General features: G+C 72.2%; 51 protein-coding genes and 1 pseudogene. 31 read left to right on the top strand and 21 right to left on the bottom strand.

All coding sequences use genetic code 11. From position 1 onward, the window contains the following. Window positions 1-59: 59 nt before the first annotated feature. On the top strand, window positions 60-1,148 hold the full coding sequence (locus C1I99_RS02545; protein WP_111132533.1) for an NYN domain-containing protein: 1,089 nt from the start codon (window positions 60-62) through the stop codon (window positions 1,146-1,148). Between the two features lie 13 nt (window positions 1,149-1,161). Here the strand turns inward: C1I99_RS02545 and C1I99_RS02540 are convergent, their stop codons facing one another. Further along, window positions 1,162-2,244: a Gfo/Idh/MocA family protein gene (locus tag C1I99_RS02540; protein ID WP_111132532.1), complete on the bottom strand. Its 1,083-nt coding sequence runs from the start codon at window positions 2,242-2,244 to the stop codon at window positions 1,162-1,164. Window positions 2,245-2,639: 395 nt separating this feature from the next. On the opposite strand from C1I99_RS02540, the gene C1I99_RS02535 reads away from it, so the two are divergent. From C1I99_RS02535 to C1I99_RS02500, 8 genes are all read left to right on the top strand, one after another. Further along, the gene (locus tag C1I99_RS02535; protein WP_233512277.1) at window positions 2,640-3,434 is read left to right on the top strand and encodes an SAM-dependent methyltransferase; all 795 of its coding nucleotides are present in this window, start codon (window positions 2,640-2,642) and stop codon (window positions 3,432-3,434) included. Between the two features lie 429 nt (window positions 3,435-3,863). After that, window positions 3,864-4,082: a hypothetical protein gene (locus C1I99_RS02530; RefSeq protein ID WP_146603868.1), complete on the top strand. Its 219-nt coding sequence runs from the start codon at window positions 3,864-3,866 to the stop codon at window positions 4,080-4,082. 14 nt (window positions 4,083-4,096) lie between these two features. Continuing rightward, window positions 4,097-5,137 (top strand): AAA family ATPase, encoded by a 1,041-nt coding sequence (locus C1I99_RS02525; protein WP_111132552.1) that lies wholly within the window; start codon window positions 4,097-4,099, stop codon window positions 5,135-5,137. Beyond that, a complete protein-coding gene (locus C1I99_RS02520) occupies window positions 5,134-6,117 on the top strand; it encodes a DUF58 domain-containing protein (protein ID WP_233512276.1) in 984 nt (327 codons plus the stop codon). The genes C1I99_RS02525 and C1I99_RS02520 overlap by 4 nt, the downstream gene beginning before the upstream one ends. Next, on the top strand, window positions 6,114-7,073 hold the full coding sequence (locus C1I99_RS02515; protein ID WP_111132529.1) for a VWA domain-containing protein: 960 nt from the start codon (window positions 6,114-6,116) through the stop codon (window positions 7,071-7,073). Before C1I99_RS02520 ends, C1I99_RS02515 begins: the two co-directional genes overlap by 4 nt. A 54-nt stretch (window positions 7,074-7,127) precedes the next feature. Beyond that, the gene (locus C1I99_RS02510; protein ID WP_111132528.1) at window positions 7,128-8,006 is read left to right on the top strand and encodes a S1C family serine protease; all 879 of its coding nucleotides are present in this window, start codon (window positions 7,128-7,130) and stop codon (window positions 8,004-8,006) included. A gap of 11 nt (window positions 8,007-8,017) precedes the next feature. Further along, on the top strand, window positions 8,018-8,710 hold the full coding sequence (locus C1I99_RS02505) for a response regulator transcription factor (protein ID WP_111132527.1): 693 nt from the start codon (window positions 8,018-8,020) through the stop codon (window positions 8,708-8,710). Then, complete coding sequence (locus tag C1I99_RS02500; RefSeq protein ID WP_111132526.1) at window positions 8,707-9,912, top strand: sensor histidine kinase; 1,206 nt, start codon at window positions 8,707-8,709, stop codon at window positions 9,910-9,912. The genes C1I99_RS02505 and C1I99_RS02500 overlap by 4 nt, the downstream gene beginning before the upstream one ends. A gap of 54 nt (window positions 9,913-9,966) precedes the next feature. Here C1I99_RS02500 and C1I99_RS02495 read toward each other — a convergent pair whose 3' ends face one another. Continuing rightward, the gene (locus C1I99_RS02495; RefSeq protein WP_233512275.1) at window positions 9,967-10,743 is read right to left on the bottom strand and encodes an alpha/beta fold hydrolase; all 777 of its coding nucleotides are present in this window, start codon (window positions 10,741-10,743) and stop codon (window positions 9,967-9,969) included. A gap of 57 nt (window positions 10,744-10,800) precedes the next feature. Here C1I99_RS02495 and C1I99_RS02490 point away from each other — a divergent pair, with 57 nt between their 5' ends. Next, on the top strand, window positions 10,801-13,860 hold the full coding sequence (locus C1I99_RS02490) for an AfsR/SARP family transcriptional regulator (protein ID WP_111132525.1): 3,060 nt from the start codon (window positions 10,801-10,803) through the stop codon (window positions 13,858-13,860). On the opposite strand, the gene C1I99_RS02485 is transcribed toward C1I99_RS02490, so the two are convergent. The 5 genes from C1I99_RS02485 to C1I99_RS02465 form a co-directional block, all read right to left on the bottom strand. Continuing rightward, window positions 13,839-14,390 carry a dihydrofolate reductase family protein gene (locus tag C1I99_RS02485; protein ID WP_111132524.1) on the bottom strand — a complete coding sequence of 184 codons (552 nt, stop codon included), beginning with the start codon at window positions 14,388-14,390 and terminating at the stop codon, window positions 13,839-13,841. The genes C1I99_RS02490 and C1I99_RS02485 overlap by 22 nt on opposite strands. A 267-nt stretch (window positions 14,391-14,657) precedes the next feature. Beyond that, window positions 14,658-15,692, bottom strand: a complete 1,035-nt coding sequence (locus tag C1I99_RS02480; RefSeq protein ID WP_199561902.1) for an NAD(P)H-dependent flavin oxidoreductase — start codon at window positions 15,690-15,692, stop codon at window positions 14,658-14,660. Window positions 15,693-15,818: 126 nt separating this feature from the next. After that, complete coding sequence (locus C1I99_RS02475; RefSeq protein ID WP_199561901.1) at window positions 15,819-16,685, bottom strand: MauE/DoxX family redox-associated membrane protein; 867 nt, start codon at window positions 16,683-16,685, stop codon at window positions 15,819-15,821. 73 nt (window positions 16,686-16,758) lie between these two features. Next, window positions 16,759-17,355 (bottom strand): cell wall protein, encoded by a 597-nt coding sequence (locus C1I99_RS02470; protein WP_111132523.1) that lies wholly within the window; start codon window positions 17,353-17,355, stop codon window positions 16,759-16,761. Window positions 17,356-17,368: 13 nt separating this feature from the next. After that, window positions 17,369-17,782: an RlpA-like double-psi beta-barrel domain-containing protein gene (locus C1I99_RS02465; protein ID WP_111132522.1), complete on the bottom strand. Its 414-nt coding sequence runs from the start codon at window positions 17,780-17,782 to the stop codon at window positions 17,369-17,371. A gap of 314 nt (window positions 17,783-18,096) precedes the next feature. On the opposite strand from C1I99_RS02465, the gene C1I99_RS02460 reads away from it, so the two are divergent. The 3 genes and pseudogenes from C1I99_RS02460 to C1I99_RS02450 all read left to right on the top strand — a co-directional run bounded on the left by C1I99_RS02460 (window position 18,097) and on the right by C1I99_RS02450 (window position 22,176). Further along, window positions 18,097-18,219, top strand: coding sequence for a ribosomal protein bL36 (locus C1I99_RS02460; protein WP_111132521.1), 123 nt, complete (start codon window positions 18,097-18,099; stop codon window positions 18,217-18,219). A 285-nt stretch (window positions 18,220-18,504) separates the two neighbouring features. Continuing rightward, window positions 18,505-18,930 (top strand): annotated as a pseudogene (locus tag C1I99_RS02455) (putative PEP-binding protein); the annotation flags it as partial. A 255-nt stretch (window positions 18,931-19,185) separates the two neighbouring features. After that, window positions 19,186-22,176, top strand: a complete 2,991-nt coding sequence (locus C1I99_RS02450) for a 3-keto-alpha-glucoside-1,2-lyase-like domain-containing protein (RefSeq protein WP_199561900.1) — start codon at window positions 19,186-19,188, stop codon at window positions 22,174-22,176. Between the two features lie 128 nt (window positions 22,177-22,304). Here the strand turns inward: C1I99_RS02450 and C1I99_RS02445 are convergent, their stop codons facing one another. The 7 genes from C1I99_RS02445 to C1I99_RS02415 are packed head-to-tail and all read right to left on the bottom strand — an operon-like array spanning window position 22,305 to window position 29,734. Then, window positions 22,305-23,012 (bottom strand): N-acetylmannosamine-6-phosphate 2-epimerase, encoded by a 708-nt coding sequence (locus C1I99_RS02445; RefSeq protein ID WP_111132519.1) that lies wholly within the window; start codon window positions 23,010-23,012, stop codon window positions 22,305-22,307. 41 nt (window positions 23,013-23,053) lie between these two features. Further along, a complete protein-coding gene (locus C1I99_RS02440) occupies window positions 23,054-23,962 on the bottom strand; it encodes an ROK family protein (protein WP_111132518.1) in 909 nt (302 codons plus the stop codon). Further along, window positions 23,959-24,801 (bottom strand): carbohydrate ABC transporter permease, encoded by an 843-nt coding sequence (locus C1I99_RS02435; RefSeq protein ID WP_111132517.1) that lies wholly within the window; start codon window positions 24,799-24,801, stop codon window positions 23,959-23,961. The genes C1I99_RS02440 and C1I99_RS02435 overlap by 4 nt, the downstream gene beginning before the upstream one ends. Continuing rightward, complete coding sequence (locus C1I99_RS02430) at window positions 24,791-25,738, bottom strand: carbohydrate ABC transporter permease (protein ID WP_111132516.1); 948 nt, start codon at window positions 25,736-25,738, stop codon at window positions 24,791-24,793. The genes C1I99_RS02435 and C1I99_RS02430 overlap by 11 nt, the downstream gene beginning before the upstream one ends. A 13-nt stretch (window positions 25,739-25,751) precedes the next feature. Then, window positions 25,752-27,032 carry an ABC transporter substrate-binding protein gene (locus C1I99_RS02425; protein WP_111132515.1) on the bottom strand — a complete coding sequence of 427 codons (1,281 nt, stop codon included), beginning with the start codon at window positions 27,030-27,032 and terminating at the stop codon, window positions 25,752-25,754. Between the two features lie 21 nt (window positions 27,033-27,053). Then, window positions 27,054-28,649: an FAD-dependent oxidoreductase gene (locus C1I99_RS02420; RefSeq protein ID WP_111132514.1), complete on the bottom strand. Its 1,596-nt coding sequence runs from the start codon at window positions 28,647-28,649 to the stop codon at window positions 27,054-27,056. Window positions 28,650-28,687: 38 nt separating this feature from the next. After that, complete coding sequence (locus C1I99_RS02415; RefSeq protein WP_111132513.1) at window positions 28,688-29,734, bottom strand: LacI family DNA-binding transcriptional regulator; 1,047 nt, start codon at window positions 29,732-29,734, stop codon at window positions 28,688-28,690. A 480-nt stretch (window positions 29,735-30,214) separates the two neighbouring features. Between C1I99_RS02415 and C1I99_RS02410 the strand changes: the two genes are divergently transcribed. From C1I99_RS02410 to C1I99_RS02400, 3 genes are all read left to right on the top strand, one after another. Beyond that, window positions 30,215-31,573 (top strand): glycoside hydrolase family protein, encoded by a 1,359-nt coding sequence (locus C1I99_RS02410; RefSeq protein ID WP_111132512.1) that lies wholly within the window; start codon window positions 30,215-30,217, stop codon window positions 31,571-31,573. 178 nt (window positions 31,574-31,751) lie between these two features. Beyond that, window positions 31,752-32,810, top strand: coding sequence for a S8 family serine peptidase (locus C1I99_RS02405; protein ID WP_111132511.1), 1,059 nt, complete (start codon window positions 31,752-31,754; stop codon window positions 32,808-32,810). 444 nt (window positions 32,811-33,254) lie between these two features. Continuing rightward, window positions 33,255-34,607 carry a glucose-6-phosphate dehydrogenase gene (locus tag C1I99_RS02400; RefSeq protein WP_111132510.1) on the top strand — a complete coding sequence of 451 codons (1,353 nt, stop codon included), beginning with the start codon at window positions 33,255-33,257 and terminating at the stop codon, window positions 34,605-34,607. 88 nt (window positions 34,608-34,695) lie between these two features. Here C1I99_RS02400 and pgi read toward each other — a convergent pair whose 3' ends face one another. Then, window positions 34,696-36,330, bottom strand: a complete 1,635-nt coding sequence (pgi, locus tag C1I99_RS02395; protein ID WP_111132509.1) for a glucose-6-phosphate isomerase — start codon at window positions 36,328-36,330, stop codon at window positions 34,696-34,698. Window positions 36,331-36,623: 293 nt separating this feature from the next. On the opposite strand from pgi, the gene C1I99_RS02390 reads away from it, so the two are divergent. Beyond that, the gene (locus C1I99_RS02390; protein ID WP_111132508.1) at window positions 36,624-37,688 is read left to right on the top strand and encodes an SRPBCC family protein; all 1,065 of its coding nucleotides are present in this window, start codon (window positions 36,624-36,626) and stop codon (window positions 37,686-37,688) included. A 145-nt stretch (window positions 37,689-37,833) separates the two neighbouring features. After that, a complete protein-coding gene (locus C1I99_RS02385; protein WP_199561899.1) occupies window positions 37,834-38,319 on the top strand; it encodes a DUF2267 domain-containing protein in 486 nt (161 codons plus the stop codon). A gap of 51 nt (window positions 38,320-38,370) precedes the next feature. Here C1I99_RS02385 and C1I99_RS02380 read toward each other — a convergent pair whose 3' ends face one another. Then, on the bottom strand, window positions 38,371-39,810 hold the full coding sequence (locus C1I99_RS02380) for a nitroreductase family protein (RefSeq protein WP_233512273.1): 1,440 nt from the start codon (window positions 39,808-39,810) through the stop codon (window positions 38,371-38,373). A gap of 398 nt (window positions 39,811-40,208) precedes the next feature. Between C1I99_RS02380 and C1I99_RS02375 the strand changes: the two genes are divergently transcribed. Beyond that, on the top strand, window positions 40,209-42,662 hold the full coding sequence (locus tag C1I99_RS02375; RefSeq protein ID WP_111132507.1) for a CHAP domain-containing protein: 2,454 nt from the start codon (window positions 40,209-40,211) through the stop codon (window positions 42,660-42,662). Window positions 42,663-42,804: 142 nt separating this feature from the next. Then, the gene (locus tag C1I99_RS02370) at window positions 42,805-43,440 is read left to right on the top strand and encodes a flavin reductase family protein (protein WP_111132506.1); all 636 of its coding nucleotides are present in this window, start codon (window positions 42,805-42,807) and stop codon (window positions 43,438-43,440) included. 123 nt (window positions 43,441-43,563) lie between these two features. Here C1I99_RS02370 and C1I99_RS02365 read toward each other — a convergent pair whose 3' ends face one another. Then, entirely contained in the window at window positions 43,564-44,136 is a 573-nt protein-coding gene (locus C1I99_RS02365; protein WP_111132505.1) for a hypothetical protein, read from the bottom strand. A gap of 355 nt (window positions 44,137-44,491) precedes the next feature. Here C1I99_RS02365 and C1I99_RS02360 point away from each other — a divergent pair, with 355 nt between their 5' ends. The 5 genes from C1I99_RS02360 to C1I99_RS02340 all read left to right on the top strand — a co-directional run bounded on the left by C1I99_RS02360 (window position 44,492) and on the right by C1I99_RS02340 (window position 49,436). Continuing rightward, window positions 44,492-45,097, top strand: coding sequence for an ArsR/SmtB family transcription factor (locus tag C1I99_RS02360; protein WP_199561898.1), 606 nt, complete (start codon window positions 44,492-44,494; stop codon window positions 45,095-45,097). Window position 45,098: 1 nt separating this feature from the next. After that, complete coding sequence (locus C1I99_RS02355; protein WP_111132504.1) at window positions 45,099-45,554, top strand: DUF6069 family protein; 456 nt, start codon at window positions 45,099-45,101, stop codon at window positions 45,552-45,554. Between the two features lie 111 nt (window positions 45,555-45,665). Further along, complete coding sequence (locus C1I99_RS02350) at window positions 45,666-46,424, top strand: SRPBCC family protein (protein ID WP_111132503.1); 759 nt, start codon at window positions 45,666-45,668, stop codon at window positions 46,422-46,424. A 217-nt stretch (window positions 46,425-46,641) separates the two neighbouring features. Then, window positions 46,642-47,157 (top strand): DinB family protein, encoded by a 516-nt coding sequence (locus tag C1I99_RS02345; protein ID WP_158553927.1) that lies wholly within the window; start codon window positions 46,642-46,644, stop codon window positions 47,155-47,157. A gap of 695 nt (window positions 47,158-47,852) precedes the next feature. Continuing rightward, window positions 47,853-49,436 carry a DHA2 family efflux MFS transporter permease subunit gene (locus C1I99_RS02340; protein ID WP_111132501.1) on the top strand — a complete coding sequence of 528 codons (1,584 nt, stop codon included), beginning with the start codon at window positions 47,853-47,855 and terminating at the stop codon, window positions 49,434-49,436. A gap of 98 nt (window positions 49,437-49,534) precedes the next feature. Here the strand turns inward: C1I99_RS02340 and C1I99_RS02335 are convergent, their stop codons facing one another. After that, window positions 49,535-49,792 carry a transcriptional regulator gene (locus tag C1I99_RS02335; protein WP_111132500.1) on the bottom strand — a complete coding sequence of 86 codons (258 nt, stop codon included), beginning with the start codon at window positions 49,790-49,792 and terminating at the stop codon, window positions 49,535-49,537. Between the two features lie 65 nt (window positions 49,793-49,857). Between C1I99_RS02335 and C1I99_RS02330 the strand changes: the two genes are divergently transcribed. Beyond that, a complete protein-coding gene (locus tag C1I99_RS02330) occupies window positions 49,858-50,484 on the top strand; it encodes a hypothetical protein (protein WP_233512272.1) in 627 nt (208 codons plus the stop codon). Window positions 50,485-50,642: 158 nt separating this feature from the next. On the opposite strand, the gene C1I99_RS02325 is transcribed toward C1I99_RS02330, so the two are convergent. The 3 genes from C1I99_RS02325 to C1I99_RS02315 are packed head-to-tail and all read right to left on the bottom strand — an operon-like array spanning window position 50,643 to window position 52,239. After that, window positions 50,643-51,392, bottom strand: a complete 750-nt coding sequence (locus C1I99_RS02325; RefSeq protein ID WP_111132499.1) for a DEAD/DEAH box helicase family protein — start codon at window positions 51,390-51,392, stop codon at window positions 50,643-50,645. A 20-nt stretch (window positions 51,393-51,412) separates the two neighbouring features. Then, window positions 51,413-51,730: a hypothetical protein gene (locus C1I99_RS02320; protein WP_111132498.1), complete on the bottom strand. Its 318-nt coding sequence runs from the start codon at window positions 51,728-51,730 to the stop codon at window positions 51,413-51,415. An 11-nt stretch (window positions 51,731-51,741) separates the two neighbouring features. After that, window positions 51,742-52,239, bottom strand: a complete 498-nt coding sequence (locus tag C1I99_RS02315; RefSeq protein WP_111132497.1) for a hypothetical protein — start codon at window positions 52,237-52,239, stop codon at window positions 51,742-51,744. A gap of 419 nt (window positions 52,240-52,658) precedes the next feature. Here C1I99_RS02315 and C1I99_RS02310 point away from each other — a divergent pair, with 419 nt between their 5' ends. The 5 genes from C1I99_RS02310 to qcrB all read left to right on the top strand — a co-directional run. Continuing rightward, entirely contained in the window at window positions 52,659-53,399 is a 741-nt protein-coding gene (locus C1I99_RS02310; RefSeq protein ID WP_146603867.1) for a carbohydrate-binding protein, read from the top strand. 775 nt (window positions 53,400-54,174) lie between these two features. Continuing rightward, on the top strand, window positions 54,175-54,549 hold the full coding sequence (locus C1I99_RS02300) for a c-type cytochrome (RefSeq protein ID WP_199561897.1): 375 nt from the start codon (window positions 54,175-54,177) through the stop codon (window positions 54,547-54,549). Window positions 54,550-54,584: 35 nt separating this feature from the next. Then, a complete protein-coding gene (locus tag C1I99_RS02295; protein WP_111132494.1) occupies window positions 54,585-55,412 on the top strand; it encodes a c-type cytochrome in 828 nt (275 codons plus the stop codon). After that, window positions 55,409-56,236: a ubiquinol-cytochrome c reductase iron-sulfur subunit gene (locus C1I99_RS02290; protein WP_111132493.1), complete on the top strand. Its 828-nt coding sequence runs from the start codon at window positions 55,409-55,411 to the stop codon at window positions 56,234-56,236. Before C1I99_RS02295 ends, C1I99_RS02290 begins: the two co-directional genes overlap by 4 nt. 50 nt (window positions 56,237-56,286) lie before the next feature. Beyond that, on the top strand, window positions 56,287-57,671 hold a 1,385-nt coding region (qcrB, locus tag C1I99_RS02285; protein WP_199561896.1), incomplete at its 3' end, for a cytochrome bc1 complex cytochrome b subunit.

Below are 57,671 nucleotides of genomic sequence, written 5' to 3'. Positions count from 1 at the left end.
GCGCAGGCTCCTGCCCGTGCCGTGACCGCGGACGCCGGCAGCGGGCGTAGGCTGGCTCGGTGGATCAAGAAGACCGCATCGCGCTGTTCCTCGACTACGAGAACCTCGCGCTCGGCGCGCGCGACCACCACGGCGGGATGGCCTTCGACTTCCGCCCCATCGCCGACGCCCTCGCCGAGCGGGGGCGGGTGGTGGTGCGTCGGGCGTACGCCGACTGGTCGTTCTTCGACGAGGACCGCCGCATGCTCACCCGGTCCCACGTCGAGCTCATCGAGATACCGCAGCGCATGGGCGCCGCGCGCAAGAACGCCGCCGACATCAAGATGGCCGTCGACGCCGTGGAGCTGGCCTTCGAGCGGGAGTACATCTCGACGTTCGTGATCTGCACGGGCGACAGCGACTTCACGCCGCTGGTGCACAAGCTCCGCGAGCTCAACAAGCGGGTCGTCGGTGTCGGCGTGGAGAAGTCCACCTCGGCGTTGCTCCCGCCCGCGTGCGACGAGTTCCTCTACTACGAGCGCCTCGAGGGCGTCGACATCCCGCCGGTCCGCGGCCGCCGTGGCCGCCCGGCCCGGCTGCCCAGCCCCGAGCCGCAGCCGGTGGAGCAGGTGCAGCCGGAACCCGAGCCGCAGCCGACGGCGGAGGAGGAACCGGCACGCGACGTCGACACGCTCACCGTCCTGGTGGCCCAGACCGTGGCCGGCCTGCAGGGCAGCTCCGGCGGTGAGGTGACCGCGTCCCGGCTGAAGCGGACCCTGCTGCGCAAGGACCCGACCTTCAGCGAGTCCGACTACGGCTTCCGCACCTTCGGTGAGCTTCTGCGGCACCTTGCCGAGCGGAACGTGGTCGAGCTGGCCGAAGGGCCGGCGAAGGGCGACCCGGAGGTGTCCCTGCCCGAGCATGGCGACCGGGAGGAGGCGTTCCGCCTGCTCCGCTCGGTGGTGCGGGACCTGGCCGGCGACGACGGCGCGGTGGCGTTGTCCGGCCTCAAGAACCAGCTTCGCCGGGTACGGCCCGACTTCAGCGAGAAGAAGCTCGGCTACCGCGGCTTCCTCCAGTTCTGCCGGGCCGCCGCCACCACCGGCGCCGTTCAGCTGGAGTGGAACCCCGACGCGGACGACTACCTGCTCACCGCCCCGGCCTCGTGACCGCCGCCCGGCGTCACCCGGCCGGGGGCGACGGGACGGGCAGCACCGCGCCCTGCGCGGCGGACCGGTGCGCGAGCTCGATCAGCGCGACGGTGTCGGCGGCGTCGGACGGGTCGACGGGCAGCGGCGTACCGTCGCGCAGCGCCGCCACCACTCGCCGGTAGAAGCTCTGGTAGCGGCCGGGTTCGGTGCGCACGGGCCGCAGGTCGCCGTCGACGCCGAGCGTGCCGTACCGCTCTGGGGGGACCTCACCCCAGCCCGGCGCGCCCGGCCGGACGCCCTCGCGCAGCGCCGCCTCCTGCGGGTCCAGCCCGTACGTGGTGTAGGCGGCGCGGTCACCGAGGATCCGCAGGCGCGGCCCGAGCTGTGCGGCCACCGCGCTCGTCCAGAGGTGGGAGCGGACACCGTTGGCGTGGGTCAGGGCGACGAACGCGTCGTCGTCGACCCGCGCGCCCGGCCGCCGGCGGTCCACCTCGGCGTAGATGCTGCGGACCGGACCGAACAGCTGCACCGCCTGGTCAACGAGGTGCGCGCCCAGGTCGTAGAGGGCGCCGCCGGCCTCGGCGGCGGTGCCGCTCTCCCGCCAGCCCGGCTTGATCGCCGGCCGCCAGCGTTCGAAGCGGGACTCGAAGCGGGTCACCCGTCCCAGCGCGCCTTCGTCGAGCAGCCGGCGGGCGGTCAGGAAGTCGCCGTCCCACCGCCGGTTCTGGAACACCGTCAGCGGCACACCCCGGCCGGTCGCCTCGTCGACCAGTGCCCGCCCCTGCGCCGCGGTGGCCGCGAGCGGCTTGTCCACCACCACCGCCAGACCGGCGGCCACCGCGGCCCGGGCCATCGGCACGTGCTGCTTGTTCGGCGTCGCCACCACGACCAGGTCGAGCGCCTCCGGGGACCGCCACAGCAAGCTCGCGTCGTCGACCAGGCGGGCGTCCGGGTGCTCGCGCCGGACCTGCTCGCGCCGCTGCGGGTCACGGGTCACCACGGCATGCAGGCTCAGGCCGGGCGTCGCGGCGATCAGCGGGGCGTGGAACACCCGCCCCGCGATCCCGTAGCCGAGCAGCCCGACCCGCAGTGGAGCCGGCGTCGCCTCCGTCATACCGCCCTCGTCCCCGTTCGGTGTCCTGGTGATCCCGATCCCGAAGACACGAATCTACGCCCCCGTGGCTCAGGTCTGGATCAGGTCCCGGGTGGCCGGCGGCCGCCGGGGAACCGGTGCAGGGCACCGCCCGCGGCGCCGGCCGCGAAGACCTCCGACGTCAGGCCGACCTCGCCCTGCTCAAGCTCCCCTGGGAGTGATCGCCGGCCGGTGCCCGGCTCCCGCCGCTGACCGTCCTGGCGACAGCCCATCCGCGCCGGCCGGCCCGCCGATCACCGTCCTCATCGGACACGGGCTGCTGGGAGGTGGGACATCGGCTAAGCTGCGCGGGCCAATCCCGGCCTGTTTGAGGGGGACGAGTGACGCGCAGCGACGCCGGAAGCCGGACCGACGGAATCCCGCCGTCCGGTGTGGACGTCTCCGTCCCGCACTCGGCCCGGGTCTACGACTGGTGGCTCGGCGGGAAGGACAACTTCGCCGTCGACCGGGCGATGGGTGCCGCCCTGATCCAGGCGATCCCCACCCTCCGGATGATGGCCGGCGAGAACCGGCGGTTCGTCCACCGGGTCGCCCGCTACCTGGTGACCCACGCCGGCATCCGGCAGTTCCTCGACATCGGCACCGGCATCCCCACCAGACCCAACCTGCACGAGGTCGCCCAGGCGCTGGCGCCCGAGACGCGCGTGGTCTACGTGGACAACGACCCCATCGTGCTGGCGCACGCCCGGGCGCTCATGATCAGCTCGGAAGAGGGGCGCAGCGAGTACGTCCACGCCGACCTGCGCCGGCCGGAGACGGTCCTCGCCGACGCCCGCCTCGCCGACACGCTCGACCTGACCCAGCCCGTGGCGCTCACCCTCATCGCGGTACTCATGCTGCTGCGCGACGAGGACGAACCGGGGGAGAAGCTGCGGACCCTCATGGCAGCATTGCCCTCCGGCAGCTACCTGGCGATCACCCACCCGACCCAGGACTTCAACCCCACGGAGATGGGCGCGGCGGTGGCCGCGGCGAACCAGGGCCACATAACGCTGGTACCGCGAACCCGCGCCGAGGTGGAGCGGTTCTTCGACGGGTGGGAGCTGATCGAGCCAGGCATCGTGCCCGTCATGGCGTGGCGCCCGGACGCCGGTGCGCCGGACGACCCGCAGGCGGCCTACTACTGGGCCGGCGTCGCCCGGAAGCCCTGACCTCAGCGCTCGGGGACCCGCCCGAAAGCACCCGGAGCCTGACCGACCGCGTGGTCGTGGCTCACCCGGGGCGCTTCTCCGCGTGACGAACGGCGTGCCTCCCGAGCCGCTCACCTGCCTCCCCCGACCCGTGATCACATCCGCCGGGGCGCTGAACCACCTCACCGTGCGGCACTGTTCCGCCGCCGACCGTCGGTAGACCCTCGCGTCAGCTCGCCACGACGAGTACGTCCGGCAGGGCGTCGGTCGCCGCGACCCGGCACCGCTCCCGAGTGATCCTCGCGCCCGGGATGGCCGCACGCGACCTGCGCTCTTCGGCTGTCTTTCGGTCGGCTGTGGCCCAATCGGTGCCGGCGGGTCGCCCGGTGCCGCCTCCGGCGCGCCGGTGGCCCGCCGCACACCGATTCCGACGAGGAGGAACCCGTGCGGATGAGCATGAGGACGTCGATCACGCTGGCCGGTGCGGCGGTGGCGGTGGTGGCCGCCGGCGGTGCCGCCTACCCCGCCGCGGAGCCCGACCCGAAGCCCGTCGTGCAGATCGTCACCGAGCAGGAGGCGCCCGCCGTGCCGACCGGCTGCCCGGGGGACGAGGCGGCGCCCGCCGACGGCGGCGCGGCCGAGCCGACCGCGCCACGGGAGGCGCTGTGACGGCGGCGCCGTCCGTGGCGGCGGCACCGGCGGTCCTCGCCGACCTCGACCACGCCCACGCGGCGCGGCTGCTGGAGCAGACCCTGTTCGAGGTGAAGCGGGTCATCGTCGGCCAGGACCGGCTGGTGGAGCGGCTGCTCACCGCGCTGCTGGCGCAGGGGCACTGCCTGCTGGAGGGGGTGCCCGGGGTGGCCAAGACCCTCGCCGCGGAGACCCTCGCCACGGCCGTGGGCGGCAGCTTCGCCCGGATCCAGTTCACCCCGGACCTGGTGCCGTCGGACATCCTGGGCACCCGGATCTACCGTTCCTCCCGGGAGAGCTTCGACATCGAACTCGGCCCGGTGATGGCGAACCTCGTCCTCGCCGACGAGATCAACCGGGCCCCGGCGAAGGTGCAGTCGGCGCTGCTGGAGGTGATGGCCGAGGGACACGTCTCGATCGGCGGGCGTAGCCATCCGGTGCCGACGCCGTTCCTCGTGCTGGCCACCCAGAACCCGGTCGAGTCCGAGGGCGTCTACCAACTGCCCGAGGCCCAGCGGGACCGGTTCCTCATGAAGGTGGTGGTCGACTACCCGAGTGACGACGAGGAACTGGGCATCCTCTACCGGATGGGCACCGAGCGGCCCGCCGCCCGCCCGGTGCTCGACCCGGCGCGGCTGGTCGCCCTCCAGGGGCTGGTCCGGCAGGTGTTCGTGCACCACGCCCTGGCCGAGTACGTGGTGCGGCTGGTGCTGGCCACCCGGGACCCGGCCCGGTTCGGGGTGCCGGAGGTGGCCGGGCAGCTCGCGTACGGGGCGAGCCCTCGGGCCACGCTCGGGTTGGTGGCCGCCGCGCGGGCGCTCGCACTGCTGCACGGGCGGGACTACGTGCTCCCCGCGGACGTACGGGAGATCGCGGTGGACGTGCTCACCCACCGGCTGGTGCTCTCCTTCGACGCGGTCGCCGACGGCGTCGACGCCACCGCCCTGGTGCGCCGGCTGGTCGACGCGGTTCCGCTGCCGCAGATCGCGCCGGCCCAGGAGAACCAGGGTCCGGGCCTCGGAGCCGCGGCGTGAACGGGCATGTGGCAACCATCCATGACCTGGCCCCGCAGCGGCGGCTGCGCCGGCTGGAGCTGACCATCACCCGCCGTCTCGACGGACTGCTGCACGGCCGCTACCTCGGCCTGCTGCCCGGCCCGGGCAGCGATCAGGCCGGCAGCCGCGAGTACCGGCCCGGCGAGGACGAGGTCCGGCGGATGGACTGGTCGGTGACCGCCCGCACCACCGTGCCGCATGTACGGACCGTCGACGCCGACCGGGAACTGACCACGTGGACGCTGGTCGACGCGACTCCGAGCATGGACTTCGGTACCGCCGAGCTGGAGAAGCGGGAGCTGGCGGTGGCGGCCGTCGCCGCGGTCGGGTTCCTCACCGCGGGCACCGGCAACCGGCTCGGCGCGCACCTGCTCACCCACGGGGGGGTCCGTCGCTTCCCCGCCCGCACCGGACGCGTCCACCTGCTCGGCCTGCTGCGCACACTGCTGGACGTACCGCGTGGACGGCCCGCGGTGGCGCCGGTGCCGCTCGCCGAGGGGATCGACGGGCTGCGCCAAACCGGCGGCCGGCGCGGGCTGGTCGTGGTGGTCTCCGACTTCCTCGACGGCCTGCCCGACGAGGGGGTCGGCGGGGCGGCCGGTCCGCCACCCGCGTGGGAGCAGCCGCTGCGCCGACTGGCCGCCCGCCACCAGGTGCTCGCCGTGCAGGTGTCCGACCCGCGCGAGCGGGAGCTGCCCGACGTCGGCCTGCTCACCCTGGTCGACCCGGAGAGCGGACGCCGGCGCGAGGTGTCCACCGGCAGCCGCCGGCTACGCGAACGATATGCGGCGGCGGCCGCCGCGCAGCGGCTGGCGGTGGCCCGGGCGATCCGGCGCAGCGGCGCGGCACACCTGCCGCTGTCCACCGACCGGGACTGGATCGCCGACATCGTCCGACACGTGTTCACGCAGCGCCGGCTCGCCGGTGCCGCCCGACCCCCGACCGGAGGTACCGCGTGAGTTGGCAGTCGCCGGAACGGCTGTGGCTGCTGACCGGGGTGGCCGCCCTGGTCGCCGGCTATCTCGTGATGCAGCGCCGGCGCAGCCGGTACGCCGTCCGCTTCACCAACCTCAGGCTCCTGGACAAGGTCGCGCCGCAGCGCCCGGCGTGGCGCCGGCACGTCCCGGCCGGTCTCTTCCTGGCCATGCTGGCGCTGCTGGTGGTGGGCTTCGCCCGCCCCACCGCCGAGGTACGGGTGCCCCGCGAGCGGGCCACCGTCATCGTCGCGGTCGACGTCTCCCGGTCGATGCTCGCCACCGATGTCCCCCCGGACCGGCTCGCTGCGGCCAAGGACGCCGCCCGGGAGTTCGTCGACGGCCTGCCCGAGGAGTTCAATGTGGGGCTGGTGGCGTTCGCGGGCAGCGCATCGGTGCTGGTGGCCCCGGACACCGACCGGGCGGCCCTCGCCGCCGGTATCGACCGGCTCGCCGAGGGAGCCGCCGGCATCCAGGGCACCGCCATCGGCGAGGCGATCGGCACCTCCCTGGAGTCGATCCGCACCCTGGACGCCCGGGCCGCCGAGTCACCCCCGCCCGCGCGGGTGGTGCTCCTCTCCGACGGTGCCAACACCGCCGGCCGCGACCCGGCGCAGGCCGCCGCCGAGGCCACCGAGCAGGGCGTACCGGTCGACACGATCTCGTTCGGCACCCCCGACGGGGTGCTCGACTCCGGCGGTCGGGGCCAGGCGGTGCCGGTCGATGGCGACACGCTGCGCGCTGTCGCCGAGTCGACCGGCGGCGGCTACCACGAGGCCGGCACCGGTGACGAGTTGCGCGCCGTGTACGCCGACATCGGCTCGTCGGTCGGCTACCAGACCGAGCGGCAGGACATCTCGGCGCGGTTCATCGGGTTCGGCCTGGTGCTGGCGCTGCTCGCCGCCGCGACGTCGATGCTCTGGTTCTCCCGCCTGCCCTGACCGGCGGGCACGACAGCCCGGCCCCGACCACCCGTCACCCCAGGAGGGACCACCATGTCGACCACACCCACCGGCCTCGGCGAGCCGCGCGGTCCGTGGTTCACCTCACCCGACGTCGCCTCGCCTGCCGATCCGGTGCGCGTACCCGCGCAGGAGGCCGGACCGGCGGTGGCCCCGGCCGACCGGCGGTGGCCGCGGCTCCTGCTGGCCGGTCTGGCCCTGGTCGCGGTCTCGGCGGGGGCAGGCGGTGCCGCGGGCCATCTCGCCGCGCCGGACGTGCCGGCACCCGCCGGGGCCGTGCCGCCCGCGCCGTCCGGTACCGCAGCGGCGGTCCCGTCCGACCTGGTCACCGCGGCGGCCCGGGCACTGCCCGGGGTGGTGTCCGTCCAGGCGCGCGGCGGCGGCAGCGGCGCCTCCGGCTCCGGCTTCGTGCTCGACGACCGGGGCCACATCGTCACCAATAACCACGTGGTCGCCGGCGCCGGCACGATCAGCGTCGTCGGGCAGGACGGCCGCCGGCTCACCGCGCGTCTCGTCGGCCGCGACCCGGGCAGCGACATCGCGGTACTACGGGTCGACGAAGGCCGGCTGCCCGCGCTGCCGCTGGCCCCGGCCGGGCAGACCCGGGTCGGCGAGCCGGTCCTCGCGGTCGGCTCGCCGCTGGGACTCTCCGGCACCGTCACCGCCGGGATCGTCAGCGCCCTGGACCGGCCGGTACGCCTCGGCGGCGGCGCACGGCAGTCGGCGGTGCAGACCGACGCCTCGATCAACCCCGGCAACTCCGGCGGCCCGCTGGTCAACGCCCAGGGCGAGGTGGTCGGCGTGAACACCGCCATCGCCACGCTGGAGGGCGGCGGCAGCATCGGCATCGGCTTCGCGATCCCGATCGAGCGGGCCGCGCGGGTGGCGGCCGGCCTGATCGAGAGGGGATAGGTTTTCTGCTCATGCGGCTGCTGGTGGTGGAGGACGAGGCGGACCTGGCCGGTGCGCTGCGGGTCGGGCTGACCCGGGCCGGGTACGCCGTCGACGTGGCCGCCGACGCCGCCGGGGCGTACGACCTGCTGCTGGTCAACGCGTACGACCTGATGCTGCTCGACGTCAACCTGCCCGACAGCGACGGGTTCACGGTGTGCCGGGCGATCCGCCGGGGTGAGGTCGAGGTGGCCGCCGGGCGGGACCTGCGGGTGCTGATGCTGACCGCCCGCGGCGCGCTCGGCGACCGGGTCCGCGGCCTCGACGAGGGGGCCGACGACTACCTGGTCAAGCCGTTCGCGCTGGCCGAACTGCTGGCCCGGGTACGGGCGCTGCTGCGCCGGGACACCGCCGGCACCGGCGCGGTGCTCACCGTGGGCGACCTGACGCTGGACGCGGCCCGGCACGAGGCCCACCGCGCCGGGCGGCGGCTGCGGCTCACCCCGAAGGAGTTCGGCGTGTTGGAATACCTGATGACCCGCCCCGGGCGGGTGGTGCCGGCGGAGGAACTGCTCGAACACGTCTGGGACGCCAACGCCGACCCGTTCACCGAGACCGTGCGGGTCACCGTCGGTACGCTGCGCCGCAAACTCACCAACGGCGACGGCGACCCGCCCATCGAGACGGTGGTCGGGCGGGGCTACCGGCTACGGGAGGCGGCATGAAGATCTTCCGGTCGATCCGGTTCCGGCTCACCGTGCTCTACTCGACGCTGCTGTTCGCGCTGGCCGGCGCCGGCCTGGGAGTCGCCTACGTGGCGGTGGACCGAGCGGTCGATCCGAAGCCGCTCACCAAGCGCTACGAGGCGCAACTGGTGAAGCTCAAGAGCGACGGGCGGACCGTGCCGACGGGCACCACCATCGAGGTCGCCGAGGTGCAGCAGATCGAGGACGAGGTCAACCTGCGGCTGCTGGAGACGCTGCGGGAATATTCGCTGGGCGCTCTCGGCGGGCTGTTCCTGGCCAGCCTCGGCATCGGCTGGGTGCTCTCCGGGCGGGCCCTTCGCCCAGTGTCGGCGATCGCTCGCACCGCCCGGGAGATCCAGGCCACCGACCTGTCCCGGCGCATCCAGCTCACCGGCTCCCGCGACGAGTTGCGCGACCTCGCCGACACCATCGACTCGATGCTCGACCGGCTCGACCACGCGTTCCGGGCCCAACGGCAGCTCATCGACGACGCCTCCCACGAGCTGCGCAGCCCGCTCGCGATCATCCGGGCCCACCTGGACGCCTCGCTCACCTCGCCGGACGCCAGCGACGAGGAGCGGGCGCAGGCGGTGGCCAGCGTGGACCGCGCCACCACCCGGATGTCCCGGCTGATCGAGGACCTGCTCGCCACCGCCCGTCGCGACACCGACACCCTCACCGACACCGACGTCGACCTCGGCGCCGTCGCCCGCGAGGCCGGCGAGGACGTCGCCCCGCTCACCGCCGCGCGTGGGCTGCGCCTGCGGTACGCACTCGGCGCCGACCTCACCTGCATCGGCGACCCGGACGCGCTGCGCCGGGCGGCGGGCAACCTGCTGTCCAACGCGGTACGCCTCTCCCCGCCGGGCGGTTTGATCACCGTCGCGACCGGACGGGCCGGCGGCTGGCTCTGGCTCGCCGTCGCCGACGAGGGGCCGGGCATCGCCGAGGCCGACCAGCCACGGGTGTTCGACCGGTTCTGGCGCGGGGAGACCGGCCGGGACTCGTCCGGCACCCGGCGCACGGGGCTGGGCCTGGCGATCGTGCGGCAGATCGTCGAGTCGCACGGCGGGCACGCGGCGATCTTCTCCCGGCTGGGCGCCGGCACTACCTTCGTGCTCTGGCTGCCGGCCACTGACCGCACCGACGACGACCCACCCCCGACGACGTCGCCCCTGTGACGGCTGGCGCAACGTCGCGCCGAGCGCGGCGGCAGCCGAGCGGGCTGGGAGCTGCTACGCGTCGAGGAATTCGTCGATCATCGGGGCCAGCCACGCCGCGCGATGCGGGACGGTCGTGTGGGTCGTGCCCGGCAGGATCGCCAGGCGGCAGGCCGGCAGACCCGCCAGGTCGCCCACCACCCCGCCGCCCAGCAGCCGGAACATCTCCACCGCGTGCTCCGGCCGGACGATGTCCGAGTCGGCCACGACGAGCAGGGTCGGAGCCGCCAGGGCGCGGATGGCCGCCGGCGGCCACTGCGGCGGGTCGGCGTCCAGGTGTTTGATCTTGTGGACCAGGGTCGGCCAGGCCGCCGGGTCGGGGGCGGTGCGCAGATACTCCTCGTGGAACTCGGAGCCGTTCAGGTGCTCGGGTTGAAGATGCTGGATGCCGTCGAGCACGCCCGGGTGAAGGCCGGCGTTGTCGTAGCTCACGGAGGCCAGCACCAGGCGACCAACGCGGTGCGCGTGGTCGGTGCCGAGACACAGGCCCACCGCGGCGCCCATGCTCCAGCCGAACACGTCCACGGTGTCGACGCCCAGGTGGTCGAGGAGCGTGACGACGTCGGCCGAGAAGTTCTCCACCGTCAGGGGACGGTCCGTGTCGGGGGTGCGGGCGTGGGCCTGCAGCTCGACGGCGATGACGCGGCGGTTCTTCGCCAGCAGCGGGAGGATCGTGCCGAACGAGGTGGCGATGCCCGACAGGGCGCCGTGGATGAGCACGAGCGGGCGGCCGGTGCCGGCACCATGCGACTCGTAGTACATGGTCAGGTCGTTCACCGTTGCATAGGTCATGGGTGCACCATGCGGCCGTCCGCTTACGACCCGCTTACCGCTTGTAGGGTGGCCGGCATGCGTTTCGGCGTCCTCGGGCCGCTCGCCGTCACCACCGACGCCGGCGAACCCGTCACCGTGCCAGGCACCAAGGTGCGGGCGCTGCTGGCCGACCTGCTCGCCAACCGCAACCGGGTCGTTTCCGCGGACCGGCTGATCGACGACCTGTGGGGCGACCCGCCCGCGAACGCGACCGGGGCGCTGCAGGTGCGCGTCTCGCAGCTGCGCAAGGCGCTCAACGACGCCGAACCCGGAGCGCGGGAGCTGGTCGAGTCGCGGGCGCCGGGGTACCTGCTGCGCACCGAGGCGGTCGACGCCGAGCGGTTCGCCGAGCTGGCCGCCGAGGACGATGTGGAAAGCCTCGTCGAGGCGCTGCGGCTGTGGCGGGGTGAGCCGTACGCGGACGTCGCGGACGAGGAGTGGGTGCGCGCCGAGGCCGCCCGCCTCGCCGAGGCCCGCCTGGTGGTGCACGAGAAGCTGGCCGCCGCCCGGCTGGCCCGCGGCGAGCACGCGCTCGTCGTCGCCGACCTGGCCGAGCTGGTCGCCCGGCACCCGCTGCGCGAGGGGCTGCGGGCCCTGCAGCTGCGCGCCCTTGTCGCGGGCGGCCGCCAGTCCGAGGCCCTGGACAGCTACGCCGACCTGCGCCGCCGACTCGCTGACGAGTTGGGCCTCGACCCCGGCCCGGAGCTGATCGCGCTGCACAAGCGGATCCTGGAGCAGGATGCGCAGCTGAGCGTCCCGCCCGCGGCCGCGCGGATCCGTAACAGCCTGCCCGCGCAACTGGATGAGCTGGTCGGCCGAGCGGAGGCGCTCGCCGAGCTGCGGGCGCTCGTGCCGCAGCGGCGGCTCGTCACGCTGATCGGACCGGGTGGGGTCGGCAAGACCCGGCTGGCCACGGAGGCCGCCCGGGAGCAGGCGTTTCCCGACGGTGTGCACCTGGTCGAGCTGACCGCGCTGCAGCCCGGCGAGACGGGCGTCGCGGACCTGGTGCTGGCCGCGCTGGAGGTTCGGGAGGTCGCGGGCACCGGCGCCGCCGACCATCTGGTGGCCGCGCTGCGGCACCGGCGGGCGCTACTGGTGCTCGACAACTGCGAGCACGTGATCGAGCCGGTCGCCGCGCTGGTCGGCCGGCTGCTGCGCGAGGCCGTGGGCGTGGCCGTGCTGGCGACCAGCCGGGAGCCGCTCGGACTGACCGGAGAGCTGCTGTGGGAGGTGCGGCCGCTGCCCGTGCCCGGAGACGGGCGAGACGTCGACGCGGTGCGGCGGTCGGCCGCGGCCCGGCTGTTCGCGGCCCGGGCCGCCGCGCAGCAGCGCGGCTTCCGGCTGGACGAGCAGACCGCCCCGGCCGTCGCGCAGCTGTGCCGCTGTCTCGACGGCCTGCCGCTGGCGCTGGAGCTGGCCGCGAAGCGGGTCCGCGCGCTCGGCCTGGCCGGCGTCGTCGAGCGGCTGGACGACCGGTTCCGGCTGTTGAGCACGACGCAGCGGGACGTGCCGGCGCGGCAGCGCACCCTGACGGCGGTGATCGGCTGGAGCTGGGACCTGCTCGCGGAGGACGAGCGGACGGTGCTGTCCCGGCTCGCCGTGCACCGGGACGGCTGCACGGCGGAGGCGGCCGAGGCGGTCTGCGGCGCCGACCTCGACGTCCTGGCCCGGCTGGTCGACCGGTCGCTGGTGGTGCTGGACGAGTCTGGCGGGGTGCCGCGCTACCGGCTGCTGGAGTCGGTGGCCGCGTTCGCCCTGGAGCGGCTCGCCGACGCCGACGCGGTCCGGGCGCGACACGCGTCGTACTACACGGAGTTGGCGGAGCGTGCCGACCCGCTGCTGCGCGGCTCCGAGCAGCGGGCCTGGCTGGCCCGCCTCGACGCCGAGGCCGCGAACCTGCGCGCCGCCCTCGCGCACGGTGGCGGTCTGCGCCTCGCCAACGCCCTGACCTGGTACTGGTTTCTCCGCGGCCGGTTGAGCGAGGCGCGCCGCGGGCTGGCCGGGGAGGGTGATACCGCGGCGCGCGCGCAGGCTGCGGTGTGGCGCGCCGGGTTCGCGCTGCTCCAGGGCGAGCCCGTCCCGCCGGCCGAGGTCGACGCGGCCCTCGCCCGGTATGCCGACGGCCGCGCGACCTGGTTCGTGGCGGCCGCGCTGTTCGAGCAGAGCGACCTGGCGCGGACGGCGGCGCTGCTCGACCGGGCGCTCGCGGCGGGCGACGACCCGTGGGTCGAGGCGGCCGTGTGCGTGAGCCGGGCCAAACTCGCCCACGCCGCCAGCGACCTCGCCGTGCTGGAGCGGGCGGGCACGCGGGCCGCCACCCTGTTCGCGACGCTGGGGGACGATTGGGGGCGGTTCCAGGCGACCGACTGGGTGGGCGGCCTGGCCGAGCTGACCGGCGACTACGAGCGCGCAGCCGCCCTGCACCGCGCGGGCCTGCGCTGGGCCGAGGAGCTGGCGCTGTGGCCGGAGGTCGGCAACAAGCTGTCCTGGTTGGCCTGGCTCGCCGTGCAGACCCGGGACTACCAGCAGGCGTGGGAGCTGGCCGAGCGCGCGTACCGGCTGGCCGTCGAGCAGGATGCGCCGGCCGCGCAGGTCTTCGCCGAGCTGAGCCTCGGCATCGCCGCCCGGCGCGACGGCAAGCTGGACGTCGCCACCGCGCACCTGGAACGCCTGGCCGAGCAGGGCGGCGAGGACGGCCTGTTCCTGCCGATGGTGCTGACCGACCTGGGGTACGCGGCCGCGGCGGGCGGCGAACGCGCCCGGGCGCTGGCCCTGCACGCCCGGGCGTTCGACGTGGCAGTCGCGATCGGTGCGCGGCGCGACGTGGTCGGTGCCCTCGACGGGCTGGCGTCGGCGGCGCCGGCGCCAGAGGTCGGGGCGCGGATCCTCGGCGCCGCGCACGCCGCCCGGGTCGCGGCGCGGGTGCCGGCGGCACCCGCGGAACAGGACGAGATCGACCGGACGACCGAGCGGGTCATCGCGGCGCTCGGCGCGGACCGGTTCGCGGCCGCGTACCGGGCCGGGCACGACCTGAGCCCGGGCGAGGCCCGGGTGCAGGTCGGATCGGCTTCCGTCTACCGGGCGGCCGGCGTGTAGGTCGCGATGATCACGCCGCTCTTCATGACCTTGGTGTCGGCCAGGGCCAGCGTCGTCTGCGCCTCGTTCAGCGGTGCGGAGACCGACGGGCCGCCAACGAACACCGGGTGGATCCAGAACCGGATCTCGTCCACCAGGCCCGCCTTGACCAGGGCGTGGGTGACCGCGCCGTAGCCGTACATCAGGATGTCCTTGCCGTTCTGGGCCTTCAGTCCGGTGACCGCCTCGATCAGGTCGCCCTGCAGCACCTCGCTGTTGTTCCACTCAGGGTCGGTGAGGGTGGTCGAGGCGACGTACTTCTTGACGTTGTTGAAGTAGGCCGCGCCGGTACTCGGGTCGCTCTCGTCCCGGGTCGGCCAGGCGGCCGCGAAGCCCTCGTAGGTGCGCCGGCCCATCAGCAGCGCGTCTGCCGCGGCCGTCTGCTCGCCGGCGAAGGCGGCGGCCTCGTCGTCGAAGTACGGCATGGTCCACGCGGGATCCGCGATGACGCCGTCGAGGCTGATGTAGGTCGAGTTGATGATCCTGCGCATCTCGGGTTCCTCCTGGCTGGTACTCCGTTGTCGGCAACCAGCAGTCTGCCCGGGGCCGCTTACGTTTCGCTTCAGGTGGCCTTACGCGGGTTCGTGCGGCTGTCGGTCACCGCCCGCGCGGCGAGGTCGCGGCGCAGGCGAGAGGGCTGCCCGGGCTCAGCCGCCCGGCCGCTGGCGGGCGGACCCGGGCACGATCGTCCGCCAGGCCGCTGTCACCAGCTCGGTCGTGCGCCCGGTGCGTGTCGGAGCGGCCACCTGGCGGGAGACTCAGAGCGCGGCGGACAGCCCGGCGATGACATCGGCGGCCGGGCCGGCCGGCGCGTTCCGGTACGCGGTGCCCGCCCAGAGGTGGACCTGGTCCGGCTGGCCGGCCGCGGTCGCCGCGGAGCGCAGGGCCCGGGTCAGGTGATGCACCGCCGGGTAGCCGAGCGGGGCGGTCGCCTCGTGCCGGTCGATGAACGCGTTGCGGAGGCCGCGTGCGGGTCGTCCCGTGAAGGCGCGCGTGATCACCGTCTCGGTCCGGGCCGGGTCGGCCAGCGCGTCCTTGTGCAGCTGATTCGCCCCGCTCTCGTCGGTGCGTAGCAGCAGCGTGCCGACGGCCACGGCGGTCGCGCCGGCGGCGATGAGGCGCCGGACGTGTTCGCCGCCGCCCACGCCGCCGGCGGCGACGACGGGCAGCCGGGTGGCCCGTGCGACCTGTCGGACCAGCGGCTCGGTCGACACCGCCGGCGTGGGCCGCTGCGGGGTGTGCGTGCCGCGGTGGCCGCCGGCCTCGATGCCCTGGGCGACCACGCCGTCGACGCCCAGCTCGGCTGCGGCGCGTGCTTCGTCCACCGTCGTCACCGTGGCCAGCACCCGGGTGCCCGACCGCTGCAGCGCGGCGACCACCGACTTCTCGGGCAGACCGAAGGTGAAGCTGACTGCCGGCACCGGGTTGGTCAGGAGGAGGTCGAGCTTCTCCGGCCAGTGATCGTCGTCGTGGATGAGCGGCGCGGTGCCGAGGTCGAGCCCGTACGGGCGTCCCTCGTCGGCGAGTTCGCGGGCGTACCGGCGGAACTCGGCCTCCCCGATCTCGGGTGGCCCTGGCACGAACAGGTTCACCCCGTAGGGCGTACCGCCGTCGCGGAGCTCCCGCAGCTCCGCGGCGACGGCCTCGACCGGCTGGTAGCCCGCCGCCAGGAATCCGAACCCGCCGGCCCCGGCGACCGCGGACACCAGGTGCGGCGTCGTCGCGCCGCCGGCCATCGGCGCGGCCACGATCGGTGTCGCGCTGCCGAGCAGTTCGGTCCACACTTCGGTCACCCCGCCATCCTGCCCTGCGATGCTGCCTCCGCGCCGGCGCCCCGCACGACGCCCGCCGGGTGGGTCGGGTCCGATCCCCGGCCGCCGTACGCGTCCGGCAAGAGGGGGGCGGCGGCCGGTCCGGCGTCAGGCCGGGACGACGGAGAGCCGAGGCCCGGCGGGCGCCGGCGTGCCGGCCAGGCTCAGCAGGGCGTGCCCGGTGGCGTCGTCGACCACGGCGACCCGCACGGCGTCGGGCTGCGGATCGGCCAGCGGCACGGCGAACACCGCGGTCACCGGGCGGCCCTGGTAGCGCGCGGCCTGCCCGACGAAACGCCAGTCACCGTCGTCCCAGTGTTCCCGCACGTCGGAGCGGAGCAGCGGCGCCACGCGCCGGTAGGCGTCGCTGAGCTGGAGCTGCTGCACGGTGGCCAGCAGCGGCACGCCGGAGCCGCCGCGCAGCGGGTGGGTCAGCCGGGCGCGCAGCCGGCGCAGCGGCAGCAGCCAGCCCTGGTCCAGCTCCGGTGAGAGCGCCACCACTGCCGCCACCTCGGCGAGCAGCACCGCCATGGCGGCCACCGGTCGCCCGGCGAGCGCGGCCGGCCAGCCACCGGTGGCCGACGCGGCCAACCCGCCGGCCATCAGCAGCAGCCCGGCGCGGGCCAGGCTGCGACCGGAGACCGGGGTCGGGCTGGCGCTCAGGCAGCCGCAGGACGACGCCGGAGCGGCCCGTCGGGCGTACGTGAGGTAGGCGAGGAAACCGGCGGCCAGCACGGCCGCCGCGACCGCCTCCAGGCGCAGCACGGGTGGCAGCAGCAGCAGCGCGCCGAGGGTCAGCTCGACACCACCGAGCAGCCGGTACGCCGGCAGCGCCCGGCGCTGCCCGAGTATCGGGACGAGCGCCGACCGGTCGGCCGCGGCGGCGGCGTGCCGACTGAACAGCTTCACACGGGCGGACCAGATCAGCACCGCACCGACCACCAGCGGTTGCAGCGCCGCAATCATCTCGATCATGGGTTCTCCATTGCGTGTCCGGCGGGCGACGCCCGGACGGTTCGCGGCTGCGTACCGCCCGGACCTCGCGCCGCTAGGCGGCGGCGTAGACGGTGGCGATGTCGATCTCGTTTGTGTCCGGATGCCAGGCGCCGAGCACCTGGACGTGCCGGCCGACCCGCAGCAGCGACATGTCGCTGACGGCCGGGGTGCCGTTGTAGACCGCGGCCGAGCGGTCCGGCACCACGTGCGCGACGATCCGGCGGCCCTTGTGATCGAGGTGCAGCACGTTGCGGCCGACCGCGGCGATGTGGGCGTGCAGGTTGACGATGTTGACCCAGACGGCGTCGGCGGCGAGCGTACCGTCGGGCAGGCGGACGCCGCGGGCGTAGAGCCCGTCCCCGACGGCCACCCGGTCGAAGGTGGTCGGGTGCAGCTTCCAGATGCTCGTGCCGTCGGTGATCCGGATCGAGTGCAACACGGTGTCCGAGCCGGTGACGAGCAGCATGTTGCCGGTGATCTTGCCGATCCGGCCCTCGGCGAAGTTCGGGTCCGGCGCGCCGGGCTCGACGGTCGTCGCCTCGGCGGCGAAGGCGGCCTCGGGGGCGAGCGAGCCGAGACCGGTGGCGGTGACCACGCCGCCGAGTGCGGCGGTGGCGAGCAGCCGCCGACGGTCCAGGGTCTGGTCCATGGTGCCCTCCCGTTCAGACGGTGTTGACCGAGCAGGGTCGCAGCCCGGTGGAGAGGCTGGCGATAGCGCTGTACGCCGCGGGCGTCAGGTCGATGATCCGGTTGCTGCCACAGGCCGAGCCGCAGCAGGTGCGCTCGCCGCAGAACAGGTCGGTCTGCGGGCCGCAGTCGGCGATCGCGGTGCCGACCCGCGCGCCGTTGCAGAGGTTGGTGGTGTAGTGCCGGAAGCCGCAGCCGCGGCGGCTCATCCCGGTAATACCGCAGGCGTGCGGCCGGGTGATGGCCAGGCACGCGTCCGAGGTGTTCGGCCAGGCGTGCTGGTAGTTGCCGGACGAACAGGTGCCGCAGGCACCGCCACCGGCGGAGCCGCAGGGACCCCAGGCGCTGCCGCAGCAGAACCAGGAGACCTCGCCTCTCAGGGCTGCCATGGGTACCTCCCTCCAGGGTTGACGATCAACAACGACATGCGTCGATATAGACGACGATTGTTGTGGCATAAACCGTCGAAGTCAACGGATGGATGGAAGGTTTCCTACACGCGCGGCTGCTGGCCCGGTGGAGCGGTCACCTGTCACTGGTGGCGCCCGGAAGCCTCCCAGGCGCCGCCCGAAGGCGGGCAGGCTGTCACGGTCGATGCGGCGGCCGGTGCCGGCGGCTCCACGAATGACCGGTGTCCCGCCGGGTACGCGGGCTGCGGAAGGTCACGGCCGGGTCGCGAACGACCAGGAAGGGGCGGCGTGCGATGAAGGTCCGAAACTCGCTGCGAGGGCTGAAGCGGAAGATGAACTCGATCGTGGTGCGCCGTAGGGGAAGGACCTTCGTGATCAACAAGGCCGACCGGCGGCAGAAGGCCCGGCAGGGCTGAGTAGACCGCGGGCGGCTCGTCCGCGGCGGGCCGTCGAACCTTCCGTAGCCTGAGCACACACGTCGCGAGGGTCGCCACCCGCGCCCGGCGGTGACCCCGTTCTGACCCCCAGGGCGACGCCGCACCCCGCTGATGCGATAGGGAATGGCGGACCAGCGGGTGGGCCGCCTGGACGTGGACGTGGGAGGCGCCGTCGAGCTTGCTGTCGACCGGGACGCCGGAGCGTGCCACCGCATCGGTGACGGCAGCACCGCCCCGGTGCGCGTACCCGGCGCAGACCGCGGCGTGGTCGAGGTGCCGGCGGCGGCGCTGCGGGCACGCGCGCTGCTGACGACCGCCGACTTCCTGAGCATCGGCACCAACGATCTGAGCCAGTACACCTTCGCCGCCGACCGTCAGTGCGGGCAACTGGCCGACCTGCTCGATCCGTGGCAGCCGGCCCTGCTCGATTTGGTCGCGGCCTGCGCGGCCGCCGGCCGGGCCGCCGGCAAGCCGGTCGGTGTGTGCGGCGAGGCGGCGGCCGACCCGAGATTCGCGCTGGTGCTCGCCGGCCTCGGGGTGACCAGCCTGTCCATGGCCCCGCGAGCCGTGCCCGAGGTGCGGGAGGCGCTGGCCGCGCACACCCTCGCCGACTGTCGGCGGCTCGCCGCCGAGGCGCTGGCCGTAGTGGACCCTCCGGCGTCGCCGCTGACCGGCGTCGCCGCCACGTGATCGGTAGGCCGGCAGATCGGCCGTGCAGTCCCCGAAACTTTCGCTTGATCAGTACGAAAGTAAGGCAGGTCGATGTGAATGTATGGACACCAGGAGCAGAAGCCTCCTAATGTGTCCGTCACGACGCGTCGACGCTTCAGCCACGTAACGGAACGGCCGGCCTTTGGATCCGGGTCGGTCGTCCGGCTTCGAGGTGGTCTCGTTGCCCACCGCCGCCACCCGTTCCCACCATTAGGAGGACGAATGGATCCACGGATGTACCGACGACGTCACAGGCGGCTCGCGGGTCTGCTCGTCGCCGCTGTTCTCACCGGCAGCCTCTGGTCGACGCCGGCCGCCGCGCAGCTGTCGGGCCAGGCCGGCAGCCTCACGCTTCCGCCACAGGAGCCCGGCGTCACCCTGCGCGTGTACGACGTGCAGGTCCCACTGACCAGGATCTGCACCCTGAAGCCCGGACAGACGCCCAACGTCGACACGTTGATGCCTACCATCAACTGGTCCTCGACCAGCGACTTCGGCTTAAGCGACAACTTCGTGGCCCACGTGACCGGCAACCTGAACGTCCCGCAGGACGGCGTATACACCTTCCGGCTGACCAGTGACGACGGCTCGCGCCTGCTGATCGACGACCAACTGGTCATCGACCACGACGGCCTGCACGCCGCGGAGCCCAAGGACGGCACGATCACCCTGACGGCGGGCTACCACTCCCTGCGCATCGAACACTTCGAACGCGGCGGCGGCCAGCAGATCACCTTGGCCTGGAAGGCGCCGGGTTCCGCCGACTTCGTCGTCGTGCCGAACTCGGTGCTGAGCACCGACGCCGGCGTCGTGCGGGTCACCGCGCCGGGCCGCAAGGAGTGCGAGGGCGTCACCGACACACCGGGTGACGGCCTGCCCCTGACCGGGGTCCATCCGAACTACACCCTGACCGACCTCCGGCCGAACGGCTTCGAGCCGCAGGTCACCGCGATGGACTGGATGCCGGACGGTCGGCTGGCCGTGACCACCTGGGGCGGCAGTAACACCACCTCGGGCGAGGTCTACCTGCTCGACAACGTCCAGGGCGACACCAGCCCGAACCGGGTGACCGCACAGAAGGTGGCCAGCGGCCTGAAGGAGCCGATGGGCATCAAGGCCGTCGACGGCAAGCTGTACGTCTCCCAGAAGCACGAGCTGACCGAACTCGACGACCACGACGGCGACGGCGTCGTCGACGAGCACCGGACGGTCGCGACGTGGCCCTTCGGCGGCAACTTCCATGAGTTCGCCTTCGGGCTGCTCTACCGGGACGGTTTCTTCTACCTGAACCTGTCGGTCGCGATCAACTACGGTGGCGCGACAACCGACCCGCAACCCGCGCCCAACCGCGGCACCACACTCAAGGTGAACCGGAAGACCGGCAAGATCTCCTACGTCGCCGGCGGCCTGCGGACGCCCAACGGCATCGGATGGGGGCCCAAGGGCGACATCTTCGTGACGGACAACCAGGGCGGCTGGTTGCCGGCCTCGAAGCTGGTGCACATCAAACAGGACCGCTTCTTCAACCACCACATGAACCCCGACGGGCCGTTCGACGCCAATCCGGTGACCCAGCCGGTGCTGTGGTTGCCGCAGAACGAGATCGCCAACTCGCCCAGTACGCCGCTGTATCTCACCGAGGGCCCGTTCGCCGGGCAGATGCTGATCGGAGACGTGACCTACGGCGGCATCCAGCGCGCCTATCTGGAGAAGGTCAAGGGCGCCTACCAGGGGGCGGTCTTCCGGCTCACCCAGGGACTGGAGGCCGGCGTCAACCGGATCAGCCTGGGCCCCGACGGGGCGATCTACGCCGGTGGTCTGGGCGCCGGCGGCAACTGGGGCCAGCCCGGCAAACTTGCCCACGGCCTGCAGAAGCTGACGCCGAACGGCAGGAACACCTTCGACATCCTGGCGATGCGTGCCAGGCCGAACGGATTCGAGCTGGAGTACACCCAGCCGTTGTCGGCGGCGACGGCGGGTGCGTTGGCCACCGGGTACCAGGTCAAGCAGTGGCGCTACGTCCCGACCCCCCGCTACGGCGGGCCGAAGGTCAACGAGGAGACGCTGGCCGTACGGTCGGCCGTGCTGTCGCCCGACGGCAGGAAGGTCAGCCTGGAGATCCCCGGACTGAAGCCGGGCCGGGTCGTGCACATCCGCTCGCCGCGCCCGTTCAGCGCCGTCAACGGCGAGACGCTGTGGAGCACCGAGGCGTGGTACACGCTGAACGCGCTGCCCGGCGAGCAGCCACCGGTCACCACGTACGAGGCGGAGGAGGCGGCCCTCACCGGCGGGGCGGGCATCAACACCGATCACTCGGGCTACTCGGGCACCGGGTTCGTGGACAGGTACGGCACCCTCGGCGCCACCACGACGTTCAGCGTCACCGTCGATTCCGGCGGCACCTACGACGTCGGCCTGCGCTACTCCAACGGACCGCACCCGTTCTCCGGCACCAAGACGGTGAGCGTCCACGTCAACGGCGACAAGATCAAGCAGACGAGCCTGCCCACCACCGGCGACTGGGAGACGTGGGCCACCCAGACCGAAGCGTTGCAACTCCGAGCCGGCGTCAACACCATCGCCTACCGACACGACACCGGCGACACCGGCCACGTCAACCTCGACCTGATCGACGTCAACGTCCAGGGGGAGCGCATCGTCCTGTTCGACGGGTCGAGCCTGTCGAACTGGCAGCACACCGACGGTCGTGACGCGCAGTGGAGGCTGGTCGACGGCGCGGCGGAGGTCTGCTGCGGGGACATCCGCACCAAGCAGGGCTTCGGCGATTTCAAGCTGCACGTCGAGTTCTGGCTGCCGAACCTCCCGCCGGACGTGACGGGCCAGGCCCGCGCCAACAGCGGCGTGTACCTCCAGGAGCGCTACGAGATCCAGGTGCTGGACTCGTACGGGAAGGAGACGGTGGAGAGCAACGACGCGGCCGCGATCTACAACAAGAAGGCCGCGGACAGCAACGCCGCCACCGCCCCGGAAACCTGGCAGACGTACGACATCACCTTCCGCGCGGCCCGATACGACAGCGCCGGCGCCAAGACCGCCGACGCACGCGTCACTGTGGTCTGGAACGGCGCCGTCGTCCACAACGACGTGGCCATCGACGGCCCGACCGGGGGCGGCGGGCCGGAGGGACCGTCGGCCCGGGCCATCCGGCTGCAGGACCACGGGGACAAGGTCCGCTACCGCAACATCTGGATCGAGCCCGTGTAGGGGAGGGGCTTGGTAGCGGGCGCTGCGCCGGTCCTACGGCGGGCGGAAGGGACGCCGACCTGGAGCGGCCGGCGCGGGGCCGAAGTGGGGCTGACCACCGACCTTCGACCCCGCGCCTGCCCGTGGCGTCACCCGTCGGGTTCGGATTCGAGGGCCGCCGCGGGGGTGGCCGGAGCCAGGTGGCGCGTGATCCACAATGGTGACGTGATCGCGTTACCCACCACCACCGCGTGGGCGCCCGCCGCGAACGCCAGGCCGATCTGCTCCGCGTTCCGGTACCGGCCTTCGGCGATGACCGGAACCCGCACCAGCGAGACGAGCCGTGCCACGAGCCCCAGGTCGGGCCCCTGGCCGCACGGGCTCGTCGAGGTGTAGCCGGACAGGGTCGTCGCCACCGCGTCCGCGCCGTCCCGGACGGCGGTCATCCCCTCCTCGGCGGTGGAGACGTCGGCGAGGATCAACGCGTCGCCGTGCGCGCGGACCGCCCGGACCGTGTCGGCGAAGGTCCGCCCGTCCGGGCGGGGACGGTTGGTCGCATCCACGGCGATGACGTGTGCTCCCGCCCGCGCCACCTCGACCGCGTCGGCCGCCGTCGGCGTGATGAAGACCCCCTCCGTGCCGCGCTTGTGCAGCCCGATCACGGGGACGCTGACCGCCGCTCGGATCGCCCCGATGTCGGCCGGTCCGTTCGCCCGTACCGCCACCGCACCGCCCCGCACCACCGCGGCGGCCACCCGGGCCTGCACGTACGGGTCGCGCATCGGGTCCTCCGGTTCGTCGGGCAGCGGCTGGCAGGAGACCACCAGCCCGCCGGCCAGGTCGTCGAGCACACTCACCGGTCTGATCCCTTCCGTCGGTGCCGGCACGGTCCGCACCGTCACTCCGCACTGCTGTCCATGGCCAGTCGCGCCGCCCCCACCACGACGGCGTCCGGACCCAGCGCGGCGGGCAGCAGGGGCACGCCGGCCCAGCCCGCCGGCAACTCGGCCGCATAGGCGGCCGTCGCGGCGGGCAGCAGGGCACCGGCCGCCCCGCCGGCGACCAGCACCGCCTGCGGATCCAGCAGGGCCACCAACCCCGCCAGAGCCGCGCCGAGGGCGCTGCCGGCCCGGCCCAGTACCTGCTGCGCGGTGGGGTCCCCGGCGGCCGCGCGGTCTGCCACCGCCTGCCCGCTGACCCGGACGCCGGTCGCCAGGGTGTACGCGGCGGACAGCCCGCTGCCGGAGGCGATCGCCTCCAGATGCCCGTACCGGCCACACCCGCAGCGCAGCCGTCCGGCGCCCGGTGTCGGCAGGTGAGCGACCTCACCGGCGGTGCCGCGGGCACCCGTCTCGACGCGGCCGTCCCGGATGACGGCGCCGCCCAGGCCGGTCCCGACCGCGACCAGCAGCAGATGCCGCCTGCCCCGTCCCGCGCCGACCCAGCATTCGCCCAGCGCGGCGGCGTCCACGTCGTTGGCGACCCGGACCGGTCGCGCCAGCCGTGCGGTGAGGGCGTCGGCGACCCGAGTGCCGCTCCAGCCCGGCAGGCTGTCGGTGGCGTACCGGATCGTGCCGGTCGCCGGGTCGAGCGTGCCGGCGGTGCCCACCCCGACCGGTCCGGTGCCGGCGGCGTCGAGCAGCTCCGCGGCCAGCAGCGCGGCGGCGTCCAGCACGGCGTCGGGGCCCGACCGGGCGGGGGTGGGCATCCGGCGCCGGGCGAGCACCGCACCGTCCGGGCCGACCAGCCCTGCCACCGTCTTGGTGCCGCCGATGTCGAGGCCGACCCGGGATGCCCTCGTCGTCATCCCTTGAGGCCGGTGTGCGCGAGACCCTCGACGAACTGCTTCTGCGCGATGACGAAGACCACCAGGACCGGCAGCGCGGTCATCGACGCCGCGGCGAGCTGGACGTCCCACATCGGGCCGCCGTAGGCGTCGACGAACTGGGTCAGGGCCTGCGGCAAGGTGAACTTCCCCGGTGAGGACAGGAACACGATCGGCTCCAGGTAGAGGTTCCAGCTGTGCAGGAAGGTGAAGATGGCGACCGCGCCCAGCGCGGGCCGCGACAGCGGCAGGGCGATCTTCCAGAAGGTGGCGAAGCGGCCCAGCCCGTCGACCCGGGCCGCCTCCTCCAACTCCCCGGGAAGGCTGATGAAGAACTGCCGCATGATGAACGTCGCCAGCACGCTGGGCGCGCCGAGGATCGGCACCAGGATCAGCGGCCAGTGGGTGTCGACCAGGCCGAGCGTGAAGAACATCTGGAACAGCGGCACGATGGTCACCTCGCTCGGGATGAGCAGACCCGCGAGGACGACCAGGAACAACAGGTTCTGGCCGCGGAACCGGATCCGCGCGAAGGCGTACCCGGACAGCGCCGACACGGCCAGCGTGCCGGCGGTGACCACCAGCGCGATGTAGAGGCTGTTGAGGTACTGCCGGCCGAACGGCTGCAACTCGAACACCCGCTGGTAGGCGTCCAGCCGCGGGTTGACCGGCAGGAGTTGCGGGGGGAAGGCGAAGATGTCCGCCACCGGCCTCAGCGACGAGGTGATCATCCACCACGTCGGGAAGACGAAGGGAACCGCCAGGACGAGGAGCACCCCGTAGAGCACCAGCCGTGCTCGGCGGGACAGGTCACGACTCATGGAAGACCCACCTCTTGCGCATCTGCCACTGCAGCACGGTGAGGGCGAGCACGATGGCGAACAGCACGATCGACAGCGTGGCCCCGTAGCCGAAGTGGTGGAACTGGAACGCCTGCTGGTAGAGGTAGTAGACGAGCACCGTGGTCGAGGTGCCGGGCCCGCCCTGGGTGAGCACCGCGATCTGCGCGAAGACCTGCAGCGACCCGACCACCGTGATGATCGAGGTGAGCAGGATCGTGGGGCTGATCAGCGGCACCGTGATCCGCCAGAACTGGCGCATCCGGCTCGCTCCGTCCACCTCGGCGGCCTCGTACAACTCGGCCGGAACGCCCTGCAGGGCAGCCAGGAACAGCACCATGTTCAGCCCTACGTTCTTGAACACCTGGACGACGATGACCGAGAGCATCGCGCTGCCCTCGCCGCGCAGCCAGTTCGGCCCGTCCACCCCGACGGTGTCGAGCAGGCCGTTGACGCCGCCGTTGTCCTGCAGCAGGAAGCCCCACACGATGGTCCATGCCACCAGCGAGACCACGACGGGGGAGAAGAACAGGGTGCGGAACACGATCGTGCCGCGCAGCTTCTGGTTCAGCAGGACGGCCAGCAGCAACGCCAGGCCGAGGTTGAACACCACCAGGCCGGCGGAGAACAGTCCGGTGGCCCGCAGCACCGCGCCGAGGTTGGGATCGGCGGCGAGGGCCCGGTAGTTCTCGGCGCCGACGAAGTCGAAGGTGCCGGCGAGCACGTTCCACTCGTGCAGGCTGTACCAGACCACCAGGGCCAGCGGAAGGATCACGAAGGCGGCGCTGCCGAACAGTTGCGGGGCGATGAACAGGTAACCGGTGAGCTGGTCGCGACGGCGGCTGGTCCAGAACGGCCGCGCCCGGTCCAGGGTGGACCGGGCCTCGACCCGGTCCACCCTGGTGTCCGTCTGGGACATGATCCGGCTGCTCCTACTTCGCCAGCAACGGCTGGATCTTGGCGCAGACGCCGTCCAAGACGGTCTTGACGTCCGCGCCCGGCGTCCACAGCGGGTCCAGCCCGGCGCGTACCTGCTGGCTCAGCTCGGCCTGCCCGGCGTGGCTGGGCTTGACCACGCCCTTGGTGATGCCGTCGATGACGACCGCCTGCAACTGCTCCGGCTTGAGCTTCGGGTTCGTCTTCGCGAGGGTCTCCGCGGTCAGCTGGGACTGCCGGGGTGGCGGGAAGAACTGGGCGAGCTTGGCCGAGTTGGTGGGGTTGGTCAGGAAGGCGAGGAAGTCGGCAGCGACGTCGGCGTTCCGGCTCCTCTTCAGCACCCCGACGCCGGCCTGGCCGACCACCGCGTAGTCGCCCTTCGGGCCGGCGGGAAGCGGCACCAGGTCCCAGCCGAAGCTGTCGTCCTTGAGCAGGGAGGCGCGGGAGATCTGGGTGATCGTCATGGCCGCGTCGCCGGCGAAGAAGTCCGCGGTCGTTCCCGGACCGGGCAGCGCCTTCGCGGTGAAGATGGCCCGGTGCAGGGTGGTCATCGCCTCGACCATCTCGGGGCTGGCGAAGCCGCAGGTCTGGCCGTCCTCACTCCACGCCCGGGCGCCCCAACCGGTCCAGAAGGTCGACAGGTTGTCCCAGCCCTTGTAGTCGAAGTCCCGGATCACCAGGCCGGCCTTGCCGGTGGCCGCCCGGGTGGCACCGGCGGCGGCGAGCGCGGTGTCCCAGGTCCACTGTCCCGCGGCGATCAGCTCCGCCGGTGTCTTCTGCCCGGCCTGCCTGAGCAGGTCGGTGTTGACGAACACCCCGAACGGGGAGGTGGAGAACGGGTAGGCGTACAGCTTGCCGTCGTGCTGCCACAGCTTCAGGGTGGCGGGAGAGATGTCGTCGTACTGGTAGCCCTCGGCCTTCTTGAGCGTGTCGTCGAGGGGCAGCAGCGCGCCCGAGGCGACGAAGTCGGGGGCGGAGTTCTCGAACACCCAGGCGAGGTCGGGCGCGTTCCCGCCGGCGATTTGGGTGGTCAGGGTCGTGGTGTAGTTCTCGAACGGCAGCGGGTCGAAGGTGATCGAGGCGACGTCCGAGTGGTTCCGGCGGTACTCGTCGGCGATCTCGTTGAACAGCTTGAGGTGTGCCTCGTTGGCCGACCAGACGGTCATCCGCAGGCTGGCCGGGCCGGTGTCCTCCGCTTCGCCGCCGCCGCAGGCGGACAGGGCGAGGACACCGGCCAGTGCCGCGGCGACGACACGGGGAGCCTTTCCTGGTTTCACAATCTTCTCCTCACCGGGGGTTCAGTAGCCCGCGATCTCGGGCCAGCGCGGTTCCACGCCGGCGGCGGAGATGCGGTCCTGGAAGTCGGCCAGCAGACGGGGGTCGCTGCGGACCGCGCGTGGAGACTCGCCCCGCGCCAGACAGAAGTCGGCGAGCAGGCCGGCGACCTCGCCGACGTTCCACTCGACCGGGTGCAGCCGGTAGCTGCCGTTGGTGATGTGCGTGGTGCCGATGTTCTTGCCGGCCGGCAGCAGGTTCTCCATCCGTTGCGGGATCAGCGCGCCGAGCGGGATCTCGAACGGGCAGGAGCCGACGTCGATGTAGTTGTCGCCGCCGGTCGACGGGTGCAGGTCGATGCGGTACATCCCCACGCCGACGGCGTCCGGGTAGCGCATCGCGCCGTGGCTGCCGCGTACGGCCAGGGACAGGTCCTGCTCCACCACCGTGTACTCGGCCCGGATGCGGCGTGACTCCCGGATGTAGGGCGCCTGCGCCAGGCCGTCGCGGCTGCCGGTCACGTCGCCGCGCAGCCGCAGCCCGGGGAAGCCGGTACCGCCGTCGGGCCGGGGCGCCTCCGTCTGCAACCAGTACAGGACCGAGTAGGACAGCTCGCGGGCCTTGGTCAGGTGCCACGAGGCGTTCGGCACATCGATGACCGGGCCCTCGAAGTAGTCGATCATCGGCCAGTTGACCAGGGTGATGTCGCTGCCGTACGCCCCGTCGGTGAAGTTGCGCCGGGCGGCGATCCGCCGGAACGTCCACAGGTTGCCGTCACCGGGGTTGAGGCGCTGGTCGGCGTGGACGCTCAGCGGGTCGTCGTCGGGGTTGGGGGTGAAGCTGCGCTCGACGATCTCGAGGGTGCGCGGGTGCGGTGACCGCCAGGACAGCAGCCGGTCGCCCCAGAAGTCGGGCTTGTAGTCGCGCCAGAAGTCGTACCCGGCGGGACGGTCGATGGTGTGGTCGCCGCCGACGTGGTCGATGGCGAAGCAGACCGACACGGCCTGCATGTTGAGCGGCTGCGCCTCGGCCGGCGCGCTGGGCTCCCCGGTCTGGGCCTGCCCCTCGAACCCGGTGACGTACTCGGTGCCGGACAGCGGCAGCAACTCACCGGTCTCGGTGGCGTCGAGGACGTACGGCGCGGCGATGTCGATGCGATCGTCCCGGTCGCGGTGGGCCACGGTGACCCCCAGCACCCGGTCACCCTCGGTCGCGGCGGCCACCGGCCGGTACGGCTGGAGCACGGTCAACCGTCCCGCCCCACGGTACGGGGCGAGCATTCCCTCGAGGACGGCGACGGCGACCCGGGGCTCATGGCAGATCCGGCTGACCCAGCCGGCTCCCGGGTTGAGGTCGGCCCAGGCGCGGGACCGCTCGGTGAGCGGGTAGTGCCGGCGGTAGTAGTCGCGGATGCCGTTGCGCAGGGCCCGGTAGCTGGCGGTGGCGCCGAACTGCTCGATCCACGAGTGCTCGTCCGGTGGGACCGCCTGGCTGGTGAGCTGCCCGCCGAGCCAGTCGAACTCCTCGGTCAGGATGACGGACCGGCCCGACCGGGCCGCGGCGAGAGCCGCGGCGACCCCGCCCAGTCCGCCCCCGACGACGAGGACGTCCGCACGCATCTGTACCACGTGTTTCCTTCCAGTTGCGCGGCAACCGCTCAGCGGCGGTCGACCGCGGGACCAGGGGCGCCGAGGGTGTCGCCCTCGACGAGTTCGCAGGAGAGGAGCCGCTGCTGGACGCCGGTGGCGCTGCCGTCGATGACACCGGTCAGCACCTCGACCGCCTGTCGGCCCATCTCCTCGCGCGGGATGTGGAACCCGGTGAACGCGATGTCCGTGGGGACCGGGACGGTCGGGTCACCGAGGGTCAGGATCGACAGGTCACCGGGCACGCCCAGCCCACGCCGGCGGGTGGCCGACTCCAGCGCCACGGCGGTGGCGAAGTCCTCCACGAAGGCGACGGTGGTCCGGTCGGCCAGCAGGCTGTCGAGGATGGCGTCGGCGTCCCGGGCCGCGGCCGGGAGCTGGCGGGCGCCGTCCGCGGCCGCCGCGGCGGCGGCGAACCCGCGCCGGCGGTCCTCGGAGGACTCGGCGGTGGCACCCGTGCTCAGGTAGGCCAGGCGCTGGTGACCGCGGCGCAGCGCCAGCTCGACGAGTTGTCCCACCGCGGTGGCGTAGTCGGCACCGACGTAGGGGACCGGGCCGCCGGCGTCGTCGCGGCGGCCGACGGCGACGTACGGGAAACCGTCGCGGTTGAGCCGGTGCAGCTCCGCGCCGTCGATCTCCCGGCCGAGCAGGATGCACCCGTCGGCCAGGCGTAGCCGGTTGTCCTGGTGGAAGATCCGCCGTCGGCCGTCGACCACCGGCGCGCTGGTGAACAGCAGCAGATCGCAGCCGACCCGCTCGGCGTACTCCTCGATACCCAGCAGGAACGGATGGAAGAAGTCGCGGCTGCCGCTGGGGAAGGCCGGCTCGTAGGTGAAGACGCCGATGATCCGGTTGAACCGTGCGGCCAGCCGGCGCGCGACCGGGTCGGCGGCGTAGCCGGTCTCGGCGATAGCCCGCAACACCCGGTCCCGGGTCTCGGGGGCGATCCGCACGTCGGCGTCGGCGCGGTTGTTGAGCACCAGTGACACGGTCGCCTGGCTGACGCCAGCCAAGCGCGCGATGTCACGTTGAGTGACGCGTCTCGGTGCAGAGGGCACGGCGGGATCCTTCCAGTGCCGCTAATGCGTATTAGCGCTCGGGTTGGAAGGAGCCTGGCGGGCGTACCCCGTCGATGTCAAGAGGGTGACGGTAGATTCCGGCCCGATGAACTCCCTGGACTAATGCGGATTAGCGCCGCCGTGACGGCGGCCGCCGCCGATGTGCCACGTCGTGAGCCGCGACCGGAAGAGGCGCGGTGCGACCTCTTGACAGGGCGCCCCTCACGCGAGCAACATTCGAGAAACATAGCTGGTAATACGTATTAGCACCGTCGCTCCGGGCGGTCCACAGGCGACCGTGGTCCGCGGGTCCATTACCGAGCGTCATGTCGTGCTGGGCGGGCCACGACCAGCACGATGGCCGGCGTCACGGCGGTCGCGGGGCGACGCCCCGCGTCCGCGGTCCTCGCTGACGCCCCACCCACCGGTCGCCGCCGGCATCGCCGAGCACCCGATCCCCGCCACAGAACAGGAAGACGCATGACGAGAGCACCCCTCGCACCGCGCCGCCGCGCCGCCGTCGCTGCGATCGGCGCCGGCCTCCTGGTCACCACCATGACCGGCACCGCATCGGCCGTCGACCAACCGGCCTTCGCCTTCCCGCAGTTCGGCTACGTGGGCACCGCCTTCGACAAGAGCACCCTGGACTACAACCCGACGGACGAGTTCATCTTCCCGAGCGTGATCCGGGCCGCCGACTACTTCCCGAATCCCCTGGGCACGTACTACATGTACTACGCACCCCATGAGCGTCCCGGCGGGATCGCCCTGGCGTACGCCGACTCCATCGACGGCCCCTGGACCGAATACACCGCCAACCCGCTGATCAGCAACACCTGGCTACCGCACTACCCGACGGTCAGCCACGTCTCCTCCCCGCACGCGATCTGGATCGAGGACGAGCGGAAACTCTTCCTCTACTACCACGGCGAGAACTCCATCACCCGGTACGCCACCTCCGACGACGGCATCCACTTCGACTACGGCGGCACCGCGGTCAGCCGGGACGCCACCACCGGTGGCGAGACGTCCTACGCCCGGGTGTTCGAGCAGTCGGTACCCCGGCTGGGCACGCGGTACCTGATGCTGTTCATGGACAACCCCACGGCGGCGCTGCCCGGACCGACCGGGCCCGTGTCCCGCCGGATCCGCTGGGCGGTGTCCCGGGACGCGCGGGCCTGGACGATCCAGCCGGAGCCGATAGTGACGCCCCAGGGCATCGAGGGCCCGAACGCCTCCGGGCCGTTCTTCCTGCACTGGAACGGCCGCAACCTGGTGATCTTTCACGCGGCCGACGGCAACATGCACGCCGTCGACGTCGGCGACGACTTCGACCGGGAGATCCACCTCGGCATGGTGCACGACTCGATGGCCGGTAGGCCCGACCTGGGCCGCTCCGCCGCACCCACCTTCTACGTCGACGGACGCACCATGCACATGTACTACGAGGCGGGCGGCCGGGTCACCGCCACCATCGGCCACGCCGTCGCCACCCTGGCCGAACCAGTGCCCACCCGCCCGCTGGACTGCGCGGTGGACCGGCCCGTGCTGTGGCCACCTAACCACGAGCTGGTCGACGTCAGCGTGACGGCGGACCTGCCCGACGGGGTGCTCGGCCCGAACGCGCTCACCCTGACGGCAGTGACCGGCGGTGACGCCGGGGACGTCGACGGCTTCACCACCGGAACCGCCGACACCAACGGGCGGCTCCGCGCCGAACGCGCCGGCAACGGCGGCGACCGGGTCTACACCCTGACCTACGGCGGTCACGACGAGATCGGCCGCCCGGTCGGCTGCACCGTCACCGTCACCGTCCCCCACGACCGGGGCACCGCCTGACCCCACCGTCGCACAGGCCACGGTCCTGGTCGCCGCGCCGGCGGTGACCAGGGCCGTGGCCCGCCGTCCGGCCGCCGATCGGCGGAATCCGCGGTCGCGAACTCCGGCGCCGCTGTTACGTCTCACCCATGATCACCGATCCATAGATGAAGCGCTGTCACATCTGAGGAGAGGTCTCATGCCGATCGCCCGGTTACTCGCCGGCACCGCGCTGGCCACCGCGCTCGTGGCCGTAGCCGCCCCACCCGCCAGGGCGGCTGTCAACGATCCCTTGTACGACAAGCAGTGGGGCCTGCGGCAGATCAACGCCGAACCGGCCTGGCGGACCAGCACCGGAGCGGGTGTGGTGATCGCGATCGTCGACACCGGCGTCGACCTCGGCCACCCGGACCTGAAGTCCAAGCTCGTGCGGGGCGCGACCTTCGTCGACTGCGGCCCGACGTCCTGCGGCAACGGCGACTGGCGCGGCCCCAACGGCAAGCCCGACGCCTCGGACGAGCACGGCACGCACGTGGCGGGCATCGCCGCCGCGGCGACCGGCAACGGCGCCGGTGTCGCGGGAGCCGCACCCGATGCGAAGATCATGCCGATCAAGGTGCTGGAGGCGGGCAGTGGCAGCTTCGCCGACATCGCCCACGGCATCCGCTACGCCACCGACCACGGCGCCAAGGTGATCAACCTCAGTCTCGGCGCGCTGCCGGGCGCCCAGGCGCTCACCCTGACCGGGCTCGAATCCGCCGCGACCGAGGCGATCGCGTACGCGGAGGCGAAGGGCGTCGCCGTCATCGCCGCCGCCGGCAACGAGACCGCACCGCTGTGCGGCACCCCGGCCTGGGAACCCGGTGCCCTCTGCGTCACCGCCACCGACCGGAACGAGGTGAAGGCGTGGTACTCCAACCTGGGCGTGAAGACTGACCTGAAGGCGGTGGCCGCCCCCGGCGGCGCCGGCCTGGTGTCCTGCGACGACGACGTGTGGTCCAGCGTCCCGAGGGGCACCGGCTCGGCCTCCTGCGGGCACGGCGACTACGACGCCTACGCGGGCACGTCGATGGCGACGCCCTACGTGGCAGGAGTCGCCGCGCTGCTCTTCGCCCAGAAGCGCAGCCTGGACAACGTGTACTCGGTGCTGATGTCGACCGCCCGCACCCCGATCGTCGGCCTGCGCGGCGTCTACACGCCGACGTACGGCTGGGGCATCGTCGACGCCCAGGCCGCCGTGGCCGCGCCCCGTACCTGACACCGACCGGGCGTTCCGGGCCGTGCCCACCGCGAAGCCCCGGCTCAGGCAGCCAGCCCTGAGCCGGGGCTTCTGGTGGTGGGCACGCCGTCCGGGACGGTGCGCGACGGCCGCACGCTGCGGGGCGTACGCCGGGCACCCGGGCCGCCCGCAGCCGGCTCCGCCGTCCCGTCAGGCGAGCACCGTGAGCCTTGCCGACCTGGTCGTCTCCTCGGGTGCACCGCGTCGCCCATCGGGGGAACGGCGACGGTACGGGCGGCGCGGCATCCGGCGATGGCATTCACTTCGGGTCATGAGCATCCGTGCCGCCCGTCGCCGAGAGCGGGCCGGTCGCGGTGAGCTGCGGGAGACAACAGCCACGGCGACCGGCGGCCCGGCACGAGGAGGTGGCCGGTCACGGCCGCCGTCCGGCCGGTGGTCTCGGCGCCTCCCGCGGAGAGGCCGATGATCCAGGACCTGGTCGTCCTCGGCGCGTCCGGCGACCTGACCGGTAGGTACCTGCTCCCCGCGCTCGCCCGGCTGGACGCCGCCGGGCTGCTCGACGACCGGCAACGCCTCCTCGGCGTCGACCGCGACGACCGTGACGACGACGAGTTCCGCGCCGCGGCCCGCGCCCGCCTCGCCCGGCGGGCACCCGACCTGGGCGAGGAGACCGTCCGGAGCGTCACCGATCGGCTGCGGTACCGCCGCGCGGACGTCACGGACGCCGGGCAGTTGTCCGCCGCACTGGCTGACCTGTCCGGACCGGCCGCGGTCTACCTCGCCCTGCCGAACACCATCTTCCAGGCCGCGGTGCGAGCCCTCACGGCCAGCGCGTTACCCGCCGGCAGCCGTCTGGTGGTGGAGAAGCCGTTCGGGGCCGGCCTCGCCGACGCCCGGCAGCTCAACGAGGCCATCCACGGCTGCTTCGCCGAGGACGACGTGTTCCGGGTCGATCACTTCCTGGCCAAGCAGACCGTGCTGAACGTCCTCGGCCTGCGGTTCGCCAACCGCGTGTTCGAACCGGTGTGGAACGCGCTGCACGTCGCCGCCGTGGACATCGTCTGGGACGAATCGGTAGCGTTGGAAGGCCGGGCCGGCTACTACGACGGCGCCGGCGCCCTCAAGGACATGACCCAGAACCACCTGCTGCAACTCCTCGCCCTGATCGCGATGGAGCCGCCGACCAGCCTGAGTCACCGGGACCTGCGAGATCGCAAGATGGACGCCCTGCGGGCCATCCGTCCGCCACCGGTGGACAGGATGGCCGCGCTGACCAGCCGGGCCCGCTACACCGCCGGCAGCGTCGGCGGCCAGCCGGTGCCCGCGTACGTGGCGGAGTCCGGTGTCGACGCGGCCCGCAACACCGAGACCTTCGCCGAGGTCACGGTCAGCGTCGACAACTGGCGCTGGGCCGGTGTGCCGTTCCGGCTGCGGACCGGCAAGGCGCTGGGGCGGCCCCGCCGGGAGATCGTGGTGCGCTTCCGGCCCACCCCGCACCAGCCCTTTCCGGACGCCGCTCCGGCGAACCAGCTGCGCCTGCGGCTGGACCCGGATGCCATCAGCCTCGATGTGAACCTCAACGGCGCCGGCGACCCGTTCTGCCTGGAGCGCGTCCAGCTCGACGCGCGCTTCCCGGCCCAGCAGTTGCCGCCCTACGCCCACGTCGTGCTGGCTGTGCTGCACGGCGATCCCACTCTGTCCATCCGCGGTGACGAGGCGGAGGAGGGTTGGCGCGTCGTCGAGCCCATCCTCGCGGCGTGGGCGGATGGCGCTGTGCCGATGCAGAGCTATCCCGCCGGCTCCGCCGGCCCCTGACCCGGCTGGTCCCGGTGTAGCCCCCGGGCCCTGCGAGACCTGGCCACGCCACCCCGTGGGCGGCCGGCCGCCGCCCAACGGGGCCCGGTCAGCGGCGGTCGCGCTGGCGGCGGTAGCGCCGGATCAGGGCGGCGGTGGAGGAGTCCAGCCCATCGAGGTCGGGGCCCTCGCCGGTGAGCAGCGGGGCGAGTTGGTTGGCCATCACCTTGCCCAGCTCCACACCCCACTGGTCGAACGGGTTGATCTCCCAGATCGCGCCCTCGGTGAGCACGACGTGCTCGTAGAGAGCCACCAGCTGCCCGAGGCTGGCCGGGGTGAGCTTCGCCGCGATGATCGACGTGGTGGGATGGTTGCCCGGCATGACCTTGTGCGGTACGAGTTCCGCCGGGGTGCCCTCCGCCTCGACCTGTTCGGCGGTGCGGCCGAAGGCCAGTGCGGCGGTCTGGGCGAAGAAGTTCGACATGAACAGGTCGTGCATGTCGGCGATGTCGTGGTTGGGCTCGCCGAACCCGATGAAGTCGGCCGGCACCAGCCGGCTGCCCTGATGGAGCAGCTGGTAGAAGGCGTGCTGGCCGTTGGTGCCGGGCTCGCCCCAGAAGATCTCCCCGGTGTCGTACGACACGGGCGACCCGTCCATTGTCACCGACTTGCCGTTGCTCTCCATCGTCAGCTGCTGCAGGTACGCCGGGAACCGGTGCAGGTACTGCGAGTACGGCAGCACCGCGTGGGTCTGCGCACCGAGGAAGTTGGTGTACCAGACGTTGAGCAGCCCCAGCAGCACCGGCGCGTTGCGCTCCAGCGGGGCGGTGCGGAAGTGCTCGTCCACGGCGTGGTAGCCGGCGAGCATGTCGGCGAACCGCTGCGGGCCGATGGCCAGCATCACCGACAGGCCCACCGCCGAGGGCAGTGAGTACCGCCCGCCCACCCAGTCCCAGAACCCGAACATGTTCTCCGGGTCGATGCCGAAGTTGCGTACCCGCTGCTGGTTGGTGCTGACCGCGACGAAGTGCCGGGCGACGGCAGCCTCATCGCCGCCGAGGCCGTCCAGTAGCCACCGGCGGGCCGCCCGGGCGTTGGCCAGCGTCTCCTGGGTGGAGAACGTCTTCGACACGACCACGAACAGGGTGCTGGCCGGGTCCAGGTCGCGGGTGGTGTCGTGGATGTCGGTCGGGTCGATGTTCGACACGAAGCGGCAGCGGATCCCGCTGTCCCGGTATGCCTTCAGCGCCTCGTACGCCATCACCGGCCCGAGGTCCGAGCCGCCGATGCCGATGTTGACCACGGTCTGGATCCGCTCGCCGGTGTGCCCGCGCCACTGCCCGGAGCGGACCGTCTCGGCGAACGCGGCCATCCGATCCAGCACACCGTGCACGTCGGCGACCACGTCCTGCCCGTCGACCGTGAGCGACGCCGCCCGGGGCAGCCGCAGCGCGGTGTGCAGCACCGCCCGGTCCTCGGTGGCGTTCAGGTGTGCGCCGGAGAACATCGCCGCGATCCGGTCGCCCAGGCCGATCCGCTCGGCGAGCGCGGTGAGCAGCCGCACCGTCTCACCGGTGATGAGGTTCTTGCTGTAGTCGACGTAGAGATCGGCCACCTCGACGGCGAACCGTTCGCCCCGGCCCGGGTCGGCGGCGAACAGGTCCCGTAGATGGACCTGCCGTATCTCCGCGGCGTGCTTGCACAGGGCCAGCCACTCGGCGGTGGTGGTGACATCCGCGGCCAACGTCGCCCTCCCGATCCTGATGGCGGCCGCTTGCGGTGCCAGGGGTGGGGACGTCTCGGACGCCCACCATGCCGGTGTGGACCGACCCCGGTCGCCGGCGACCGTTCGCAGCAGCCTCGTGATCGTATCGCCGACGGCAGGGGAGCGTGGCAACGGCTGGCGTAGCGGCGGGACCACGTGCGGCCGCAACGTGGTGAGACGCCGACTTGGCCGCCCGGGTGCTCGCCGCGGGGGTACGCCCAGGTGCCCGGTCCCAGTCGGTACGGCCGGGGTCGAGACCGTAGAGTCTCGCCGTGATCGAGATCGACGCGCAGGTCGACGTGTCCCACCCCGCTGACCGGGTCTGGCGCGCACTGACCGATCCAGGTCTGCTCGCCCGATGGTTCGCCGAGGTCGTGGCGGGGGAGCCGGGATGGTTGCTGCTGCACACGGCCCAGCTGCCGGGCTTCGACGCCACGGTCGAGCTGGAGGTGATCGACTACCGGGCGCCGGAGCTGCTCGTGGTGCGCTGCCAGGAGAGCGGTCGGCGTTCCCGGCTGACCTGTGCCGTCACACCCACCGCCGAGGGTTCCCGGGTGGCGGTCCGCGAGGAGTTGGAGCACGGCAGCTGGCCTCCGGATCAGGGCGCCAGCCGGGAGAAGTGCTACCAGCAGGCACTGTCGGGTCGGTTGCAGGCCATCCTCGACTGGCTGGCCTTTCAGCAGGTCGATCTGCGACGCGGCGGGTTCGGGATGACGGCCGAGTTGCCGGTGGTCGAGCCGGTTGCCCCGGCATCGGCGGGGCGCCGCCGAGGGGTGCTGATCGGGGCGCTGGTCGCCGCCGTGCTGGCGACCGGCGCCGCGGTCTGGGCCGTGGCGCCGGGCGAACCGGAACGCGCCGCCGCGCCGGACCCGACTCTCCTGCCGACCGCCACGGCCGACGAGGCCGGCTCGTCCCGGGCGACGGCCTCCTCCCGCCCGAGCCGGAGCGCCACCACGACCAGCGCCCGCCCGAGCGCGACCCCCACCGCGAAGCCGTCGCCCACACCGACGTCCGTCGCCCCACCCGTCGCCGTTTTGGCGGCCCGCTACAAGACCGTGTCGACCCGGTTGCTCGGCTACACCGGCGAGGTGGTGCTCGACAACCGGGGCAGCGCGCTCGTGAAGGACTGGCGAGTGGTCGTCACGCTGGCCCAGGGCGGCCTGGTCGTCGACGCCCACGGCGCCGACTGGCGGCAGGACGGACAGGCTGTCACCTTCACCGGTCGATCCGTACCGGCGGGGCAGTCGCGGACGTTCACGTTCGACGTCCGCGACGCCTCGCCGACGAAGGAGCCCGAGAGCTGTGCGGTGGGGGGCAGTCCCTGCGCCGGACTGTGACGTCGCCCGGGGGTCGCGGTCGCCGCTGACCGGCCACGCCGGCCCGGGACAGCCGCCAGCGCGGCGCGGGCGGCGTGACACGTGCGGGGTACGGCCGAGGCCGGGTCCACCCGCCATCCGCCGACGTCGGACTGGCGGAGGGCCGGTGAGAGCCAGCGGCAAGAAGGCGGGCGAGCGGGGTAAGCAGACCTGTGTCCGCAAGCGGTTGGAGGGGGCGGTTGACGTGCGACATCACGAGTTCGTGGGCCAGGTGCAGGCGAGGGCGCGGTTGAGCGACATCGGCGAGGCGACGTCCGCCATCCGGGGGACTTTGCAGACGCTGGCCGAGCGTGTTCCGGAGGGGCTGGCCGAGAACCTCGCCGCCGAGCTTCCCCAGGAGATCGGTGAGTATCTGCGGCAGAACGCCCAGTCATCCGGCGACGGCGTCCGGTTCGGCCGGGACGAGTTCGTGGCCCGCATGGCCGACCGGGCTGGCATGGACCGGCCGCAGGCGGCCTACGCGGCCCGGGTCGTCTTCGAGGTCATGGGTGAGGCAACGCAGGGACGGATCATGGACCGTCTCCAGGCGGCCCTTCCCGCTGAACTCGATGTCCTGGTTCGGGCCGGCAGCAGGGGCGAACTGCCCGACTGAGCGCACCGTTCCCCGGGGCGGCGAATCAGGCCCGTATCCGTCCGAGCGCCGTCACGACCCGTTGTGCCGGGGTGCGACCGGACGGACCTCGACCGGGTTGCCGGGCCCGCCGCCGGCCCGCGACGGATACTTCGGCACGCCCACGCAGGTGAAGAGCAGGGCGGCGAGGTCTTCCGGCTCGCCCAGCAGGCCCGGGACCTCCGAGTCGAGGAAGGTCATCCCGGAGGCGCTCGCGCCGAGGGCGTATGCCGCCAGGTGCAGCCGACCCTCGACCAGCCCGGCGGCGAGTTGCGCTTCGCGGTAGCTGCGGTCGTCGAGCGCCGACAGCCGGGCGGCGGCGATGACGACGTACGCCGCGTCCGCGGCGAGCGACTGGTCGAGGCAGATCCGCAGCAGTTCGTCGCGCAGGTTCCCGGCCCGCAGCGGGGTGGACAGGTCGGGCCACCGGTACAGGCCCGGTGCCGTGTCGTCGACGCCGTGGACGGCCACCCAGTGCGGCACGTCCACGCCGCGCAGGGCCGCGGCCACGGGCCATTCCAGCAGGGGACGTGGCAGCGTCCGGGACCGGTTCATGCGCCGCTGTGAACCGCGCCGGCGCACCACCTCGTCGAGCGGGTCCGACGGTGGGACGTCCGCGAGGGCGGCCGCGTCGGGCCAGGGCGTCGCGCTGGCATCCCGTTCGCCGGCGCGCTGGGCCGCCGTGCACAGCGGCAGTTCGACAGGCGGCAGCTCACCGGGGGCCGCCGGCCCGGTGGGTCGGATCGCCGGTTCGCCGTCGCCGAGGGAGAGCAGGGCCAGGGGGTACTCGTGCACACCGTCCGCGCCGACGAGCTGCCTCACCGTGGCGTCCGGGAAGAGCGTGCGTAACCGCGGTGGGACGCCCGCGCTCGCGGTCGCCGCCGACAGCTGGGACAGCAGCGTGCCGGCGTCCCAGTAGAGGTGCCGCCACCCCCGCTCGGCGTAGCGCCACCCCGTCCGCCAGGGCACGCCCGTCACCACCAGCGTCGTGGCCGCCCCCAGGGCAGCGGGCGCGACCTGGACCAGCGCGTGATGTCTCGGGTCGTACCAGTGCACGCCGTCGGGAATCCCGGCGACGCCGCGGGTGCTCGCGTAGACCTCCAGGGGGAAGCGGGCCCCCGCCGAGCCGGAGGCGCGGTAGAGGACCCGGTGGCCGTTGCGCTCGGCGGTGCGGACGACGCCGGCGCCGAGGAAGAGCACGCGGCCGAGCTGCGCCGCGTCGAGGGGCCGCGCCGGGCAGGCGACGCCGGCGAGGGCGGCCGTCGCGGGCACGCCAGGGTCGGGCAGGTCGCGCGGCAGGGCGACGACCGGCAGACCTTCCGGGTAGCCCTTCGTCGGCGGCGGCAGGGTCTGCGGGTCGTTCGGGACGAGGTCGCGACGCACCCGCGGGTCGTCGAGGGGGACGTCCCACTCGCGGCTCGGCACGTACGACGTCAGTCGGTGCAGCAGCCCGGCACCGGAATCGAGGTCCACGCCGCCATCCTGCCAGTGTGGGGCGGTCGGTCGGCGGGCGATCGGCCACCGGCACAGGCCCCGACGAGTCACCGCCGGACCTGGCGTGGAGAGCCGGTCGCCGGCGGCCACCGTCCACACGGCACATCAGACCCCGACGCGGACAGTGTTCCCTCGTGCTGCCTCAGCGCGGTAGCCTGCTGCGGTCCTCTTGATCAACTGGCCCCGTCGCCTGACCATGCACTCATCCCCAAGGAGCCCTTCGCGTTGCGACCCGTGCAACGTGTGCTCGCCATCGCCGCCAGCCTCGCCATGACGCTGGCAGCCGCACTGGCGATCGCACCTCCCGCCCAGGCCGACCCACCTTCCCGCTCTACGGGCCCTACCCCGCCTCGACCGATATCGACGGTCGCGGGAGCATGGACCCCAACAACCGCACCGCGACCGACCTGTACACCACCGGTGAGCAGATCTACCTGCGCTGCCAGGACTCCGGCATGTCCGCCGGCGGCAGCACGATCTGGGACTACACCCGGGAGGGCTACTGGATTCCCGACGCGTACGTGCGCACCGGCACGAGCGGGTTCCTGCCCAATGTCCCGCGCTGCCTGTCCATCGGCATCAACGGCACCCCGTCCGGCGGCGGCTCGAACTCCGGCCCGTACCCGGTGAAGTTCGCCATCGACGGCCGCGGCAGCGCCAACCCGGACGACCGCATCCGCGTCGACGCCTACCCCGACGGCAGCTCGCTGTACGTACGCTGCCAGGACTACGGCGTCAGCGTCGGCGGCTCGACGCTGTGGATCTACACCACGGACGGCTACTGGGTTCCCGACGCCTACGTCACCACCGGTACCAGCGGTCGGATCACCGGGGTGCCGCTCTGCTCCTCGCTGGGCATCAGCGGCGGCGTCGCCACCAATCCCAACGGCGGCACCCAGTTCAAGATCCGTGCGACGCTCAACGGGTACTTCGAGAAGAGCCTGAGCGCCGGCAACGTCTGGGACAAATACCGCGAGGGCAGCTACGTCACGATCATGTGCCAGGCGTACGGCGAGGTGAACTACGGCGGCTCGGCGATCTGGGACATGACCAGCGACGGCCTCTGGGTCCCGGACTTCTACGTCATCACCGGCTCCAGCAGCCTCGTGATGCGCCAGTGCGACAGCGACGCCCCGTCGGGCGGCGGCAACCGCTTCCTGGCCAAGACCACCCTGAACGGGTACTACGGCAAGAGCCTGACCTCCGGTAGCGTCGTGGACAAGTACCCCGGCGGCAGCTACATCACCATCACCTGCCAGGCGTACGGCGAGTTCAACTACGGCGGCTCGGCGGTCTGGGACAAGACCAGCGACGGGCTGTGGGTGGCCGACTTCTACGTCTCCACCGGCTCGACCGACATCATCCTGCCGCGCTGCGACAGCGACCCCAAGCCCTCCGGTGGACCGGGCAACCCGACCGTGCCGCCGACGCCGAGCCCGGGCAGCGTCGCCTCGTCCAACATCCGCTCGGCGATCGTCAACGCCGCGTACAGCCAGCTCGGCACGGACGAGTGGGGCGACAACTGCAACCCGTACGGCTACCACGGCACGGTCAAGTGCGGCGACCCCTGGTGCTCGATGTTCGCGTCCTGGACATGGCAGCAGGCGGGCATCGACGTGTACTTCCCGTACTCGGGGACGTTCGAGACGTGGGGCAAGAACCGGGGCCTGACCCGGTCCAAGGGCAACATCCGGCCCGGTGACGTCGTGCTCTACGGCTACGACTACTACTCCAGCAAGCACATCGGGGTCGTCGTCGACGTCCTGCCCGACGGTCGCATCACCACCATCGAGGGCAACTACGGCAACACGGTGAAGAAGGTCGGGCCGTTCGACCCGAGCAACCCCGGCGGGGTGCACACCTACGACAACATCTACGCGGTGGTCGCGCCGGTCGCCGATCCGTCCACCGACCGCAAGTGGGGCACCGGCACCGTCTCCGACCAGGACGCCGAGAACGACGGCATCGACGGCGACGAGGAGCTGTGCGCCGTGTCGGCGTACCCGGGCGTGTACTACACCGGCTGCCTGGAGTACTCCGGCAGCAGCGTCAAGCCGCACCTGTACGCGGTACCCCTGAGCACGTCGGCGGTCATCCGGGGCAGACTCACGATGATCGACTCGGCGGGCAACCTCCAGCTGACCACCTGTCAGGCCGCGTACTACGCCAACGACAGATCGTGCGACGGTCCCAGCTACGTCTCCACCAACGGGGGAGTGACGGTGCTGCAGACCGGCATCGAGATCAACGGTGGCTGGAAGCAGACCCTGCGGGTGGCCAGCATGAACGTCGACGGCGAGCAACAGCAGACGGGCACCTGGTGCGGTCCCACCGCGGTGCAGGCCATCCTCAAGTCCCTCGGCAAGACGCCGCTGGACACCCAGGCCGGCTACGCGAGCAAGCTCGGCACCGACTCCCTGGGCACCAACCCGTGGGACGTGCGCGACGTGCTCAACGCCGAGCTCGCCGGCAAGTCCGGGATCGTGGACTACGTTTATCACGACTACGCCGCCGAGGGCGCCACCAGCGCCAAGTGGGACCTGGTCATGAACAAGCTCGCCCGCTCCGTCGACCTCGGCCAGCCCGCGGCGGTCGTGGTGCAGACCAAGGACATCCCGTGGTGGGACAACGACGAGACGTACACCATGCACTACCTGGTCGTGCAGGGATACTCCGGCATCAAGGGCGACGGGTCGTACGACATCGACAAGTTCGTCCTCTGGGATCCCGCCCGCGATGACCACTACCTGGCCACCGCGAGCGAGATGTACAGCATGACGAACATGGACGGCATCCCGGGCCAGGGCCACATGGTCGTCGTCGCCGAATAGCGGCGGCCGAGTAGTCGGGTGGGCCGGGCCCGCGGCCCGGCCCACCCGACGCGGTTCACGGTGGCACGCCGGGCCAGAGCCCGTCGCCCGGCACCGATGCTTCGGTGCTCGCCGAAGCGACACGCCCGTACCGTCGGCGCCCATGACAACCCGCGCCGACCAGTCCAGCGCCACCGAGCACGTGACGATCAACCCGAAGATCTTGTACTTCGGCACCCCGGTGGTGCTGCTCAGCACCCAAAACCACGATGGCAGCGCCAACCTCGCGCCGATCTCCTCAGCGTGGGCGCTCGGCCATGTCGTGGTGCTCGGGCTGGGCCGCAACAGCCAGAGCGCCCGCAACCTCGTCGCACGGCGCGACATGGTGATCAACCTTCCGGCGGCGCACCAGTGGGAAGCGGTCGAACGCCTCGCCCCACTGACCGGCCGAAGCCCGGTACCGACCGACAAACGGGACCGCTTCCGGTACGAGCCGGACAAGTTCGGGGCTGCCGGTCTTCGCCCCCTGCCATCCCGGCACGTTGGACCGCCGCGGGTCGCCGACTGCCCGCTGCACCTGGAGGCCCACGCCACCCGGGTGCGAGCCGACGCGAGCGGTGAGTTCCTCATCGTCGAGGCTCGCGTGCTGGCCGTGCACGCCGACCGCCGCGTCGTGGTGCCTGGCACCGATCACATCGACCCGGCCACCTGGCACCCGCTCATCTACAACTTCCGCCACTACTTCGGTCTCGGCGACGAGCTCGGCCGCAGCTTCCGCTCCGAGACGCCCACACAGTGAGGCCAGGCGGCTCCGGCCTCGACCAGGCGGGCCCGGCCCGGGACCTGCCGCCGGCAGCGCGAGGGCGTACGACCGCGGCGAGGCGGGCCTGGAGCGCGACAACCGGTACGGTTCGGGTCGGGCTCAACAGTCGGCGCCGACGCCGACGCCGAAGCGCTCCTGCCGCCCCTGCGCCCGTACGATCAGCGGCACGCACGTCGGCGTCCGCACCGCGTAACCGCCGGCGAAGGCCACCCACCCGCTACCGCTCGGGCACGCCGGTACGTGGATCGTCGTCCCCTCGGGGCCCGGGCTGCCCCAGCCGATCCGGGCGCGGGTGACCGCCTCCGGTGCCACCATGATCTCGACCGGGGTGCCGGCGCGGACGACCAGCCCCTGCTTGGCGAAGAGCCAGTCCGGCTCACCCGATTGCCGCGGGGCCAGCGTCTTGGTCGGCACCGCGACAGCGTCCAGGACCAGCCGGTACTCGTCATTCGGCGGGGTGGTGACGCCGAGATCGTGCGAGCACGGCACCACCGGGCCAGGGCCGGAGGTCTCGGTGCCGACCGAGCCGGACGCGGTTACGGTCACGGCGGCGTGGGGCGACCGGCTGCCGGCCGGGGGCTCGTCGACGACGGAGCAGCCAGCCACCACCCACGCAGCCAGGAGCACCAGCCCGGACCCGGCGGTGTGCTCCCGCCGTCTGCGGTCGTCCACGCATGGATGACACCGCGCCGCCTGACGAGGTTCCCGGCGCGGACTGACGCCACGCGCCACGTGGGGTTCTCAGCCACGGCGAGTCCCATCCTCGTGTGCCCGACGGTGCCGAGGCAGCCGGCGTGGCCATCGCCAGCGTCGCGAGCATCGCGGCGAGCGCCACGACCGTTCCGTACCGTCGTCCGCCCGTGGCGTCGCTCCCTCGACCGGCTGTTTCCGCGGACCATCCTCGCCGGACGGCGCCGCCGATAGCGCCGAGTGTCGCGGACGAGACGCGGCGTGATGGCTGCCAGGGCAGCCGACCGACGGAAAATCTCGTCTTGACAAGAAAAGTTGTCGGTGGGAGAGTCGTGTCATGTTCGACATCGCAGTGATCGAGGATCCGGCGGCGGCCGAGGTGTCGCTGGACCCGATGCGGGCCAGCCTGCTGGCCGAGCTCGCCGAGCCGGCCTCCGCGACGATGCTCGCTGCCCGGGTCGGCCTGCCCCGGCAGAAGGTCAACTACCACCTCCGAGCGCTGGAGCAGCACGGCCTGATCGAGCTGGTGGAGGAGCGCCGCAAGGGCAACGTCACCGAGCGGGTCATGCGGGCCACCGCGGCGTCGTACGTCATCTCGCCGAACGCCCTCGCCGCCGTGCGGCCCAACCCGTCCCAGTCGCCGGACCGGCTGTCGGCGCGGTGGCTGCTCGCGGTCGCGGCCCGTCTCGTGCAGGACGTCGGCGCACTGATCACGGGTGCGGAGCGGGCGCAGAAGCGGGTGGCCACCTTCGCGGTCGACGCCACCGTCCGGTTCGCCTCGGCGAGTGACCGGGCCGCGTTCGCCGACGAGCTGGCGGCGGCGATCACCGCCCTGGTCGGCAGGTACCACGACGAGAAGGCCCCGGGCGGGCGTGAGCACCGGGTGGTGCTCGCCCTGCACCCCAGCGTCAACCCCACCGGCACGGAACCCGAGGAGCCCTGACATGACCGCCATGACCACCACCGCCCGTACCCAGCCGACCGGCCCGACCGTGAGCGCCGCCGGCCGGCGCCGCCGGCAGCGCGCCCGGTGGGTGGGCGCCGCGGTGGCCGCGAACAGCCTGCTCTACCTGGTCGCCCGCGCCGCCGGGACGGATTTCACGCTCACCGAACCGGATGCGATGCGGTCGCACCCGCTGATCCTGCCGGAGATCGCCATCTTCAGCCTGGTCTTCGCGCTGCTCGGCTGGGGCACCCTCGCGCTGCTCGAGCGGTACATCCGCCACGCCCGGGTGGTCTGGAGCGTGCTGGCCGGCGCGGTGCTGCTCGCCTCCTTCGTCCCGGTCTTCATCGAGCAGGCCACGGTGGACACCCGGATCATGCTGTGCGTGCTGCACGTCGTGGTGGCCCTGGCGCTGCTGCCGATGCTGCGCCACCGGGTCGGGACGCCCGTCCGCTGACCCACGTACTCACCATCAGGCGCCCCGTCTCGCGGTGGCTGCCATCGCGCCGCCGGCGACCGAATCCCGAATGACGTACGACGACAGAACATCGAGTGAAAGGCGTGGACCATGGGACACCGCTTCGAGCTGCAGAAGGACATCGAGCTGGCCGCCACTCCCGAGCAGGTGTGGGAAGCGATCGCGACCGGCCCCGGCCTCGACTCCTGGTTCATGGGCCGAAGCGAGGTGGAACCGGAGGTGGGCGGACGGGCCCGCCTGAGCATGGCCGGCCACGTCGACGAGGCGACGATCACCGCGTGGGAGCCCGGCAAGCGGTTCGCGGACCGCACCGAACCCGGACCGGACGGCATCTTCATGGCCATCGAGTACCTCATCGAGGGACGTGACCAGGGCAGCACGGTGCTGCGGCTGGTGCAGAGCGGCGTGCTCGGGGACAACTGGGAGGCCGAGTACGAGGCGATGACGACCGGCTGGGACATGTACCTCGGGACGCTCGCCGCCTACCTCGCCCACTTCCCCGGGCGGACCGGCACCCCGGTCACCGCGTTCCGCCCCGGCGTCGGCGGCCCCGACCGGGCGTGGGCGGCGGTCACCGACGCCTTCGGCATCTCCGGGCCGGTCACCGAGGGAGCGCCCGTCCGACTCACCGTCGACGGACTGCCGCCGATCGAGGGTGTGGTCGACCTCGCCGGTTTGCCCACCTACGTCGGCGTCCGCACCTCCGACGCGCTCTACCGGTTCCTCCACTCCGGCATCGAGCGGGGCGACACCCTCGTTCTCGGCCACCACATCTTCGCCCCCGACTCGGACCCGGCCCGGACCGAGCAGGCCTGGCAGCACTGGCTGAACGCGCTGCCCGTCGGCTGATCCGTTCCCGAGTTCCGCTCGACCACCTGACGTACGACCGGAGGCGGCTTCTCCCACGACAGCGGGAGCGGCCGCTTCCGCCGCTCGGTCCCGGCATCTCGCCGACCCGGGCCCGGGCCCGGTGCTACCGGGACCGCTTGCCGGAGCAGGCCACGGACCGTCAGGTGGCACCCATCGCGGACCGGGTGAGGCCTGGCGACGACGGTACGCTGAGCCCGTGGATCGGTGTGACGAGTGCGCATTCGTCTACGCCGGCGTGTCCGGTACGGACCTGCCGCGGCTGCTGCGCGAGCTGGGCGCGCGGTACGCGGCCGCATTGGACGAGGTTCCGGACCTGCGCCGACGGCCGGCCGAGCGGGTGTGGTCGGCGCTGGAGTACACCTGCCACGTCCGGGATGTGCTCCGGGTCCAGGGCGAGCGCCTGGTGTTGGCCCTCACCGTCGAGGAACCGGAATTCCCCCCGATGGGGCGTGACGAGCGGGCCGTCGCGGACGCGTACAACGAGCAGGAGTCGGCGGTCGTGCTCGCCGAGCTGGGGGCGGCCGCCGACGACCTGGCGGCCCGGTTCCGCACGCTCGGCCGGTCGGAGCTTGCCCGCACCGGCATCTACCCCTGGCCGCGACCGCAGGCTCGGACGCTGCTCTGGCTCGGCCAGCACACGATCCACGAGGGCGAGCATCATCTGCTCGACATCCGTCGTGCCGCCCGTTCCCAGACCACCGGCGCGGCCTGACCCCGACAGCCGTACGCCCAGGAGATCCGTCTCGTGCCCCGCGGCGTGATCGGCCCCGCGGTGCCGGCCGCGGACGTGCGCCGGTGGCCTTCTGCTCCTGAGTGGCGTCCTCGGCGCCGATCCGACCCGGACGCCAACGGGCATCTGTTGTCGACACATATCTCGAACCACTCGGCATGTCGGCCGCCTGAAACGTCGTCCGGCATCCGGAGAAGAAGTGACCGTAGTCACGAATAGCACCGTTCTTCGGGCCCGAATCCGCGGGCATGGCGGTGGTCGGCGTGCCGAGGACGGATCCCATAGGGCGCGGATCGGTCATTGTGCCCGCCGCCGCACTGCTGCTGGAAGGTGGTACACGTCACCTGGTGATTCGTCCTTCTTAAGACCTGGAACGTCTTGCCGGCCAGGTGGGTGTAAAGGGCGGGCAGTAGTGCCAAAAATCTGGTCGGCACGCTGGGTGTGAACGGCGGAGGACGCGCCGGACCAGGTGGTACGACCGTTGGCGCGTACTCCTTCGACGGGGCTGCCACGGGTCATCCCGGCCGCCCGCGCGGTGACCGTAATCAGGGCGCCGAATGTCGGTGCCGGTCGTTAATCTGCCTGCGGACGTCGCGCACCGCACGTGACACCCTCCCGCGCCGACGGGCGCGGCGCCGCCCGCCGTTCGCCGGCCGACCCGAATTCAGGAGACTTTTGTGACCCAGCAATCCGTCGCGACACCGGACAAGCTCGACGCCGCGGTTTTCAAGGTGGCGGGGGTCGTCGTTCTCGGTGCGATCATGTCGATCCTCGACGTGACGGTCGTCAGCGTCGCGTTGCCGACGTTCCAGAGCGAGTTCGACGCGTCCTACGCCCGGGTCGCCTGGACCATGACCGGCTACACCCTCGCGCTGGCCACGGTGATCCCGCTTTCCGGGTGGGCCGCCGACCGGTTCGGCACCAAGCGGCTCTACATGATCGCGCTGGCGCTGTTCACGATCGGGTCGGGGCTGTGCGCCACTGCCGACACGATCGGGGAGCTGATCGGCTACCGCGTGCTGCAGGGGCTCGGCGGCGGCATGCTCATGCCGCTGGGCATGACGATCATGACTCGGGCGGCCGGGCCCAACCGGATCGGCCGGCTGATGGCCGTCCTCGGCATCCCGATGCTGCTCGGGCCGATCGGGGGCCCGATCCTGGGCGGCTGGCTGATCGACACGGCGAGCTGGCACTGGATCTTCCTGATCAACCTGCCGATCGGTGTCGTCGGGCTCGTCTACGCCCAGCTGGCGTTGCCGAAGGACAATCCCGAGCCGTCGGAGTCGTTCGACTTCCTCGGCATGCTGATGCTCTCGCCGGGGCTCGCTCTGTTCCTCTACGGCGTCTCCTCGCTGCCCGAGGCCGGCACCTTCGCCGACGCCGAGGTGTGGGCGCCCATGCTGGTCGGCGCGGCGCTCGTCGTCGGGTTCGTTCTCTACTCCTTCAGGCCCCAGCACCCCCTGCTCGACCTGCGGCTGTTCGCCAACCGCAACCTGACCCTCGCGTCGGTGACCCTGTTCGTGTTCATCATCGCGTTCATGGGCGCCGGCCTGCTGTTCCCGAGCTACTTCCTGCAGGTTCGCGGTGAGTCGACGCTGGCCGCCGGCCTGTTGATGGCGCCACAGGGCATCGGCGCGATGATCACGATGCCGGTCGCCGGAATGCTGGCCGACCGGGTGCCCGTCGGTCGCACGGTGCCGTTCGCGCTGGTGCTCATCGCCCTCGGTTTCTTCGGGTTCACCCAGGTCGACCCGCACACCTCGTACGTGCTGCTGTGCGGGTCGCTGTTCGTCATGGGCCTCGGCATGGGTGGCACGATGATGCCGGTCATGACGTCGGCGCTGCGGACGCTGCACGCTCAAGAGGTGGCCCGTGGCTCCACGCTGGTCAACATTCTCCAGCAGATCGGTGGCTCGGTCGGCGCCGCGGTGATGTCGGTGATCCTCACCAACGAGCTGAACGGATCCCGGCCGATCCCTGGCGCGACCGATCCGAGCGGCAATCCGGTCACCGAGGCCGGGCTGGCCATCGCCGCCCAGCAGCAGCCGGAGCTGATCCAGCAGTTCCCGGTCGATCCGGCGCTCATCGAACGCGGGCTCGACTTTGCCGCCGGGTCCTTCGCCACCACGTTCTGGATCGGGTTCGCGCTCGTGCTGGCCACGTTCATCCCGGCCGCGTTCCTGCCGCGCCGGCGCGAGCGCTCGCGCGTGCTCGACGACCCGAAGGCGGAGCAGGTGAAGACCCCGGTCGTCATCCACTGACCGCCGCCGTCGGGGCCGCCGGGCACGTCCTGGCGGCCCCGCTCTGGCGAGCACCCGTGTGTCGGGCGGGCCGACAACCCTCGGGAGCCTCATCGAAGTCACCGCCGCCGCATGATGGCGTAGACCATCCTGCTGCTGGCGAACTCGGAGACGGTGACGAGTTCCCAGCCGAACGTCTCGAGCACTTCCGCAGCCGCGACGGCCTGGGCGACCTGATCGCCGCCGATCCCGTGGTGGGACACGACGGACAGCAGCCGGTAGGGGTAGGCGCGCAGGTAGGCGCGGCCCTCCAGGATCGCCTGGGCGGTGACCGTGCGGGTGCGGGTGATCTGGTCAGCGGTTTCGAGGCCGGTCATGTCGGCACCATAGTGGCTTGTCGCACGGGCAGTTCCGGTCGACGACAACGGGTATGTTCGGGGTCGTGCGTGAGCTGCCCCGCGTTGCCCGTCTTGTTGCCGCGCTCGGTGTCGTCCTCGCCATCGGCGGCTGCGACGGCGGCGGGCAGGTTCCTGCCGCTGCGCCCACCGAAACGGCTGAGGCATCACCCTCCGGTGCCTCCTCGTCCGCCGGTGGACCTTCCTACCGCGCCCTCGACCTGGACCTCTGCGGGCGTACGGATCTCCGGCCGCTCGCGGACCTTGCGCTGACGGTGATCCGGACCGACCCGAAGCCGCCGGTCGGGCGCCCCGGGGCGGCGTGCCTGTTCGAGATGCGCAGCAGCGCGGGCCACGAGGCGAACCTGCGCGTGGAGGCGTCCACGCCGGCGACCGTGGCCGAGGCGCGCCTGCTCTACCGCGGCACGCAGCAGGCCACGGGGATGACACCGGTGGGAGCGGTGGCGGAGGTGGGGGAGGAGGCCGAGGCCTTCACCAAGCGGTCCGAGCCAGGGTTCAAGTACGCCGAATACCTGGTCCATGCCCGCACCGGCAACCTGGTGGTGAAGGTGTGGCTGGCCGTGGGCGGTGAATCGTACGCCCCGACGTCGACGCTCGCGGAGAAGTCTCTGACCATTCTCAAGGCGACTCAGGCGGCGGTACCCACCGCCTGATCCTCCACCCCGGATGAGGCGCGCAGCGGTGGGGTCCCCCGGTCACCTCGCGGGTCGGGCCGCCCGGCTCGCCGGCAGGGGACCGACCGCGGCCGGCGCGGACATGCAGGGCCGGTTCGGCTGCCGTGGCGTACGCGCCGGACTGCGGCGTCCGGGGCTCAGCCGCGGACGGCTTGCGGCCACCGTCCCTCGGGCAGTTTCGAGTAGTCCCCGACCTGGGTGGCGATGTCCCGCACGTTGCCCAACGCGTCGACGAACCGCTGCCCGATGGTGAGCAGGGTGTCGAGACCGGCGGTCACGAGGTCACCGACGGACTTGGCGAGGGTGGAGATGGCCCACGGCAGGTCGATCACGGTGGTGGCCTCGGTGGCGGCCTGCACCAGCTTGCCCGCGAGACCGGTGACGATCTTGGCGAGTTCGACGGCGTAGTCGACGTTCGCCTTGGCGATCTTGAACAGCCACTGGCTGATGAACTCCGACTTGAGGACGGACTCGTCGACCGCGGCCTTCTGCTTGACGGCCTTGGCGTGGTAGGCGCTCGCCGCGTCGCCGGTCCACTTGGCGAGGTTCTCGTTCACCGGCTCGGTCGTGACGAAGGACAGGTCGGAGATGGGCGTCTTCACGTCGTTGACCCAGCGGAAGCTGATATTGATCAGCGAGAGCACCGGTAGTTGGTGCTCCAGGGCATAATCGACGCGGTCGAGGACGGCATCCAGCGCCGCGCGGGTGGTGTCGAGGTTCTGCTTGATCCACCACAGCGCCGCTGGCCCGAGGAGCCACTTCCAGTCATTCACCTCGTCGACGATGTCGTTGAACGTGCCGACGGCCGTGTCGATCCCGGAGCGGATCTGGTCGAACGCCTTGTTGAACGGCTCGCCGTACTCGACGTCGGTGGTTCCTGGCTGCACGTGCTCGTGTCCTTCGTGGGTCAGGCCGAGTAGATCTTGTTGAGATCCAGAGAAATGATTTTGTCCGCGCGGTCGTACTCGTCGGCGATGCGCCGAAGCGCGCCACCGATCTGCTCGAACTCGGTCACCGCGCCGCCGAGGATGTCGACCAGGAAGGAATGGAAGTCGCGGTACGCCATCGAGTGGATGAGCGCGTTCGCGTCACCGATGAAGAAGGCCGAGACGTCGAGGTGCAGCTGCTCCGCCGCGGTCTTGACCGCCGCCACCCGGTCGGACAGCTCCAGCCACTTGCCGCCCTCGTCGCGGACCGCGTCGGTGATGACGTTCAGTTCGTCCACAGGTGAGCACCTCAGGATCCGTTCGGCGAGCGGGCCAGAGCGTAGCTTTGGAAGAGGGAGAGCGCTTCGACCTGCACCTGGCCGGCATCCAGTCGGGCGATACGTCCGGCGTCGCCGGTGACGGCGACGATGCTGCCACCCCGTACCCGCAGCGTCAGGCAGCCACGAGGGCTGGAGATCTGCCGCTCGACGTCGACATCCGGCCTGCGTGCCACACGCTCGAGGTCCGCGTCGATGTCGCGCAGTGTGCGCCACGTTCTGCGGAGCCAGAGGTGCTCATCGACCTCGTCGTGCGCGGCGGTGCCGGCTGGCAGTGCCGGCGGGGTGCGGGCCCCGTCCTGGTCGGCCGGCAGCTGGTGGAGCGCCGCGATCTCAAGCGCGGCCTGCAGAGCTGCGGTGTAGGCCGCGAAAAGCGCGTCCGCGACGCCGTCGACGCCGACCCGGCCGCGCCAGTCACGCGCGACGGACACGTCCTCCACGTTGCGATCCGCGTCGAGGTACACCGTCACCGACCCGGTCCGATCCTGACCAAAGTGGACGCCAGCCGTCGCCCGTGGGTCCGTCTCACGCAACGCCCGGTCGGCCCGTGCCTGCAGTTCCGCGTCGTCTCCGAGGACGTCGAGGCTTGCCAGGGACAGGCGAACGTTTCGTCTGTCTCGTTGCATTCCTCCCCCGGCCCGTCACATCGACCAATCGCGCACGGCGCCTGCCCGTCGCGGCGAAGCAGAACCACCGTACGTGAAGAAACCTGCGCTGTGGGCCCCGGCCGTCGTCGCAGAGCCGAGCCGAAGCGGCGACGGATCTCCGGAGTGCGCCCAGGCCCTCACCCCGGAGTCGTTCACCGCCCATACAATCGTGTGTCACCTGTCACACCCGGCTGCGGTCATCCGCGCCGGGACGTAGCTCGGGCGCGAAGGGGAGCGCGAGGGTGAGCCCACGCCATGGATCCGGTCCTGACGGTATCTGGCGGCTCGGGCCGGTCCGCCTGTTGATGGTGGTGGGAGTCGGCTACCTGACCATCGTGCTGACGCTGGCGGCGGTCAAGTTGGATCTCGACGCCGGACAGTCCGCGGCGGGCGGATCTCCGGGGACCGGCGGGGTGACGGACCAGGGATCCTCCGGGGTGGAGGAGCGCGACGCCTCCAGTGCGCCGGTCATCACCCCGACCCCGGCGGTCGGCCCAGGGGAGATGCGCGTCGGATCGGTGGAGAACCGGTCGGCGACACCACCCGCGCCGCGGCCGCCCGCTGCCCAGCGGCCCACCACCCCGGGCACACCGCCGCTCGTGACGTCCTATGAGGCCGAGTCGGCGACGAACGGGCTGGCGGGCACCACGATCTACGCCTGTTCCGGCTGCTCCGGCGTGAAGAAGGTGGGCAGAATCGGCCGCGGCATGGGAACCCTGCAGTTCAACGGCGTGGTCGCCCGAACGGGCGGGTCGGCCACCGTGACGATCGCCTACGTCAACGGTGGGTCTCCGCGGGTGGGACAGATCAGCGTGAACGGCGGGGCCCCGATCACGCTGACCTTTCCCGGCACGGGCGGGTGGAGCAGCATCGGCGCGATCGTCGTGACGGTGAACCTCCGACCCGGGCCCAACACGCTAAAGATGTTCAACCCGTACGCGGCGGCCCCCGACTTCGACAAGATCACAGTCAGCGTCCGATAGCCCCCGGGACCGGCCGCGCACGCCGTGCACCGACCACCATCGCGCTGAGCGGGTGTGTTCGGGCCCTGCCCGGGTGTCCCCGCAGCCGGGACGCGAGTGAGGCGGCGGGATGGGTCGAGCCGGCGGAGGGCTACGCGCGGCGCAGGTGCGGCCGGGCCGGGGTGGGCCGCTCGTCGAGTCGTGCGGCCGAGACGGTCAGCGACGACCTGCGGCTGTTCGCTTCTTCGGTGCCGCCGCCGCTGGGTTGCCGGCCTGGCGTCGACCTCGTACGCAGTTCAGCGCTGCGGCGGTCTGGGCGAGGTGGTCGCGCGTGGTGTCGGTACCCATGAACGCCGATGCCGAGCACAGCTTCTCCAGGGCCTGCGGACGGGAAGATCGACTTGGTGTACTCGACGAACACCTCGTCACGGTCCCGCCTCACGGGCGGTGGTATGGCGGGAAGGGGGCAGGTTCAACAGTGATCATGAGTGCTCCTCACGCCGGCGGTTGGTCTGCGTGCCGTGATCAACCTCGCGCAGGCCAAGCACATCCTTCCGTGAACACGCATCGGCAACGGGCCCTTCGCGAAACCTGTCGCGTCCGATGGGTGGGTTGGGCGCTGGCCGACGGACGACACGTTCGCGCACGAGGAGACGTGGCGTTTGGGTATGGTTGTTCGGAATAGTCCGCTGGTTTCGGATATGCCCACGGTTGGCCACACCTACCGCCCGTAGGGCTCGGACCGGCGACGTGACACCTCAAGTCCCGCGAAGATCGACACGCTGAGGTGGTGGAGGTGACGCAACGGCTGGCGCTGGGGCTGGCGGCGCTCGTCCTCGGGGTGGGCGGATGCTCCAGCGTCCCACCCGCGCCACCGCCCGAGGTTGTCGAAGGCGACGTCGAGCGCGGCATGCGCTTGATCGAGTACTACGGCTGCGGGACCTGCCACACGGTGCCGGGCGTGCGCGGTGCCGACGGTTTGGTGGGCCCGCCGCTGGCCGGGATCGGGGACCGCTCCTACCTCGGTGGTCAGCTCACCAACAATGCCATCAACATGCAGCGATGGATTCGTGATCCGCAGGCGGTGGCGCCGGGCACGGCGATGCCGAGCTTGGGTGTGACCGAGGCCGACGCTCAGGACCTCACGGCCTTTCTGTTCACCCTGAAATGACGTTCCTGTTCGTCCTGAACTGAGAGGAGGGCCAGGTGCCGGCCACCGAGTGGGGCAGGTTCCAGGTCCGGCACGCCGTGCCGGCCGGCCGGCTGGCCACGCTCGCCGTCGCCTGCATGTTCGGCCTGCCTCCGGCGGTCCCGCCAGCCTCGACGGCGGCTTCCCCGCCGGTGTCGTCCCTGGCGGCGGAGCTCCCGCGGGCGCCACAGGACGCGGACCGCGGCGCGCTGCTGTACTACCGGGACTGCGCCGGCTGCCACGGGCAGCGCGGTACGGGCACCACCCAGGGGCCGCCGATCGCCGAGGCCGGCGCGGCGTCGGTGGATTTCCAAGTCGGCACGGGCCGGATGCCACCGTCCTCGCGCGAGGGGGACCGCCGATCCGGCCCGGCCTACCCTCCGGAGGACATCGACGCGCTGGTGCGTTACGTCGCCGGCTTCGGTGACGGACCACCGATCCCGGAGGTGGAACCGGGCGATGTCGCTACCGGCCAGGCCTTGTACCTGGTCAACTGCGCTGCTTGCCACTCGGCAACCGGAGCGGGCGGGGCGCTCCCGGGCGGCCGGACGGCGCCCGCACTCGACCGGGCGACAGCTGTCCAGGTCGCGGAGGCTGTCCGGGTCGGACCCGGAGCGATGCCGGCGTACCCGGCGTCCCTGCTTGACGACCGCGAGGTGAACGCCATCGTCGCCTACGTGGAGGTCCTGCAGAACAAGCGACAGGACCTGGATCCGGGTGGGCTGGCCCTGGGCCGGATCGGCCCGCTCTACGAGGGTCTCGTCGGGCTCGCCGTCGCGGCGCTGCTGCTCGTGTTGCTCGGGCGCTGGCTGGGTAGGCGCGAGTCGAAGGGGGCGAGCGGATGAGCGCCGGGCGAGGTGCTGCGCCGGCGGCGGTTTTGTTCGTCGTCGCCGTCGTGGCGGCGGCCGGCTTCGCCACGGCGTACGTCATGGACGCCGGGACGCAGTGGCTCGGGGCCACCCTCGGCCTGGCGCTCGTCTCGCTGGCCCACGGGCTGGCTGTCTGGGCGCGACGCCTCCTGCCCGCCGGCGGGTACGTCGAGGCGAAACCCGACCCACCGGAGAAGTCCCGGGTACTGCCGGTCCCGGTGGTTCACGAGGAGTCCCCCGCGCCGCATTCCGGGCTGCGCCGTCTGCTCGTCCTCGCGGTCGGCGCCGTGGGCCTGGCCGCGCTGTTTCCGCTCCGTTCGCTGCTGGGCCCCCGCCCGAGGAATCCCGTCGAAGAGCTGCGGACCACCCCGTGGCAGGCCGGGCGCCGGTTGCTGGACACCCGCAACGCACCGGTGCGGCCGGACGACGTGGCTTCCGACAGCATCGTCATCGTCCACCCGCAGGACTACCCGGACGCGGCCGGCGCACCGGCGTTCCTCGTCCGGCTGAACCCGGCGGCTCCCGCCGCAGGCTCGCCGGGCATCGATGGCCTGGTTGCCTACTCCCTGCTGTGCACGCATGCCGGATGCCCGGTGGGGCAGTACGAGCCCGACGCCGGCCGGGTGTTCTGCCCGTGCCACCAGTCGGTGTTCGATCTGCGGGCCGGAGCTCGACCGATCAGCGGGCCGGCCGCCCGCCCGCTACCGTCGTTGCCGCTCGAGGTCGACGGCGACGGCTACCTACGTGCCGCGGGAGAGCTCAGCTCCCGTCCGGGCGCGGGATTCTGGAGCCGGCCGTGATCGTCCGCCGGTTGGTCCGCGCACTGGACTCGCGTCTGGGTGTCCGACCCGTGGTGCGCAAGGCACTGGCCAAGGTGTTCCCGGACCACTGGTCGTTCATGCTCGGCGAGATCGCCCTGTACGCGTTCGCGGTGCTGGTACTCACCGGGGTCTTCCTCACCTTCTTCTTCGTTCCGAGCAGCGCCGAGACCATCTACCGGGGCAACTACTCCCCGCTGGACGGCGAGCCGGTGTCCGCTGCCTTCGCCTCCGCGGTGGCGCTCAGCTTCGACGTACCGGCCGGGCTGCTCATGCGGCAGACGCACCACTGGGCTGCGCTGATCTTCGTGGCGGCGATCGCCGCGCACCTGCTCCGGGTCTTCTTCACCGGCGCCTTCCGTCGCCCGCGCGACGTGAACTGGCTGGTGGGCGTGACCCTGCTCGCGCTGGTCCTGCTCACCAGCTTCGTCGGCTACTCGATGTCCGACGACCTGCTCTCCGGCACCGGTCTGCGGATCGCCTACTCGGTCGTCGAATCGGTGCCGGTGGTCGGCGTGTGGCTGGCTTTCCTGCTGTTCGGCGGCGAGTTTCCCAGCGACCTGATGGTGCCGAGATTCTTCGTGGCACACGTGCTGTTGTTCCCCGCGGCGCTGGTCGCCCTCATCTCGCTGCACATGGCGATCCTGGTCCGGCAGCGGCACACCCAGTTCCCGGGGCCCGGCCACACCGAGCACAACGTGGTGGGCTCGCGCCTGTGGCCCGGCTACGCCGCCCGGACGATGGCCCTGTTCGGCTACGTGGCGGGCACCGCCCTCACGCTGGGCGGGCTGGTGCAGATCAACCCGATCTGGCTCTACGGACCCTACGACCCGGCCCAGGTCACCACGCCGGCCGCGGCCGACTGGTATCTCGCCTGGGCGGACGGGATCCTCCGACTGTCCCCACCCCTGGAGTTCCGGATGTTCGGGTACCTGGTGCCGTCGCAGTTCCTGCCCGGCCTCGTGCTCGCCGTGGCGCTTCTCGGGCTGTACGCGTGGCCGTTCCTGGAGGCAAGGCTGACCCGCGACCGTGGGCCGCGGCATCTGCTCGACCGACCGCGCGACCATCCGATGCGCGTCGGCGTCGGGGTCGCCGCGCTGACCGCATTCGTGGTGCTGACGGCGGCCGGATCCAACGACGTCATCGCGTTCCTGCTGGAGGTGCCCGTCACGAGCGTCACGTCGGCCCTGCAGGCGCTGGTGCTGACCCTGCCCTGGGTGACCGGTGCGACGGCGTACTGGGTCGCCAGGGCGCTGCGGGACAGGCCGGGTTCGAGTCTTGGCTCGTTGAGCTTGTCCGACGTGCGCTCGTCCGCCCGCCCGGCGTCCCGGTCGGGCATCCCCGCCGCCCGAGGTGAGGCCCCCGTCGCGTCGGACGCCGCGGTGGAACTGTGGCAACGGGCGGGGGAGGGGTGGCG

The sequence above is a fragment of the Micromonospora deserti genome, assembly GCF_003236335.1.
Classification (GTDB): Bacteria; Actinomycetota; Actinomycetes; order Mycobacteriales; family Micromonosporaceae; genus Micromonospora; species Micromonospora deserti.
This window is presented reverse-complemented; position numbering and strand designations above follow the sequence as displayed.

Excerpts from the sequence above, each read along its gene's own strand:
- C1I99_RS02510 (WP_111132528.1), top strand. The coding sequence starts at position 7,128 with ATGTCGACCACACCCACCGGCCTCGGCGAGCCGCGCGGTCCGTGGTTC.
- C1I99_RS02470 (WP_111132523.1), bottom strand. The coding sequence starts at position 17,355 with ATGGACCAGACCCTGGACCGTCGGCGGCTGCTCGCCACCGCCGCACTC.
- C1I99_RS02405 (WP_111132511.1), top strand. The coding sequence starts at position 31,752 with ATGCCGATCGCCCGGTTACTCGCCGGCACCGCGCTGGCCACCGCGCTC.
- C1I99_RS02375 (WP_111132507.1), top strand. The coding sequence starts at position 40,209 with ATGGACCCCAACAACCGCACCGCGACCGACCTGTACACCACCGGTGAG.
- C1I99_RS02530 (WP_146603868.1), top strand. The coding sequence starts at position 3,864 with ATGAGCATGAGGACGTCGATCACGCTGGCCGGTGCGGCGGTGGCGGTG.
- C1I99_RS02400 (WP_111132510.1), top strand. The coding sequence starts at position 33,255 with ATGATCCAGGACCTGGTCGTCCTCGGCGCGTCCGGCGACCTGACCGGT.
- C1I99_RS02360 (WP_199561898.1), top strand. The coding sequence starts at position 44,492 with ATGTTCGACATCGCAGTGATCGAGGATCCGGCGGCGGCCGAGGTGTCG.
- C1I99_RS02350 (WP_111132503.1), top strand. The coding sequence starts at position 45,666 with ATGGGACACCGCTTCGAGCTGCAGAAGGACATCGAGCTGGCCGCCACT.
- C1I99_RS02420 (WP_111132514.1), bottom strand. The coding sequence starts at position 28,649 with ATGCGTGCGGACGTCCTCGTCGTCGGGGGCGGACTGGGCGGGGTCGCC.
- C1I99_RS02500 (WP_111132526.1), top strand. The coding sequence starts at position 8,707 with ATGAAGATCTTCCGGTCGATCCGGTTCCGGCTCACCGTGCTCTACTCG.
- C1I99_RS02540 (WP_111132532.1), bottom strand. The coding sequence starts at position 2,244 with ATGACGGAGGCGACGCCGGCTCCACTGCGGGTCGGGCTGCTCGGCTAC.
- C1I99_RS02495 (WP_233512275.1), bottom strand. The coding sequence starts at position 10,743 with ATGACCTATGCAACGGTGAACGACCTGACCATGTACTACGAGTCGCAT.
- C1I99_RS02440 (WP_111132518.1), bottom strand. The coding sequence starts at position 23,962 with ATGACGACGAGGGCATCCCGGGTCGGCCTCGACATCGGCGGCACCAAG.
- C1I99_RS02430 (WP_111132516.1), bottom strand. The coding sequence starts at position 25,738 with ATGTCCCAGACGGACACCAGGGTGGACCGGGTCGAGGCCCGGTCCACC.
- C1I99_RS02490 (WP_111132525.1), top strand. The coding sequence starts at position 10,801 with ATGCGTTTCGGCGTCCTCGGGCCGCTCGCCGTCACCACCGACGCCGGC.
- C1I99_RS02410 (WP_111132512.1), top strand. The coding sequence starts at position 30,215 with ATGACGAGAGCACCCCTCGCACCGCGCCGCCGCGCCGCCGTCGCTGCG.
- C1I99_RS02355 (WP_111132504.1), top strand. The coding sequence starts at position 45,099 with ATGACCGCCATGACCACCACCGCCCGTACCCAGCCGACCGGCCCGACC.
- C1I99_RS02505 (WP_111132527.1), top strand. The coding sequence starts at position 8,018 with ATGCGGCTGCTGGTGGTGGAGGACGAGGCGGACCTGGCCGGTGCGCTG.
- C1I99_RS02370 (WP_111132506.1), top strand. The coding sequence starts at position 42,805 with ATGACAACCCGCGCCGACCAGTCCAGCGCCACCGAGCACGTGACGATC.
- C1I99_RS02485 (WP_111132524.1), bottom strand. The coding sequence starts at position 14,390 with ATGCGCAGGATCATCAACTCGACCTACATCAGCCTCGACGGCGTCATC.
- C1I99_RS02435 (WP_111132517.1), bottom strand. The coding sequence starts at position 24,801 with ATGAGTCGTGACCTGTCCCGCCGAGCACGGCTGGTGCTCTACGGGGTG.
- C1I99_RS02335 (WP_111132500.1), bottom strand. The coding sequence starts at position 49,792 with ATGACCGGCCTCGAAACCGCTGACCAGATCACCCGCACCCGCACGGTC.
- C1I99_RS02460 (WP_111132521.1), top strand. The coding sequence starts at position 18,097 with ATGAAGGTCCGAAACTCGCTGCGAGGGCTGAAGCGGAAGATGAACTCG.
- C1I99_RS02450 (WP_199561900.1), top strand. The coding sequence starts at position 19,186 with ATGTACCGACGACGTCACAGGCGGCTCGCGGGTCTGCTCGTCGCCGCT.
- C1I99_RS02475 (WP_199561901.1), bottom strand. The coding sequence starts at position 16,685 with ATGATCGAGATGATTGCGGCGCTGCAACCGCTGGTGGTCGGTGCGGTG.
- C1I99_RS02465 (WP_111132522.1), bottom strand. The coding sequence starts at position 17,782 with ATGGCAGCCCTGAGAGGCGAGGTCTCCTGGTTCTGCTGCGGCAGCGCC.
- C1I99_RS02290 (WP_111132493.1), top strand. The coding sequence starts at position 55,409 with ATGAGCGCCGGGCGAGGTGCTGCGCCGGCGGCGGTTTTGTTCGTCGTC.